Origin of the sequence: Limnobacter sp. (assembly GCF_036846585.1) — a bacterium.
Taxonomy (GTDB): domain Bacteria; phylum Pseudomonadota; class Gammaproteobacteria; order Burkholderiales; family Burkholderiaceae_B; genus Limnobacter.
Map to the genome: position 1 here is coordinate 1 of NZ_DAIUBR010000004.1, position 57,272 is coordinate 57,272.

The window sequence follows — 57,272 nt, forward strand, 5'->3', positions numbered from 1 at the left end:
TAAAAACCCCAATTTGTACTTATCTCAACTGTTCAGTTTTGCCGGGCCACTTCTGTTTGCCAAGGCCGTGCCCGTTGTGTGGCGTAACCAAAGTTCATCCGGTGTAGGGTAGCGGTCAACTTTTCGTTCAATGCCTGTCAGGAAGTCGAATTCAATAATTTCCCTGCCATTGGTGGCATAGGCAAAATTTAGTCCGAGAATCTCAGCGTAGTTTTTGGCTTGCTGTAAACCGTCACCAGCTGGGGTTTTGAATGGCTTTGCTTCCACAACGACAATGGTTAAGTCCCGGCGGCAACGCAGCAAATAATCAGCCCGTTTGCTTTCACGGCGTTTTGCACTGCGACCACTAAGCACAATGCGACCGTCGGTGAAACTTCGTTGCTCGGCAATTTCAAAAGGACTATTGCCCCAACCAGCGGCTTGAATGGCTGGTGTTACATATTCACGGCACGTGTCCGCTTCACTAAATTCGTATGGGCTCGGTTGGCCACCGCTCATGCTCGCTCCAAAGGAATGCTCGGGTTGAAGAAAGGCATGAACTCATCATTAAGAATTTCATGGCTAGGGATGCGTTTCGTAATGTGCAATAGTCAGCCAACACTTTACTTCACGACAGTGTGTGGGGCAAGGAACCTAAAAGCACTGGTGGTCATGTGGTTTTCTGGCGTTTCGTGGCGGGGGATAACATCCACCTCGCAGGTTTAAGTATTTTCCCCCCTCTTGTTTGATGTGCTACGGTCACACCCTTGATTGATTCTCCCTTGCGCTGAACCAGCATGCTTTCAACCATTCAAGCAGCCGACATCATTGTCACAAATTCCAGTAACCTTCAATCTAGGGGTATTCAGGGGGTAACCTGTGCAACATACAGTCACGCCATTCTTGTGCTCAATAATCATTTCTGCATTGAAGCAACGCCTCAATATGGGGTCGCCCGTGTTGCATTGTCAGATGTGTTAAACGGTTCAACCAAGGTTGATTTGTTCCGTTACAGAGGTATAACGCACTTTCATGCTGAGAAGGTTTGTAGTGCTGTCATGAAGTTTGATGGTAGGCCTTATGATTTTCGGGGCGCTGTTCGGTCTGCAATCAGTTCAGGCTGTTCGAATGTGAAGCGTTTGTTGCCCGCCACAGTGTTGATTGAAGTGGCTGACGATGTATTGAAGGATCAAGCAGAGCATGACAATCAATTTTACTGCAGTGAATTAATAGTTCGTGCTTTTGAAATGGCAGGTTTGTTTGTAACAAGACACCCGGCACATGCGGTTAGCCCCGGTGGTTTGGTGAAAAGTGAGACACTTAAATTTGTTAAGGCGCTTAAGTCATGAGCCGTTGCTGGCCGCTTCTTGTTGGACTTTTTTTGTTGGCTTTGATCCCTTCTTTGGTCATGGCGGATCCACTGTGTTGGCTGCGAACTCAGTCGCCACAAGATGCCAAAATTGCCGGGCCAATTCAATTGGGGCCAGATTGGAAGCAATTTAAACTCACCAAACCATTTAAGGTTGCGCCCTCAATCCAATACGTACATGTGCTGTTGAAACGGGCTGATTTTGATTTCGTGGACTTGACCAATCGAAGTGAATATCCGGAATCTTGGAATCGATGGCTTCCCCGAAATATTCAATCAGACAAAGTTCAACTTTTCGATGTAAGGGTTCATAACGACAAATTAGGCTGGATAGATTTGGTGTATTCATTCACAGGATCGCCAACAGTGAACGGCGAGGCGCTCGCGTCGCTTGGTTTCGCCAATCACCCCGACAAGAATCAGTATTTTTATCCGCAGGGTAGCGTGGTCGACGAAGTGCACATTCGCGCAAATAACCCGGTCACAATTGAAGCGATTTGGTGGGGTGCCCCTGGCTACTGGAAATGGCCCTGCCGAAAGTGGTCTGAAGTGCCCGCTTCAGAAATCATGGTTCCGCAGCGTTGAAGGGCCGCCAGTTCAGGTAACTCGGAAGCGGTTTTCAGTGCGGAATCAAGTAACCCACGCCGAGCAGGCGCTTAAGCTTTCGCCCAAAACACCGCAAATTTCTGCTCAGGGTCGGTGTACGCCTTGCACGCTACAAACCCAGCCCGTGTCAGTAAATCCTCAAACCCGGTCAGGGTCCACTTGTAGGAATTCTCGGTGTGAATGCGCTCGCCTTCTACAAACGGCCGTTCGCCGCCGTCCCAGGTCACCACCACATCCCGCAGTGCTTCAAGGTGCATCTCAATGCGGTTCAGTTCCGTGTTGTAAAGGCCAATGTGCTTCCAGTCTTCCAGCTGGAAGTTGGTGCCAGCCAGCGTGTTGAAGTGCAGCAACATGTTGCGGTTAAACGCGGCTGTAACACCTAGCGCATCGTCGTATGCAGCTTCCAGCACAGCTTTGCTTTTCACCAGGTCAACGCCGATCAACAGGCCGCCCCCTTCGGTGTTCGCGCACACGCCATGCACCTGCTTCAAAAACAGCAGTGCTTCTTCAGGCGTGAAGTTGCCAATGCTGGAGCCGGGGTAAAACATCACCCGTGGTTGCGCCGGGTTCAGGGCCAGGCTTGCAGGGAGGTTCAGTTCACTGGAAAAGTCCATGCCCACGCCCGCCATTTCCAATTCCGGAAACTGGCGCTGCAAACATTCCAGCGCGCCTTTCAAAAAATCCACGGAAATGTCCACTGCAATGTATCGCGTGGGGTGAAACACATTGAATAGTTTTGCTGCTTTTTCGCAGTTGCCCGCTCCCAAATCGATGAACGCCGACCCGGTGGTCACATGTTTGGCCATGTCGTGGCCATGCACGCTGAAAACAAGCGCTTCGGTGCGGGTGGGGTAATACTCGGGGATGCAGGTGATGGCTTCGAATAACTTCGAACCCAGTTCGTCGTACAGATACTTTGGCGAGGTATGCGCCTTGGTGGCGCGCAAACCGCTCAGCAATTCTTCGCGAATGTGCTCGGTCTGGCCTTGGTAAATCTGGATGAACTGTGGGGTGGGTGTCATATTTCGTCAGCGTAATAATGAAATGGGCAGTAATCAAAAAGCTGCCACGAGTCTACACAAGGATTGTGCCTTATTTTCTCACCTATACTTAAATTCCCGTCATCTGGCGACGGTGTTTTAACGAACAAGGAGCTTAAAATGATCAGCTTTTCCCCCTCCCGTACTTTTAAATGTTTGATGACTTGCGCCATGATCGGCTTGGCCGGATTAGCGCATGCGGAACAAGTGTTCAGAGTCACAGCCATACCGGACGAATCCCCCACCGAACTGGCCCGCAAAGCCGCTCCTTTGATGAAATATCTTTCCGAAAAACTCGGCATGAAAGTCGAGTACACACCCGTAACGGATTACGCCGCCTCTGTTGAAGCGCTGGCAAACAAACAAGTGGACATGGCCTGGTTTGGCGGTTTCACCTTTGTTCAGGCCAATGTACGCTCCAATGGCCAGGTAATCCCGCTGATTCAACGTGCTGAAGACGAGCAATTCAAATCGGTCTTCATCACCAACAACCCCAAGGTAAAGTCGTTGAGCCACCTCAAAGGCAAAAGCGTTGCCTTCGGATCGCCTTCCAGCACCTCCGGGCATTTGATGCCCCGTAGCTACCTGAACACCGTGGCCAAAATTGACCCGGACAAAGATTTCAAACGCGTGTCGTTTTCTGGCGCGCACGATGCCACCATTGCCGCCGTGGCCGCTGGCAAAGTGGATGCAGGCGCATTGAACATTTCCGTGTGGGAAAAGTTTGTTGCAGATAAAAAAGTAGACCCTGCCAAGGTGCGCGTGATTTACACCACCCCGGCGTATTACGATTACAACTGGACCGTACACAGCGGTGTGCCAGCGGAGACCCGCAAGAAGATTGTGGACGCTTTCCTGTCGCTGGATCCGTCAACGCCCCAAGGCAAGGAAATTCTTGAATTGCAACGCGCAACCAAATTCATTCCCACCAAAGTGGATAACTATGCCGGCATTGAAAGCGCCGCACGTGCGGCGGGCCTGCTGAAGTGATCATTGAACTGCAGCAAATTGCTGGCCGCCACCCGGCGGCTGGCCGCGACACGCCCCCCGCGCTGAAGAACGTCAGTTTTTCAGTGCAGGCAGGCGAGCAGGTCGCCATCATCGGTCCTTCCGGTGCCGGGAAAACGACCTTGTTGCACCTGTTGGCCTGCGCGCTTGAACCTGCAGGTGGCAAGGTGTTGCTCGACAACACCGACCCCTGGGGCTTGGGCAAACGCGGGCTTCGCAATGTTCGCCGCAATTTGTTTTTGGCACCCCAAGTGCCACCTTTGCCCCCGCGGCAACGCGTGGTTACGGCGGTGTTGGCGGGCAAGTTGCCGCACATGGGCTTGTGGACCAGCCTGCGAAGTTTGTTTTACCCCATTGACACGGGTGCTGCGCATGCAGCGTTGGCGCGTTTTGATTTGTCCGAGAAATTGTTCGAGCGGGTTGACAGGCTTTCCGGCGGTGAACGCCAGCGAGTCGGTCTGGCGCGCGGTTTGGTGTCGGGCGCAAACATGTTTCTGGTGGACGAGCCCTTGTCTGCCCTGGACCCCGCGCGGGCGGAACAAGCCATGAAAACCCTGGCTGAAGTTGCACGGGAGCAGGGCGCTACCTTGATTTCCACGCTGCACCAGGTGGACATGGCACTGAAGCATTTTCCAAGAATTATTGGTTTGCGTGACGGTGAAGTGGTATTTGACCTACCCGCCAGCGAAGTAACGGAACAACGACTGATTGATTTGTATGCCCAGCATCTGGATGAACTGACTGGCCCCGCGCCGGAACGCCCGCCGACGCAGAAAAAACCCGCGCCAGTGGCGATGAATTGCAGGTGAACGGATGAGTAGTGTGTTTGCAAGCAGCAAAAACCCTGCACTGCGGGATCCGGCGTGGTCCATGCGGGTGTTCTGGTTTTTGGCTGCCATTGTGTTGGTGTGGCCGATGTTTCAGCTCACCGAGTTTCGTCCCTGGATATTGCTGGACGAGGACAACCTTCGCCCTACACTGAATTTTCTGGGCGACATGGTCCCCCCGAAAACTGATCCTGAATTCTTGACTATGGTGGCCAAAGAGGCATGGCGCACAGTGGCCATTGCTACAGCAGGCTTGGCCCTGGCTTGGCTGCTGGCCGTTCCCATTGCCTTGTTGTCGGTGCGGGTCATTTCCATTTCCGCCATTTCCGGTCGCATGGGCCCCATACCTGCGGGGCTTCGCCAGCTGGTGCGCTGGGTGGCCATTGTGCTGCGCAGTGTGCCTGAATTGATCTGGGCGCTGGTGTTTGTGCGGGTGGTTGGCTTGGGCCCCACCTCGGGGGTGTTGGCCATTGCGCTGACCTACGGCGGCATGTTGGGCAAGGTGTATGCCGATATTCTGGAATCGGGCGATGTCCATGTGTCGCAAAATTTGTTGCGCAATGGCAGCGGTCGTTTGCAGGCATTTTTTTATGGCGCCTTGCCCCAGAATGCTGCGGAATTGGCCAGCTACACCGTGTACCGCTGGGAATGTGCCATTCGCTCTTCGGCCGTATTGGGGTTTGTGGGGGCGGGCGGTTTGGGTCAACAGCTGGATTCGTCCATGAAAATGTTTGCCGGTGGCGAAGTGGGCACCATGTTGCTGGTGTTCGTATTTCTGGTCTGGTTGGCTGACCGTGTCAGCAGTTGGTTGCGGAGCGCACTGGCATGAGCACACCCATGAATGATTCTGCCCCGAAATTGCCAACACCAATGTTCGACGCGCGTTGCAAGTCTTGCTGGATGGTGTTCGGTTTGCTCGTGTTGGTGGCGCTAAGTTTCTGGAGCCTGGACCTGCAGTGGGAGCGTTTTGCATCCATGGATGCCATGGCGCGCATGGGCAAGTTCATCGGCGAACTGCTGAGCCCGAATTTTGAAGCGGCATTTGTTGCCAAAGTAGCCTGGGCCACTGTTGAAACCCTGGCCATGTCCGCATTGGGCACTTTGCTTGCGGCCATTTTTGGTTTGCTGTGGGCTTTGCCCGCCAGCAAAACTTATGCAGAAGACCCCGCGCGTTGGCGCACCTTAAGCCGTGGTGTCTTGAATGTGTTGCGCAGCATTCCCGAATTGGTGTGGGCCGCCTTGTTGCTGATCGCAGTAGGGCTGGGGCCATTCGCAGGCACTTTCGCATTGGCCTTGCACACCACGGGGGTGTTGGGGCGTTTGTTTGCGGAAAGTATTGAAAACGCGACAGACCAACCCGCATTTGCGTTGCGCGCACGGGGTGTGGGTTCAGTGGTGGTGTTTTGGTATGCCACGTTTCCGCAAGTATTGCCGCAATTAATCAGCTATACCCTGTACCGCTGGGAAAACAACATTCGCGCAGCCGCTGTGCTGGGTGTGGTGGGCGCAGGCGGACTGGGGCAAATGTTGTCGTATCACATGGGGCTTTTTCAGATGGCCGAAACCGGCACCGTGTTGTTGTCGATGATGGTTCTGGTGGCGTTGGTGGATGTACTTAGCTACTTCAGCCGAACCAGATTGATGAATTAACACGTGTGGTGTGTTGATCAATCTGGTCCCAAAAAGGATTTCAACTTCCGGGGGTCAGGTTCCTGTTTTTCCTGCTGCCTGAACCTCGGCGGCTTGTTCTTCACCGCTCTTGTAATGCGGCACGCGCACTACCAAGCGTTTGGCACGCTGAATAAAACTGTTGTTGCCTTTCACTTCCTGTTCCCAGTATTCATCGGCCAGGGCGATATTCTTTTCCAGTTCCAGTTCAAACGCAGCTTGTGATACTTTGCCACCAAAGATATACAACTTGCCGCCGACTACTTTGAAGTCGCTGGCATTGCCGCCCCACGGAATACCAAACATGATGCCGTTGGCGCAATAGCCGCCGTACTGGGGCATGAATTTTTCGGGTTCCGCATCAAACATCGCTTTGTGTTCCGCGCTTGAGAAATGAAAGTCCACATCCTGATATTTGCTGGTGTATTGGGCATTGCCCTGCACATGGGCATTTTGTGTGAAGTAAGCCACCACGTCTGCACCAAACAGCATCAGGCGATCCGCACCTTCCATTTCCGCTGCGTTGACCGGGCTCAGGTCGCTGGCCGGGTTTTGTGCGGTCATTGCGCCGCAACCGCTCAGGCCGATAATCAAACTGCCTGCGATCAGTGCCTTGTGTGTGCGTAAAAATTTCAAAACCATTCTCCTGTACTAAAATTGATTCAAGTCGATGAACTGACCTGCGCGCGCGGAAACAGTTCCGCTGAATCCGGAATTGTGTCCATGGTCATTTCCCGCGCATCCTCGAAATAGGGTGTGGGCCAACTCAATATGGCGCTGGCTTGTTCACAGCGCATGCGCAAGTGGCGTGCATTCTCGCCACCCAGGTGCATGATGCCGTAGCGGTAGCTGCGCAGCCATTTGAAATCGCGCTGCAGTTCTTTGGTGTCTTTGGGGTATTCAAACAACAACGCATCGGGAAATGTCTTCCAGAAGCTGTTGCGTTGCATGAAACTGGGAAAGCCCACTGCAGCGTGTTGTTCAAACGACCGATACACAAAGCTGGCCGCCGCCCCTGCCGTGGGCGCTGCTTTGCCCAGGGTGGCGGGGTCCACATTGTGGGCCAGTGCGAATGCTATTTCATGCAAGTCGATGCCATCCACACGCAAATACAAATCAGAAAACTGCGACGCCATGCGCGGGTTGAATTCGATCACGGTGATTTTGTCGCTGGATTCATCGTGGAAAAATTCCATGTTGAACAGGCCGTGGTTAAACCCGACAGCTTCAAGAAACCGCCGCGCAATGTCGTGCGCACGATCCTGCACGTCATTATTCAATTTGCTGGGGTATTCAAAGCGCATGAATGCGTCGGTGTTGGGGTACATCACTTCGTCGACCACACCCAGCTTTCGGACCTGGCCGCGCCACACATAACCATCCAGGTTGTACTGGCGGCCGCGCATGGGGGCTTCCAGCATCAGGCTGTGGGCAGTGCCCGCTTCTGGCAGGCGTTTTTTGGCAACGCGCTCAAAGGGTTCAACCAAATGCTTGATGACCCACAATTCCCAAGGGCCAAAGCGTGTGTGGGCGTGCAGTTCCTGTTCGCTGCGCACTTGCCTGGACAACACCGAGAAAGCCGCCTTCACGGGTTTTACAAATTGCGGGTACTCAATGTTGTTGGGCACGGGGCCGCCATAGGCTGCATCAAGCCGGGAAAATGGCAGATTTGCTTCAGGGGCAACCTGTTCAAGAACTTCGCGGGCATACAGTTTGTGTTGGCAAGCCAGAATGGCTTTCACCGGGGTGCCGGGCCACCCCATTTTTTCTGCCAGCAGGGCAGCACACAACGCGCCGAACTGCTCGTGATTGGATGAAACGGCTTTGGCGCCGGTCAGTTTGGCCAGCACTGCGGCCTTGGCCACAAATCGTTCAGTGTCGAACCAAACCAGACGCGCATTGCTTGGGAATGTAAACAGGTCAAACCCGGATACCACGCTGGGCCAATTGGACTGAAGTCGTTTTGCGCCTTGTTCGTCCCAGTCGTAATTGAACAGCAGCAGTGTTTTTGGATGTGGCATGTTGGGTGTGTTGTCTCGCGGCAGGGCGGTTTTTCTGGCGGTTCACTAAACGTTATTGAGTGTCATTGAGTGACCAGTCGTAATCGGTATACACAATTGGCAATGATTTGGATGCGATTTTATCGATTATTTCCGGTGAGTCGCTCATGTCCTTCGCCCATTTGGCAAACACATCTTTCACTTCCTTGAAGCCTTGATGACCTTTCTCAAAGTCTTCAGCGAACCATTTGAAAATCGGGCTGATCTGAAGTTCGCCATTCTTCACACGGTTGCGGCTGGGGTCGGCCACAAAGCGGCGCATGCCATCGTTCAGTTGCAAGTTCAATTGGGGGGCAGTAAAAGCCTCGTTGCGCAAGGCAGGGCAACCAATGCTGGCGCAATTCACGGCTGCGTGCACGCGGGGGTCATTGTAGCGGGGGCGCAGTTGCTCGTGCTCAATCCAGTCCAGGTGATGCTTCTTTCCCAAAAGGGTAAAAAATTCCTGTTTCCAGGGGCTGCTGAACACGCCGCCAATTTCTTTGATGGACTTGATCTTCGGGTACTTTGTCAAAATCAGTTCAATGGTGAAACCATTGTAGGCATTGATCAAAAATGCCATTTGCTGGTTTTTGTTGAATGCATTGAATTCCGTTTGGCTTACCGCTGACCATTGGTCCAGCACTTGTTTCAGGGCTGCGCGGTCTTTGAGAAAGGCGCCATAGTCCACGCGCGATTGCTTGTTGTCTGGCAACCACTTCACATGCTTCTGCAGCAGCGTATTCCAGGCACTGTAGTTGTGATCAAAATCGGCTGAAAAGCCAGTGGTGCTGAAGAAAAGGGCAAACAGCAGGAAAAAACGTCGGGTGGCTTTCAGCATGATGGATTCAGTATGGAATGGAATGGAGTGGAAGTTGGAGTGCCCGCGGGCCTGACAAGTTCAACAGCCCGCCCAAGGCTATTCGCGTCACTTGTCAGTTTGGTTACACGCCATGCTGTCCAGTCAGGGCACTTGTTGTTCCATACGCGTCATGAAGTGTTCAATCGCATCTGCAAATCGTTGACCGTGCCCACCTTTTTCTGCCGCGTAAATACGGCCTGGGGCCTTCATTTCAAGTTGTTCTGGCAGATCCGGGTCGGAAGATTGAACAATGACGGGTGTGTGCTCGCAGTAGTCAAGCAAAAATTGTGCAGTGCTTTCCGCTTTGGAGTCGCTGACATTCAGGTCTGAAATAAGCAGTTGACAGTTGCTGTTCGATGCCTTCAATTGGGCCAGGCTGCGAAAGTAACGCACTATGACCCGATCCTTCAGCAGGCGTGTCAGGTGTGTTTCCAGTACAAAGCGGTGCATCTCAAAATCTTCAAGGCAGAAAATTACGGGTTTCATGCTGTTGTCCGGATAAATCGGTAATTTTCATATGCTACGAGAAACTGGGGGTGGGTGAGAAATTCCGGCGTTTTTTATCCCTCACTATGGGGTTGTCATCCAGTAAACTCATCGGGTTTTCACACGTTTATCGCTTGATTCGGGGGCTTACACCGGCGAGTGTTAGCGCGTACATTGGTGGTGAGTATTCCCGTTATGTCGGCAGTCCGTTCAGGAGAAAGTTTTGAACGCAGCATCAACCACCGTATTGATCGATTCATGAGCAAACGATACGCAGTTCTTGTGTTGGGGGTTGTGTGTTTTTTCTTCGCTGTTCAGGCCAGGGCCGAGAACGCCGACAGTGACTTGCCTGTTTGGCTTCAAGATCGGTTCGAGCCGGTGCATTACGACCTGACCCGTTTTGTGGACAACACAGCCCGAAACCTTGACCAGTTTTTTGGCACCGAAGACAGTTTTTTTGTCGAGAACCAGTCTTTTCTGCGCGTGGCCCTGGATCAACGCCTGCAACCCGGTGAATCCAAGCTGGACCCCAGCGTGCGTTTTCGTGTGGATCTGCCCACCACCAAAAAACGATTGCGCCTGATTATCGAAAGCGACATTGAAGAACCTTTGGGTCGACTGACTGAGCAGGGCATTCGGGAGGTGCGTGGCGGTGAGCGTTTCGACACCAACAATTCCGCCGTGGGGCTGGAGCAACGATCCTCGAAAGACCCCACTCAAGCCTGGGTTCAAGGCCTGGGTTTGGGGGTGAAGTTTGGCTCGCCACTGGACCCCTATGTTCGGTATTCCGCCGCGCGGCAATGGAATTTCAGCGAAAGCAAATGGCAAATCAATTCGCTAAGCCGGGTGACGCAGTTCAACCAGCGTGGCCTGCAGGCGCGGACCAACTTTGATGTCAACAAGCCGTTGGAAGAAAAGCTGTCACTGCGTTTTCAAACTTATGTTGAATATGAGGAAATGCGGGACTCGGTGGTGTTTTCCCAAACTGCAGAAATAAACCGGATTCTGGATTCGCGCACCGCGCTTCGTTACGCCCTGATTGTGGTGGGCGAGAACAAAGGCGAGAACACCGTCAAGGACTACGTTTTGCAGGCCTACTACAGGCGCGACATCCACAAGAATATCCTGTTCATGGATATTATTCCTGAAGTTCATTTTCCGACCGAAGGTGGCAGGGACCCCTACCTTGCATTGACTTTGCGGCTGGAAGCTTTTTTTCGCGGTAATTTTGGCAGAGCCCTGTAACCAGAACGTGCCGGGTAGCGAATACAAAAAAGCAGCCGCAACTAAAAGGTGAACCTATAATCCAATGTAAATCTGTTTTCCGGATTTCACCTGGTTTTTTGAGCTTCATCCATGCCGTCTATTTTTGTATTGTTTGCCTTTGTTCTACTGGTTGCAGGAAGTTATGGTTACACCAACCAGCCTGTTCAGGAACCGCCTTGGACAAAGGTTATACCGGGGTTTGCATTTTCGCCGTATCAGGCCGGGCAAAGCCCGCTTGACAACATTGAGCCTTCGGTGGATGACATCACACGTGACCTGGCCTTGCTGAAAGGCAAAACAAGGGCTGTGCGCACGTACACCGTGGCGGGCGTGTTTGGCGAGATTCCCCGCCTGGCCCAACAGCACAACATCAATGTGGCCCTGGGTGCCTGGCTAAGTGCCGATACAGACGCCAATACCAAAGAGCTCGCAAGGCTTGTCGAGATTTCCCACAGCCCACCGCACAACATTGTCCGCATGGTGGTGGGCAACGAAACCATTCTGCGCAAAGACCTGAGTGCGCAGCAGATGATTGCTTATCTGGACCAGGTGCGCGCGCAAACCGATCTTCCTGTCAGCACGGCAGAGCCTTGGCACATTTGGCTCAAGAACCCGGAGCTTGCCGAACACGTGGATTACCTGGCGGTGCATTTGTTGCCATTCTGGGAAGGGATTGCGCTGGATCAAGCGGTCGATTTCACGATGGACACCTACCAGCGGCTTGCACAAACGTTTCCAGGCAAGCCCATTGTCATTACGGAAGTGGGTTGGCCCAGCCATGGTCGATCGATCAAGCAGGCCGATGCCAGCCAGGCCAATCAGGCCAAGTTTCTCCGGCGTTTCATTCAGCGTGCCGAGAAAGAGGGTGTTCTGTACTATGTGATGGAGGCGTTTGACCAACCCTGGAAGTCGGACATCGAGGGCAGCGTTGGCGGGCATTGGGGTGTGTACAACAGCGGCCGTGCAGCCAAGTTTGAACCGCAGCAACCCATCATTGCAATTCCACAATGGAAACTTCTTGCCGCTGCATCCATCGTCGTGGCGTTGTTGATGACCATTTTGTTGCTGATCGACAGCGCTGCCTTGCGCCACAGTGGTCGAACATTCCTGATCTTCAATGCGTTTGTGGTGTCCTCACTCATCATCTATGTGATCTACGACTTCACCTTGCAATACCACACCTGGGCCTCGGTGGCCATTTCCGTGTTTTTGCTGTTGGGGGTGGCTGGGGTGTTTGTGATTGTGTTGTCTGAAGCCCATGAATGGGCTGAAGCCATGTGGTACCGAAGCCGGCGCCGCTTGTTGTCGGTGGCAAGCAGTTTGCCGGGCGCCACGTGTCAGCCTTTTGTGTCGGTTCACGTTCCTGCTTATGAAGAGCCGCCTGAGATGTTGATTGAAACACTCAATGCCCTGGCTCGCCTGGATTACCCGTATTTCGAGGTGATCGTGGTTGACAACAACACCGCGAACGAGGCCACCTGGCGGCCAGTGCAAGCCCATTGCGAATTGCTTGGCGAGCGTTTTCGCTTTTTTCATGTCAAGCCATTGGCCGGGTACAAAGCGGGTGCCCTGAATTATGCACTGGCGCAAACCTGCGAGAAAGCAGAAGTGATTGCCGTGATCGATGCCGATTACAAAGTGTTGCCACACTGGTTGAAAGATTTGGCGCCACAGTTTGAAAATACTGAAATAGCCATTGTGCAGGCACCACAAGATTATCGGGATGGTCAGGACAATCCGTTCAAGGCCCTGTGCCATGCGGAATACAAAGGCTTTTTCCACTTGGGCATGGTGACCCGCAACGAACGCAACGCCATCATCCAGCACGGCACGATGACCATGGTTCGGCGTTCGGTGCTGGAGGATGTGGGGCGTTGGGGCTTGAACACCATCACCGAGGACACAGAGCTGGGCCTGCGAATTTTTGAGCACGGGCACGAGGCAGTTTACATTGACCACAGTTATGGCAAAGGCTTGATCCCCGATACATTCACGGACTACAAAAAACAGCGTTACCGCTGGGCTTACGGTGCCATGCAAATTTTGCGTGAGCATGCGGGCCATTTGTTGGGTTTCAAGAAAAACAAGCTGAATCCAGGCCAGCGGTACCATTTCTTTTCAGGCTGGCTGCCCTGGGTCGCCGATGGTTTCAACTTGATGTTCACCGTGCTAGCCGTTGCCTGGTCGGCTTTGATGCTGTTTGACCCCCTAGCCTTCAATGCGCCGCCCTTGTTAATCAGCGTGGTACCCATCATGTTTTTCGTGTTCAAGATTACCAAGTTGTTTACCCTGTATTTGTGGCAAGTCAAAACGAATACCAGAACCGCCATGGCTGCAACGCTGGCGGGCCTTTCTTTAAGTTACACAATTGGCCGGGCCACTTTGTCGGGTTTGTTTGTAGGTCGAAAAATACCGTTCATTCGCACACCCAAGATGACAAGCCGTGTGGCATTGTTGCGCGCAATGACTGCAGCCCGTGATGAATCCATTTTGGCGTTTGTGTTGTTGTGTCTGGTTGGGCTGGTGTATTTGAAACTGGGTTTTGATTCAAAAGAAAACCTGGCCTGGTGTGTGGTGCTGGTGTCGCAAAGCCTGCCGTTTTTGGCGGCCTTGGTGATGTCCATGCTTAGCGCGCTGCCCAGTCGGCCAACCCTGCAAAGGGTGGAAGAAACAAGCTGATTTTTATTGATTCATTTTTTGTGTGAAATGGCCATGAGTTCATCGGATATCGCGCTGCCCAGCGGCGGAAAATTGATAGTCAGCAGGCGCCCGGAGGTGTCGGGGTGGCAGTTTGTTGCGCGCATGGCGCTGGCACTGATTTTTCTGAATTCAACGCTGTGTTTTTCTGCGATCTGGCCCACCGTGTATGTGCTGCCCGATGCAGGTATTTCGCCTGAATTTGTGTGTTTGTTGATGGTGTTGTCGGCCTGGGCCGCTTTGTTTGGCAAACCGTCGTTGAAAGTTCTGGGCGTTTTTTCCGCAATGTACCTGCTGTTGGCAATTGGGCATTACGCCGACGTGGTGGTACCGAATTTGTTGGGGCGCCCCGTCAACCTGTATTGGGACATGCCCGAGTTGCCTCGATTCCTGTGGGTCACTGTGCAGGGTTTGCCGGTGTGGCTGACCGTGTTGGTCGTACTGCTTGCAGTTGCAGCGTTGTGGGCTTATCACCAGCTGCTGGTAGTGGCCATGCGTGTGGTGGCCGATGCGGTACACCAACCCGCCAGAACCACATGGTTGTGGAGTGGCTTGTTGTTGCTGGGCGCGGTGGTGGTGGTGAATTATTCCGAAAACCCTGACGAGCCAACTTTTGTGTCCAAAGCAGTGGTGCCCGTGTACTGGAAAGAAGCGATGAAGCTTCGCGACATTCTGGTGCCCGAGCGCGCGGCAAGGTTGTTGCCGCCCACAACCGTGGTGGATGACGCGCTGGCCAAACCGGCAGGTGAATTGCTGGGCGGCTTGAACAACAGCGATGTCAGCATGATATTTCTCGAAACCTACGGTGCGGTGTTGTATGACCAAGCCGATTCATCACGCGCAGTGGCACAAACGCGCGCTGAACTGGAGAAAGCAATTCTTGCCAGCGGGCGCAAGGTGGTGTCCGCTTTCTATGTGTCGCCAACCATTGGCGGTGCAAGTGATTTGGCACATTTGTCGGTGTTGTCGGGCATTGATCTGAAAGATTCGCGCAAGCACGATGTGTTGCTGACTACCACGCGACCGACCCTGCTCGATGTGTTCGAACGTGATGGATATGAAACCTTTGGTTTGTACCATTCCGTGGGTTGGGAGTGGGTGGAGCGCGAGTACTACAGCTTTGACAAATACATCAATGGCCCTGCCTTGGGTTATGAAGGCCCGGCATTTGGATTCTGGAAAATTCCCGACCAATTCGCCGCCGCGCGTGTTGAACAACTTTATCCGCGTGATGCGTCTGCCAAGCCCAGGTTCACGTTCTTTCCAACCATTTCAAGTCATTTTCCGTTTCACCAGGTGCCGCCTTACCAACCCGATTGGCGCAAGCTGTTGGGCCCGCAACCGTTTGATGTACAGGCTGCTGCACGTGCGCGGGCTGAGCCTGTGAATTGGGAATACATGAAGCCGGATTATTTGCGCACCATCAACTACACCAATACCTGGCTGGCCGGGTATTTCAGGCAGCCCGAACCGCGTGACACCGTGTATGTCATGATCGGTGACCACCAACCCACGGGCAGCGTGTCGCGCGAGCCAACGCCGTGGGATGTCCCCGTGTTCATTGTGTCCAAAGACAATCGTTTGCTGGATCGTTTTCGTGCAATGGGGTTTTCGGATGGATTGACTCCGAAGAAGCGAGTACCCTTGGGGGGGTTGCATCAACTGACGGATGCATTGTTGACTGGCTTTGGTGGCTAGTCCCCGCCACCACTTTTAAAGGAGCGCGAAATGGGTTTGAGAATTAATGACGTGGTACCCAATCTGAGTCTTGAAACCGATCAGGGCAATTTCATGCTGCACGACTTCATTGGCGATAGCTGGACCATTTTGTTCAGTCACCCCAAAGATTTCACGCCAGTGTGTACGACTGAATTTGGCGCTGTGGCCAAATTGAGCGAAGAGTGGAAAAAGCGCGGCACGAAAGTGATAGGTTTGTCGGTGGATGGTGTCGCGGAGCACGAAAAGTGGAAAGGCGACATCGAGAAATTTTCGGGTGCAAACCCATCGTTCCCGATCATCGCCGACAAATCGCTTGAGGTGTCCAAGGCGCTGGACATGTTGCCCGCCAATGCATATTTGCCCGATGGCCGAACCGCTGCGGATTCTGCAAGTGTTCGTGTGGTGTTCATTTTCAGCCCGGACAAAAAAATGCAGTTGTCCATGACCTACCCGATGACAATCGGCCGCAATTTTGCCGAGGTGTTGCGTGCGCTGGACGCGCTGCAAGCCACTTGGGGGAAACCGATAGCCACCCCGGCCAACTGGACCCCTGGTGAAGATGTGATTGTGGCTTTGTCACTGAATGACGAACAAGCCAAGGCCAAGTACGGCAACATTGACATCAAACTGCCATACCTGCGAACCACGAAATTGCCGGGTTAATTTTCCTTAGCCTTGCAGTGGTTGCGCAAGCACCCACAGCCCCAGGCTGGTGAACACCACCATCAACACCAGCATGGGCAACTGGCTTAGTGTGGCGCGCCCGGTGGTGCGTTCAAGTTTCAACGCCTCTTGATGGGCAAGCCACACGGCAGCAATGTGACCCATCAAAATCAGAATGACCTGGCTGCTCCAGATGTTGGCCATGTCGGGCAACCAGGGCAGCCTTCCTGTGATGGCCGTGCCAAACACATTCCAGCCCCTGCCGAAGGGATCCGACACCAAGCCCCGAATTTTTAACCCCTGGCTGAACAGCACGGTGTAGTAGTGGGTCACGTGGTACACCACGGCAATGGGCACCAGGCTGGGCAGGTAATGGCGCATCAACAGGCCCATGCTTTGCCCGCCGCCTGTGATTAAACGCCCCAGCGCCAGAAACGCCATAAACAACAGCAGGTAAAACAGTGGCGAAACAATCAACAGCACAATTTCCCACACCACAAAAAACGGGCGCACCTGCGGATAAATTTTCAAGGGGTGTTGGCCAAAGGCAGTGGTTAAAATGCCGAACGGGTCTTGCCAGAAAAGATTGAAATACAGCTGCGTTTCGCGAAGGCCATCAAAAGCGGTGGACGACAACAAAAACAGCACGAACATGCATTGCGCCGGGTGCCACAAGCGCAGGCGGCGCAGGTCTGAAAACGGCAGGGTAATTCGCCAGCGGTAGTGGCCATCGGCACACGCCATTCTGCGCAACGGCGCGCAAGCCGCAAAAATTCTAAACAGCACAGCAAAGGGTTCGCCACGCTGCAACCAGCGGCGCGTGCCCCACAACACCATGCCACCCAGATTTAGCACAGCAAGCGCAATCAACAGCAAGGCAAGCTTGCGCGGCGTGCTGTGAAAAAACAGTTCCACCGCCACCAGCGTTGCAAGTTGAAGCAGTGCTGGCCAATGGCCCAGCCAGCGCGGGTAGCGGAACAGCCCTGCCCAATTTTTTGGCAACAGAAAACGCCAGGGGTGTTGGTGCTTGTACCAATCACCAATCAACATGGCGCTGTAGGCCCCGCCCAGCATGAACACGATCCAGAAAAAGGTCATGTTGAAATTGCGGTGGCTGTCGTTGCTGCCCAGCAGGCCGGTAAGCACACAAAACACCAGTGCGACCAGCCAGATCAGGGAGCCGCTTGCGCGTGCAACATTCACCCAGGCACCGGGCCACGCCGGAAATGGCAGTTGCCGATGCGCATGCAGGTGCGTGGAATATCGACCTGCAACGGCCAGCAAAAGAAATGACAATACCAGTGCCGCAACCGAACCCAGAATATACAGCCCGTAGGGCATGGGCAATTGCACCGGTTCACCGAATGCGTGCGCCCATGCCGATGCAGGTGCTGCCAGCAGCAGCCCTGCACCCGTCAAAACATATTTCATTTCGGGTTGTTTCGGTAGTACACGTTTTCCCACATCTGCACGTAAACTTCGGCGCTGTTGTACAGCGCATCCAGCGCTTCACCGCCGCCTTCCAGCCGAACTTCTTCAACAAAGTCGGCCACCAGGCCGTAATGGGCCATGCCCACTTCGTCGATGTGCCAGAACTTGCCGCTTTCCGGAATGGTTAGCAGGTTTACTTTCATGGGTGGAAGTGATTGGTAGCGCGAACCCCAGTCGTCGCCCCTGAACAGGGTGAATGGATATTGCACAGGTTCGCTGTCGCCGCCGCGTGGGCCGGGGTGCCCACCAAAGCCATTTGCATCTGCCCCGTAGCCCAGGCCCAATACTGAATCGTTTACACCGGCTTTGTTGCGCCAGAACTTCAGCTTCTCAAGAAATTCCACGTGCTTGATGCCGTTGCCCTTGTAGGGGTAAATCACGCCACCGTGTTTCAGCATGCGAATGGCCTGGTCGCTGGTCAAGCCGCCATGTGCGTCGTGTGACGAAGCCATGGGGTAGGGCGGGTTCATGGTTTCCGCCAGATTCAGCATCAGGTCTTTGCTGTGGTAGGCAGCGTGGTCAATGTCGATGACGAAGCCTTTTTCCATCAATGCTTTCAACGCATACATGCCCAGGTCTGTCACGGTGCGCGCATTGCAGCGTTTGCCATCGGGGTACAAAGGCGTGACGCCACCCACGGCTTCCAGCAGCATTTTGGTCAATGCATTGCTGCTGCTACCGGGGACGGCGGTGGTCATGTTGGTACCGGGCTCACGAACCGAAGGCTCGTTGGCGGGGAATTCGCGGCATTCGGTGGTTTTCCAGAAGCTGCCTGTGTCGAGGAAGTTCAGGAAGTTGATCACGTCGCCACTGAAAATACCGGCACCGCCCAGCGAGCTGTCAATGTCATGGAAGGGGTACACATGGCGTGCGCCAAGCGCCCACAGTTTTTCGATTTCCTGATCAATCTGGGTTTGGTCGCATTTGCGCACTTCACTGCCATCGGGCAAAAACGTAACGCCGCAGTTAAATACTTGCGCCACTTCGATGCCAAGCACAACCGCCAGTTTGCCTTCGTTTGCCACTTGCCGTGCTTCGGCAGGTGATTTGACGATTCGGTACCAGCCTTTGCCCGGGCCGCCGAATTGCGCGTCAATGTAGTCTTGCACGTCGTAAAGGTATTCCACCTGTTTGGTGGCCACGCTCATGTCGTCGCAGTCTGCTTCAGGCTTGCCCGCATAGGTTTGACCCACGCGGCACAGCGACGCAATGTTGGTGCCGTGGTTCACCATCACGCGCAAACCTGCACGCCAGGCGCGTTCAACCCAGGCGTGGTACATCACCTGGTGGGTCAGGAAGTTGCGGCGTGGCCAGTCCGCAAAGGTGGGCCACCCTTGTGTTTGGTGGGTGCCAGTGGGGTTGGTTTCCAGAATGTTGTTGGCGTCGCGAATGCCATTGGGGCCGTGAAATGCCTCACAGTTGTCCAGCGCATGCGGAATACCGAAGCGGTGAACCACCTCACCGTACAGCACACCACCGGCCGAGGGGCCTACATCGCCAGCCAGCGACATTTCACTGGACATGCCCATGTGTGTGTGGGTGTCCGCAAAGCCGATGATGGGCTGCGTTTCACCACGCCCGGTGTAGGGCGTGCCTTCCATGCCGGTGGGCATTTCGGGGTAGGGGGTGCAATCGCTGTCGGGCATTAATTTGAATTGCGTGCGCTCGTTGCTGGCGGTGGCAAGCACCAGGCCGCTGTTTTCATCCAGTGCCAGGAAGCGGCCTGCTGAATCGGTGAAACCGAACAACTGGCCCTGCTTGTCAAAGCTTGCGTTCCACACACCGGCATCGGTGGGTTCTGCGCTGGGCACTACGATGTCGCCTTGAACAGTGACCATTTGCCGGTCGCTGCCGTAAATCAGGTACTTACCCAATTCGGTGGGGCGCAAGGTAAAGCCTTCTGCCGATGTGGCCGGGCCAGCTGCGTAGCGTGCCGAAGCGGGTTGCACAAACTGGCGGCTGAAAGCCGATTGCAATCCGAAGCAGCCATTCGCGATGGAGAACTGCGACAACTGCGTGGCCTCTGAAGCGGAGACCGGCTGTGCTGTGGCGCTGTTGCCGCTAACGGTCGTTTCTTCCGTGGCGTTGCACGCCGCCAAAAGAGCCAAAACGCCAATGGCCAGAATTTTTCTTGTTTTCATCAGGCAAGCCCCGCAGATTTTAATGGTGGTGTTCTAGTACCAAGCGGGGGTGCAATTCAGATGTGTTTGTGACAGGAAGTTTGAGCGCAATGTAAAAAGCCCGACACTTCTGCGGTGTCGGGCTTTTTGTATTTTGTGGTGGGTCGTGCGAGATTCGAACTCACGACCAAAGGATTAAAAGTCCTCTGCTCTACCAGCTGAGCTAACGACCCACATTTCGCTGTCAGGCTTTCGCCCTCAACCGAAGACCGCGATTATGGCCAAGTTTTCAAAAGTGGTCAAGCCCTGATGCTGCAAAAAGCCACTATTTTTTGGTCGAAGTAACGTAAGGGTTTGAAATCTTGAAGCGTTTTAAAATTTCGATTTCGCGGTTTTCCATCAATTCAGCCTGATTGTCGCTTTCATGCACATAGCCTTGAGCATGCAGGCAACCGTGAATTACCAAGTGGGCCAGGTGTTCAACCGGGTCTTTGTGCTGTTCGATGGCTTCACGTTCAACCACAGCAGGGCAAATCACAATGTCGGCCATGAACACCGGCAGGCCCGAATTGGCGCCCAGGTCGGGCATGTCCATGGGGAAGGTCAGCACATTGGTGGCGTAGTCTTTGTCGCGGAAGTCGCGGTTTAGTTGTCGGCCTTCGTCTTCACCGACAAAGCGAATGGTTATTTCAGCGCGGTCCATGAAGCAGGCTTTGGCCCAACGGCGTATGCGGCTGTTGTCCACTTCCGAGAAGGGCGGGTGGTCTGCGTGCATGGCCCACTGAATGGCCACGCTGACGGTGGTGCGCGCTTTATTCGTCATCGGTGTCTGTTGTGTTGGTTCGTTCGGGGTTGTGGAATCGTTCGTAGGCTTCAACAATGCGTGCCACCAGTGGGTGGCGAACCACGTCTGCGCTGGTGAAGTAGGTCATTGCAATTCCTTTCACGTTGCGCAATACATGTTGGGTTTGTACCAGCCCGCTTTGTTGGCCCCGTGGCAGGTCGATCTGGGTTACGTCGCCGGTAATCACGGCCTTGCTGCCAAAACCAATGCGGGTCAGAAACATTTTCATTTGCTCGGGTGTGGTGTTTTGCGCTTCGTCCAGAATCACAAACGCATGGCTTAGCGTGCGGCCGCGCATGTAGGCCAGCGGCGCAATTTCAATCACATTGCGCTCGAACCATTTCTGCACGCGGTCATAACCGGCCAAGTCGTACAAGGCATCGTACAGGGGGCGCAGGTAGGGGTCTACTTTCTGGTTTAGGTCACCTGGCAGAAAGCCCAGGCGTTCGCCAGCCTCCACGGCGGGGCGTGTCAGAATGATGCGCTTCACGCTGTCGCGTTCAAGTGCGTCCACGGCGCATGCCACGGCCAAATAGGTTTTTCCGGTACCGGCAGGGCCAATGCCAAAAGTCAGGTCATGTTCCATCACCGACTTCAGGTAATCCTTCTGGCGCTCGGTGCGTGGTTGCAGATCCCCTTTCTTTGTTCGCAGCACCACGGGCTCGTCGGCCCCCGTGATCGTCGGAATTTCTTTTCTTGGGCTGGCCACGGCGTTGGTGTTTTTCAGTTCAACCAGCGCCAGTTGAATTTCGTCGGCGGTCACCGGTTTGTCACTTTTTTCAAAAAAGTGGTTGATCAGGATGAATGCCTGTTTTGCATTTTCCTTGTCGCCCGCTACGCTCAGTGTGTTGTTGCGGCGTGAAATTTTTACTTGCAAGGCCGCTTCAATTTGTCGCAGGTTGGCATCCACGGGGCCGCACAGATTGGCCAGTTTGTGGTTGTCGTCTTCGGGGGCTTGCCATTCACTGCCTTTTGATCTCATTGGGTGCTTCTTGAAAAGTTAAGTGTCTATTTTAAGCAATCAGTCTTCCAGCTGCCGGTGGCGCGGCGGGAAACTGACACGCATCAGGGTGCCGGGCCGGTCAGGGTGGGCAGATTTCGGGTTGTCGTGAATGTTTACGTTGGCATGGTGTTGTTGTGCTGTTTCCAGCACAATGGCCAGCCCAAGGCCCGAGCCATCTTCACTGGTGCCCAGCACACGGTAAAAACGGTCGAATACCAGGTTGCGTTCGCCGGCAGGTATGCCCGGGCCGTCGTCTTCCACTTCCAGCACAATGGCCTCGCGCTGCGGGCTGTCGTCCACACGCACTGTCACGCAGCCTTCTTCCGGGGTGTAGCGCAAGGCATTTTCCACCAGGTTTTTCAGCATCTCGGTCAGCATCAGGGTTTGGCCGTTCACGTACACCGGGTGGTCGGGCACTTCCACGCCCAGGTCGATGTGTTTGTTCATGGCTTCTGGCACAAAGTCGCGGGTTACCGTGCGTGCAATGTGGGTCAAATCAAGTTTTTCAAATTGCAGCACGGAAGGTGCTTCGGTTCGCGCCAGCGCAAGCAGTTGGTTTACCAGGCGTGTGGATCGTTCAGTGCCCACTTTCAGGCGGCGCAGGCTTCGTAGTTTGGCCGCTTCATCGGTTTCGTCGCTGAGCAGTTCAACCTGCATGCGCAGGCCAGCCAGCGGTGTTTTTAATTGGTGTGCTGCATCGGCGACAAAGCGTTTTTGCGTGTCGATGGTTTGCTCCAGCCGTTCCAGTTGTTCGTTCAATGCGGTAATGACTGGCAACAGTTCTTCGGGTGTGTCTTTGGTTTGCAGGGCGCTTAAATCGTCTGGCTTGCGGGTGCGAATAATTTCGAGCAAGGTGTTCAAAGGTGCAATGCCTCGCGACAAGCCAAACCACACCAGCAACACGGCCAACGGCAGGATCACGAACTGCGGCAAAATTACACCCTTGATGATTTCATTGGCCAGGCTGTCGCGCTTGCCCAGGGTTTCCGCAATCTGAATCAGCATGAAACGGTTTTCACCCGCAGCGGGCAGTTCAATCCACAAATGGCCTGCGCGGAAATCTTCGCCGTTCACCACAATGTCTCGAAAATTCACCACGCCAATTTGCCGGGCCTCGCGTTGCGGAATGGGCAGGGTGCGTTCGTCGCCCAACAGGAATTCGCCGGTTTTGCCGACAATTTGCAAACGCAACTGGTCGGTGCCATCGGCCAGTAAAATTTCAATGGCTTCTTTGGGAATTTCAAATTGACCGGTGGGGGATTGGGCCGCAACTTCTTGGGCCAAGGCGGTAATTTTGTCGTCAAGAATGTGATCGAAGGGATCGTTGGCGATCGATTTGGCCACCAGATAAGTAACGCCAATGCTCATGGGCCACAGTATCAGCAACGGGGCCAGCATCCAGTCCAGAATTTCACCGAACAGTGACCGGCGTTGATTGCGGCCCGATGCAAGCGGGTTGCGTTTGTACCAAGCCAATCAGGCACCTGCTCTATGCATTGGGAGTGCTTTCTTTCTCGGTGTACTTTTCAAGGCAATAACCCAGGCCACGCACTGTGGCAATTCGAACACCGTTGACTTCAATTTTTTTGCGCAGGCGGTGAATGTACACCTCAATGGCGTTGTTGCTCACCTCTTCGCCCCATTCGCACAAGTGGTCTACAAATTGATCCTTGCTGACCAGGCGGCCAACGCGCTGAAGCAACACTTCCAGCAGGCCCACTTCACGGGCAGAAAGGTCAAGCATGTCTTCATTGATGTAGGCAATGCGCCCTACCTGGTCAAAGGTTAAGGGTCCGTGTTTCCAAATGCTTGCGCCACCACCCGTGCCACGGCGTGCCAGTGCACGCACGCGGGCTTCGAGTTCTTTCAGGTCGAAGGGTTTGGCCATGTAATCGTCGGCACCTGCATCAAGCCCCTGTACGCGTTGCTCAACACTGTCAGCAGCCGTCAGAATAAGCACGGGCATGTTGTTGTTGCGGGCACGCAGGCGGCGAAGCACCTCAAGGCCACTCATCTTGGGCAGGCCCAGGTCGAGTATCAGAATATCGTAATTCATGGTGGTCAACGCTGTATCGGCGTCGCTGCCCTTGAACATGCAGTCCACTGCATAACCGGCTTGCCGCAGTGATTGCGACAAACCTTCGGACAACAAGCTGTCGTCCTCGGCCAGAAGTATTTTCATCCCGTGTCTCCCCAGTACAGGCCGGCCGGTTTGGCTCTTTTTACCTGAACATGAATGGTGTTGTATTGCTTTGATTTTAGCCTGAAAGTGCAGCGGCTTTCGCAGTGTGTATGGCGTCACGGGTGTTTCGGGCTTCAAGCGCGGCGGCGCTTGCAAAATCGGCCTTGTTGCTGGCGTACAAAATGGCGCGCGATGAATTGATCAACAAGCCCCATCCTTGGCTGCACAGCCCATTCTTCACAGTATTCGGCAGGTCGCCGCCTTGGGCGCCAATGCCGGGTACTAGCAGGGGTGCGTCGCCCACAATGCTGCGCACAGTGCGAATTTCTTCCGGGTAGGTTGCGCCCACCACAAGGCCCACTTGCTGGTGCGGATTCCATGTGGTGGTGGCCAGTTTGGCGACTGTTTGGTAAAGCGGCTCGCTTTTTTCTGTGTTTAAAAATTGCAGGTCGTTGCCACCGGGGTTGGACGTGCGGCACAGTAGAAACAGGCCGCGATCAGCATACGCATGGTAGGGCTCGACGGAATCGCTGCCCATGTAGGGGCTTAGCGTGACACTGTCGGCTTTATAGCGCTCGAATGCTTCAATGGCGTATTGCTTGGCGGTGGCGCCAATGTCGCCGCGCTTGGCATCCAGAATGGTGGTGGCGTGCGGGGCAATTTCATTGGCATACGCCAGAATGTTTTCCAGCGCTGCTTCAGCACGGTTGGCTGCAAAGTAGGCAATTTGGGGTTTGAATGAACACGCGAATTCGGCGGTGGCCTTGATGATTTCCATGCAGAAGCGTTCAATTTCCGCAGGGCTGCTGCCGTAGCCTTCCGGCATGCGGAAAATGTCGGGATCCAGGCCCACACACAACATGGAATTACTGTATTGCCAACTGTGCGCAAGGCGTTGCGGGAAGGTGTTGAATTCGGAAAAACGGTGGCTGGCCATTGCGCAATTGAACTGTTGGAAGTGGCCTTATTGTACAGGATCAGGGCAAGCCCCTAGGGGCAATTGCAGGTGGATGCACTACACTGGGGCGCTTGACTGAACGATCATTCACTTTCGTGCCTGCTGCAAAATTATCCTTACCGCAAATCCAGTTACTCCTTGGCATTACTGCCATTTGGGGCATGAACTGGCCTGTGATGAAGTATGCGGTGACCCAATACCCACCCCTGCATTTCCGCACCCTGTGCATGGTGTTCGGCATGGTGGCCATGTGGTTTGTGGCCCGGCAAATGAAGGTGTCGCTGAAGGTGCCGCGTGAGTTGTGGGGCAGGCTGGCGCTGCTGTGTATTCCCAACATGATTGGTTGGCACGTGTTCTGTATTCTGGCGGTGAAAGAATTGAGTTCGGGCCGTGCTGCCATTTTGGGTTACACCATGCCGGTGTGGGCGGTGCTCTCGGGCCTGATGTTCGCGCACCCGGTGGGGCGGCGTGGCTGGGTGGGCCTAAGCCTGGCCATGGTGGCTGCCATGCTGTTGCTATCTTCTGAATTTGCAGCCATTGCCGGCAGCCCGCTTGGGGTGGTGCTGATGTTGATTGCTGCGGCGAGTTGGGGTTTTGGCACCACATTGATTCGACACTACCCGTTGAAATTGCATGCGCTTGCGTTCACGCACGCCATGATGCCGCCGACCATCATTGCCATGGGCCTTGTCGGGTTGTGGTTTGAAGGCACCGATGTGGGCTTGCCGCAAGGTTGGTCGCAGTGGTGGCCAATTTTTTACAACGCGCTGGGTGTGTTTGCATTTTGTCAGGTGGCCTGGTTCAGCTTGGCCAAATCATTGCCACCGGTGGTGTCCAGTTTGTCGATCATGATCATTCCGGTGGTGGGTGTAATGTCGGGCAGTTTCTTTTTGGGTGAAGTGCCGCAGTGGCCCGACTTCGCGGCGCTGGTACTGATACTTGGGGCGATGGCGGTGATTTTGGTGCCAAGGCGCAAGAAAGTTGCGTTGATTTGAGGCGTTGGTTGCCCGATTCCGCAATGAAAAACGCTCTGATTCATGATCTGAACTTGAAGTGTCACAGCTGACCGAAAACTTGGCATATCAACTTTGCTGCTGGTGTCGCACTAAGCCAATCCCTCCAAAACACACGGTCGGGCTTGGCTTTCGCTGGTCGCGACCGTTTGACCCTGCGCGCAAAGTCGGCAAGTTTTCTGACTTGTCAGGCTGCGACAACTTTCAAGTTCAGCTCTGAGTCACCGGCGCTTGCGCATCTCCACGACTGCGCATCTCACTGCTGGATTCAAAGCCCAATCGGCAGCGATGTTCCAATCGCTTCGCCTTCAAGAAAACCTGCCCGTTTGAGTTCACACGCCACGGTCGGCGATCAGCCGGCAACCCGCGCGACCTTCAGTTGTGTCGAGCGGGTTGAGTCAGTGTTAACTTCAAAAAGGGATCAACAGGTTTTCAGGCGAATGATTGGGACTCGCGACGAGTGGGCTAATAAACCAGCTGCCGATCAGTTCCGGAAGTACTTCCGTGACCTATACACCAGCGCCTCGCCTTCCCGAAAGTCGCAGCGCAGCACCTCGCCCACCATAATGAAATGATCGCCTTCATCGTGGCGGTTGCGTACCTTGCACTCAAAATGCGCCAAGGCCTTGGGTATCAGCGGTGCACCACCCAAACCTTCAATCACTTCCAGGCCCGCAAAACGATCGCCTTTGAACGTAGAAAAGTGATGCGACAGTTCTTCCTGGTCGGCCGACAGCACGCTGACACCGTAATGCGTGGCCACGGCGAATGCATCGTGGCTGCTGGCTTTTTTGGACAAACTCCACAGCACCAAGGGCGGGTGCAGGGAAACCGAGTTGAAGGAGTTCGCGGTAACACCCACGTACTTGCCTTCGGCATTTTTTGTGGTGATGATGGTGATACCAGTGGCAAACTGGGCCAGCGCTTGCCGAAACAGATGCGCATCCAGTTCGGCATCGCCTTCGCGTTTCTCGGCGCGAATGAATTCGGGTTTTGCAGGTGATTGCATGGGGGTACTTCTTTTGTATCGAATGGGCCCATTGTGCCAAACAAGTGCCCGAATTGCTGGAATCGGCACTCAAATCGTGGTTTTCAGGTCCATGTGCTTGAAATGATTTAAAATACCGCCAATTCTAAAAAGGTATTTTCCTTGAGCGCATTGTCTTTCACACTCAAAACCACCTCAGGCCAAGCCCGTCGAGGTGAAATCACCACGGCACATGGTGTCATTCAAACCCCGATTTTTATGCCGGTGGGCACTTATGGCACCGTGAAGGGCATGACACCACGCGATCTCACTGAAATCAATGCCCAAATTATTTTGGGCAACACCTTTCATTTGTGGATGCGGCCTGGCCTGGACATCATGGAAAAATTTGGTGGCCTGCACCAGTTCATGGGCTGGGAAGGTCCAGTTTTGACCGATTCAGGCGGCTTTCAAGTGTTCAGCCTTGGGGCCATGCGCAAAATCAAGGAAGAGGGTGTGCACTTTCGCAGCCCAGTGAATGGCGACAAATTATTCCTCACGCCCGAGGAAAGCATGCGCATTCAAACCGTGCTGAATTCCGACATTGTGATGATTTTCGATGAGTGTACGCCGTACCCCGCTACCCACACCGAGGCGCGCTTGTCCATGGAAATGTCCATGCGCTGGGCGCGCCGTTCGCGCGATTCATTCGATGCGCTGGGCAACAACAACGGTTTGTTTGGCATTGTGCAAGGCGGCATGTACGAAGACCTGCGTGATATTTCGCTGCAAGGTCTGGAAGAAATAGGCTTTGACGGATATGCCATTGGTGGTTTGTCCGTGGGTGAGCCGAAAGACGACATGCAACGCATTTTGGCGCACACGGCCCCCAAGCTTCCGCAAAACAAGCCGCGTTACCTGATGGGCGTGGGCACGCCCGAAGATTTGGTGAATGCGGTGGGGCAGGGCATCGACATGTTTGATTGTGTAATGCCCACTCGCAATGCACGCAATGGATGGCTGTTTACACGCACTGGCGACATTCGCATTCGCAATGCCAAATTTCGCAACGATGAAAGTCCGCTTGATACCACCTGCACTTGTTACACCTGCAAGAATTTCTCGCGCGCGTATTTGCATCACCTGGACCGCAGCAAGGAAATTCTGGGTGCGCATTTGAACACCATGCACAACCTGCACTACTACCTGGAATTGATGCGTGAAATGCGCGAAGCGATCGAACAAGGTCGCTTCGAAGAGTTTACAAAAGAATTCACCGTGTTGCGTGGTCTGCAGAGCGCCCAGAAGTCCACTGTTTGAAGCTGAACCAAGGTATCTGTACCGCTTTCAGTTTGGCGTAAGTTTTCGCTCTGATACTCGGATGCAAGCCTGGGCTGGGAGGGATGTGACTTCGTATTCCTTGCCTGCGGTTAACAACAACCTTAAAAAGGAGACAAGCGATGAGCAACCCAAATGGCGGTGATGCCTACTGGAAAGCGACAATCAGCCTGTTGACCAAAATCATGATCGTGTGGTTTCTGGTTTCTTACGGCGCTGGTATTTTGTTTGTTGAGCAACTCAATCAATTCAGCATCGGTGGTTATCCACTGGGCTTCTGGTTTGCCCAACAAGGTTCTATTTACGTATTCATTGTTCTCATTTTCTACTATGCGAAGAAAATGGGTCAGATTGACCGCGAACACGACGTCCACGAAAACTAAGGAGATTGCTAATGGATTTGCAAACAATCACCTACGTCATCGTGGGTTTGAGTTTCTCGCTGTACCTCGGTATTGCGTTCTGGGCTCGTGCGGGCAGCACGGGTGAATTTTATGTGGCTGGCGGTGGTGTACACCCCGTGGCCAACGGCATGGCGACTGCGGCGGACTGGATGTCGGCCGCTTCGTTCATTTCAATGGCTGGTTTGATTGCCAACATGGGTTACGGTGGTTCTGTATTCCTGATGGGCTGGACCGGTGGTTATGTGTTGCTGGCGATGTTGCTGGCCCCTTATTTGCGCAAGTTCGGCAAGTTCACGGTGCCCCAGTTCATTGGTGATCGTTACTACTCCAACACAGCCCGAACAGTGGCCGTGATCTGTTTGCTGGTTGCTTCCATTACTTACGTAATTGGACAGATGACCGGTGTGGGTGTGGCTTTCTCCCGATTCCTGGGTGTGTCTGCTGAGGTGGGTATTTACGTGGGTATGGGCATTGTGTTCATGTACGCTGTGTTTGGCGGCATGAAGGGCATTACTTACACGCAGATTGCGCAGTACGTCGTGCTGATTTTCGCCTACACCATTCCTGCTATCTTTATTTCACTGAACCTGACTGGCAACCCCTTGCCACAACTGGGTCTGGGTTCCGACATGCTGGCCAACGGCCAACCCATGCTGGCCACCTTGGACAAAGTGGTGACCGACCTTGGTTTCAGCACCTACACCACCACACCGGCGGGTAGCTATCTGAACACTTTCTTCTACACCATCAGTTTGATGATTGGTACTGCGGGTCTGCCCCACGTGATCATTCGTTTCTTCACTGTACCTACAGTGAAAGACGCACGTTCATCGGCTGGCTGGGCGCTGGTATTCATTGCAATTCTGTACACCACAGCACCCGCAGTTGGCGCGATGGCCCGTTACAACCTGCATGCCACAGTCAACACCAATGTGGTCACAGGCGGTGACTTGTTTGCACCTGAAGCACAGTTGCCAAACGACCAGAAACCCGCATGGATGGGACGTTGGGAAACCACAGGTCTGTTGAAGTTTGACGACAAGAACGGCGATGGTCGCATTCAATACTACAACGATGCCTCCAAAAACCCAGAGTTCCTTGCCAAGGCTGAGGCTGCTGGCTGGAAGGGCAGTGAAATGACAGTGAATGCCGACATTATGGTATTGGCAAACCCTGAAATTGCATTGTTGCCCAACTGGGTCATTGCCTTGGTGGCTGCCGGTGGTTTGGCTGCCGCCTTGTCCACAGCTGCTGGTTTGTTGTTGGCGATTTCGTCTGCCGTGTCGCATGACTTGATCAAGGGTGTGTTTAATCCTGGTATTTCTGAAAAGAACGAATTGCTGGCTGGTAAAATTTCCATGGCCGGTGCGATTGTTCTGGCCGGTTACCTGGGCTTGAATCCTCCGGGCTTTGCGGCAGGTACTGTGGCTTTGGCCTTCGGTATTGCAGCATCTTCACTGTTCCCTGTGATCATGATGGGCATCTTCTCCAAGAAGATGAACTCCACAGGCGCAATCGTGGGCATGTTGACTGGTTTGGGCGTGACCCTGTTCTATGTGTTCGCACACAAAGGCATCTTGTTCATCAAAGGCACCGAGTACGTTGAACTGGTGGGCGGCACCAACGGCTTCTTCGGCATTACGCCAGAAGCCTTCGGTACGGTTGGCGCAATCGCCAACTTCCTGATTGCCTACATGGTCAGCAAGGTGACAGCACCACCGCCTGAGCACATTCAGCACTTGGTTGAAGATGTTCGTACCCCACGTGGTGCGGGTGTTGCAACCGGTCACTGATTGACTGTTCAACAATAACTACTGCTTCATCGAAAAGCAGGGCTTGAGAAGTTTGAAAGCCCGGTGAGAAATCACCGGGCTTTTTTATTTTTCTCAGAAGAATGTGGCAATGTTTGAAAATTGCGCCTGAACCCATGGGTGGCTTCCCAGCGCCGCAATCAACAACATGGCCAGCAACAACAGGCCAAAAGGTTTTAGTACACTGCTTCTGACCACTGCTGGGTGCTTGCTGGTGGTATTGTTTGTTGTTCCTGTGTTGTCGGGTTGTGTCATCGGAAGGCTGTTTTTAACTTTCTCCGGAATCACTTTGCCCAAAAACCACATGGCACCGCTGACCACGACCAGGTCGTCGGTAATACCGAGCAGCACCAGAAAGTCGGGGATCAGGTCAATCGGGCTGAACAGGTAAACCACCACGGCCAGCATGATGCCTTTGATCCATTTTGGTGTGTCGGCATGCCGAAAGGCATGCCACATCAGGCGACCATGGTTTTTAAGTGCCTTGAGTTTTGTCAGTATCGGAAAGAAACGTGTGAACATGCGCAGCACCCAACTACAAAAAGAGGAATCATTGTGACCCAAGCACCCTTGATGATCCAGCGTTCATGTCGCATTCCCGTGCCATTGGCCGATTGTTTTGCCCTGTACACACGATTAAGGGCGAATGAGTACATTCACAGTGACTCGGTGATTGCCCCAATTACCAACATAGAAATGATTCAGGGTAAGTTGTTCAATGAGGTCGGTGATATTCAACGCATCACCTTCAAGGGTGGCGCGGTAATTGATGAAGAATTACTGGCCTTTGTGCCCAACAGGCAATTTGTTTATCGGGGCACCGGCTTTAGCCAACCTATGTTGAGCTGGCTTGATCACGCCAAGGGATCTTTTGAATTTGAGAAAGACGGCGAAGATGCCACCTTGGTGACTTGGCGCTACCTGTTTTATTTGAAGCCAGGCTTGGCAACAGCGGCCAAACGGATTGTGTTCAAGGCAGGCATGGTGGATTTGATCTGGAACCGGATGATGACAAAAACCCTGGTGAATCTGACCCAGATCATCACGCTGCGTGCCATGCATCCAGGAAGAAAATCAGTCTGATTTTTTCGTATCAAGGCGCTTGGCAGGTTCGTGGCTTAAGCAATGATCACCGGGGTGTCGGGAAGCTCGTTCTTGCCGCCCCCATCGTGCGGAAAGTGTTCAATTAGCTTGTTGTTTACCGCCGCAATACACGCCTTCACGCCTTCTTCGTAGTGCCCCTGCGCAAACGCGGCTTCAATGGCTTGGCATAATTCTTCCCAGTACCGGCTGTCCACTTTGGCGTGAATGCCGCGATCGGCGACAATTTCAATGGCGTGGTCGGCCAGCAGAACATAAATCAGCACGCCGTTGTTCAGTTCGGTGTCCCACACATGCAATTCGCTGAACACCTCGATGGCGCGTTGTCGAGGCGTTTCCCTGTCGAGCAGCGCCTGCAATTCCAAAGCGCTTTCCACGGCAAAACGAATTTCTCCGCTGTGCTGTGTTTCGCTGGCTTGAATGGAATGCGCAATGTGTTCAAGGTGTGTGCGCGTGAAAATTTTGCGCACGTGCCGCTCCGTGGTCATCAGGTGTTTCAGAATGCGTTTGAAATCCATGCCTACCACCTTCCCGAAGCGCCGCCGCCACCAAAGCCACCCCCTCCACCGCTGAAGCCACCGCCACCGCCACGCCCGGAGCCAAAGCCACCGCGCCCGCCAATCATGCCACCGGCGTTGCCAAACAGGGTCAGAAATGCTGCCACCACGGCAGCCAGAATGGCGATGATTATTGTGCCTGCAAACAGCCAGGCCACCACAAACACCACACCACCTGTGGCCAGTGCCGCCGGAAGTTTGCCAATTGCTTTGCGCAAAAAACCACCCAGAAACAGTGCAAGCATCAACACCACGGGCGCAATGTCTTCAATCGGGTTGCCACCGTTGCTTGTGTTGGCAGGCGAAGGTTCAGGCAGTGGTTCGCCTTCAATCACCCGAATCATTTGATCCACACCAGCCGTCACTCCGCCCACAACGTCGCCCTGGCGAAACTGCGGAATGATAATTTCTTCAATGATGCGTTTGGATGTGATGTCAGTCAGCGCACCCTCCAGGCCGTAACCCACCTCGATGCGAAGCGCTCGGTCTTGCAAAGCCACCACCAGAATTGCGCCGTCGTCGACGCCTTTGCGACCAATTTTCCAGCTTTCAGCCACGCGCAGCGCGTACTGCTCAATGGGTTCCGGTTGCGTGGTTTGCACCAGCAGCACGGCAATTTGACTGCCTTTGGCGGCTTCAAATTCCTGCAACTTCTGGATCAAGGCCGCTTGTTGTTCATTGCTTAAGGTGCCTGTGCTGTCGACTACTTGCGCGGTCAATGCAGGCACCGCCACCTCGGCTTTCAGCAAACCCGGGGCAAGCAGAATGATTGCGCACAGGCACAAGCGGACCAAGGTGAGGTGCGTTTTATGCATCACTTGGTGCCGAAGTCGACTGTGGGCGGCTTGGAAATGACTGCTTCGTTTTCAACCGTGAAACTGGGTTTGACGCTGTAACCCATCACCATGGCGGTCAGGTTGCTGGGGAATGAGCGCACTGTCACGTTGTACTCCTGTACCGCCTTGATGTAGCGGTTGCGCGCCACGGCAATGCGGTTTTCTGTGCCTTCCAGTTGAGCCTGCAAGTCGCGGAACGCCTGATTGGCTTTCAGGTTGGGGTAGTTCTCGGTGATCAGCAGCAGGCGAGACAATGCACCTGTCAGTTCGCCCTGGGCCTGCTGAAATTTGTTAAAGGCTTGCGGGTCGTTGATCAGTTCCGGTGTGGCTTGAATCGAGGTGGCCCTCGAGCGTGCTTCAACCACCTGGGTCAATGTTTCCTGCTCGAAATTCGCTTCGGCTTTCACCACATTCACCAGGTTGGGCACCAGGTCTGCACGGCGCTGGTATTGGTTCAGCACTTCAGCCCACGCGGCATTCACCTGTTCATCGGTGGTTTGAAAGGTGTTGTAACCGCAGCCGCTCAATACAAGCGCAGACAGCAAAGTGAAAACAGACAGTACGCGATTCATTCAAACGCTCCTTGGTGGGTGGTTGCTTGATTGTGCCGGTTTTGATTGTGACTAGCTAGTCAGCACGAATATGTATCACTTCTTTTACTTTTTCTGTGTTGTAGAGCACACGCAAACCCACAGTGGTTTGCGCCACTTTGTTGCCACCGCTCAGTATTTGCTGTACCCGAGGATCTTTGGAAACAATCTCAGGAACGTTGTCAGTCGAAGTGCCTTGTTCAAGGTAGATCCATTGGTCCAATGTATTCTTGGGGCATTTGCTGGTCAGTTCAGCCCGGATGTTCTGATCGCCGACAGCGCTTCTGTTGATCCAGAAATAGACATCGCCACGAAGACAATCAATTTGCAGAATATTGTCTGATTCCCATCGCAGCGCAGTGTCCACAATACTGCTTGTTCTCAGGATTGAATTGTCATCTGTAAGCGGGGTCGAGGTATTCTTTTGATGCACATGCAGGCGATATACAAAACCGGTGGTGGCTCCCGCACTTGATTCACTCCAAGTCGCAGCCAGTTCGTTCGAAGGACTGCTGAGGGAGGAAAGTTGAGTCGGGTTGGAAGTGGGGGCTTGGCAGGCACAGAGTGCCAAGCTGACAAGGCATACGAAGTATCTCCTGCTTGGCGTGCCAATCGTTGCACGATTGGGCAAACAGGATTGGTCATTTGGCATTTCAGAGAGTATCCAAAATGCCAAATGTTATTGAATAAACTTGAGAAGTGACAAGGATTACCTCGCTTCACCTCGAAGGATTACTTCTTCATCATCTCGAAGAATTCTGCGTTGTTCTTGGTCTGACGGATTTTGTCCATCAGGAATTCCATCGCAGCAATTTCGTCCATGTCGTGCAGCAGGCGGCGCAGCAGCCAAATCTTCTGAAGCAAATCGGGCTTGATCAGCAGTTCTTCGCGACGTGTGGAAGAACGGTTGATGTTGATGGCAGGGTACACACGCTTTTCCGCCATGCGGCGTTCCATGTGAATTTCCATGTTGCCGGTGCCCTTGAATTCTTCGTAAATCACTTCGTCCATGCGGCTGCCGGTGTCAACCAGTGCCGTGGCGATGATGGTCAGTGATCCGCCTTCTTCAATGTTACGGGCCGCGCCGAAGAAACGCTTGGGGCGGTGCAGGGCGTTGGCGTCTACACCACCGGTCAATACCTTGCCTGATGAAGGCACTACGGTGTTGTACGCACGGGCCAGACGGGTAATGGAATCAAGCAGAATCACCACGTCGCGCTTGTGTTCAACCAGGCGCTTGGCTTTCTCGATCACCATTTCAGCCACTTGCACGTGGCGGGTTGCGGGTTCATCGAATGTGGAGGCAATTACTTCGCCACGCACTGAACGCATCATCTCGGTTACTTCTTCCGGGCGCTCGTCGATCAGCAGCACGATCAGGGTGATGTCGGGGTGGTTGGCTGTAATGGCGTGCGCAATATGTTGCAGCATCACTGTTTTACCCGATTTGGGCGGCGCCACCAGCAAGCCACGCTGGCCTTTGCCGATTGGGGCAACCAAGTCGATGATTCGGCCCGTGTTGTTTTCCTCGCCGCGCATCTCGCGTTCCAGCTTCAGGGGCTGGTTTGGGTGCAGTGGTGTCAGGTTTTCAAACAGAATTTTGTGCTTGCTGGCTTCAGGCGCTTCGCCGTTTACCTTGTCAACTTTCACCAGCGCAAAATAACGTTCGCCATCTTTTGGGGTGCGAACTTCGCCTTCAATGCCGTCACCTGTGTGCAGGTTGAAGCGGCGAATCTGGCTGGGGGAAATGTAAATGTCGTCGGGGCTGGCCAGGTAGGATGTTTCCGGCGAGCGCAGAAAGCCAAAGCCATCGGGCAGCACTTCCAGTACACCGTCACCGAAAATCTGTTCGCCGTTCTTGGCGCGTTTTTTCAGAATCGCGAACATCAATTCCTGTTTGCGCATGCGGTTGGCGTTTTCAATTTCAAGGCCGCCAGCCACTTCGAGCAGGGCAGAGACGTGTTGCGTTTTTAGTTCAGATAGATACATGTTTGGCTATTTGTGTAGTTGGCGAATGCCGCGAGGTAAACAGGTTAACGAAGGGTGGGGGTTTTACTGCGGTGAGGGTTTTTTGAAGCCCGGCACCAAGCCGGGCAACTTCGCTAATATTGTATTACAGATGGCTTTCGATAAACGCAGACAACTGAGATTTCGACAAGGCACCCACTTTCGTGGCTACCACAGCACCATTTTTAAACAACATCAGGGTTGGAATGCCGCGAATGCCATATTTGGCAGGCGTGTCGGCATTCTCATCCACATTCATTTTGGCAATTTGCAATTTGCCTTGGTATTCCGTCGACAAATCGTCCAGAATCGGAGCGATCATTTTGCAAGGGCCACACCATTCGGCCCAGTAATCGACAAGCACAGGGCCGTCAGTTTTCAAGACGTCGCCGTCGAAAGATGCGTCACTGACGTGTTTGATCAAGTCACTGCTCATTTAAATCCTCTACTGGGTAAAGTGCTTTGGGGGGGTATTCACAAAGCGCATCCGGGTGGTTAAAGCACACACGCAGACAATGAAAGTTCTTCATTTAAGAAAATGCTATTCTGAATGGTACAGCGAAATTGAACTGAAACACAAACCAAACACGCGTTTTGATCCAACCCCCCATCAATATTGATCCATTTTTCTTCAGCGTCTTCGATGAGGCCTTTGGCTGGCTTGAACAAGCCGGGCACGATCCGTCGTCGGTGTTGTGGATCATGCCACGCATCGAAACGGTCGCAACGTTCAAGCGCCATTGGGCCTTGTACAACCAAGGCCAGGCGGCCTTGGGGCCTTGGGTTCAAACCGCAGACCGTTTAAGCCAACCTGCTGCCATGGGGCCTTGGCTGGCCTTGCAAGCCGATTTGGTGGGTGTGTTGCGTCAGTTGCCTTTGCTGGGCGGTGGTTCATCGCCCTCGCAGTTGTGGGGCTTGGCGCAGGAATACCTGGAGTTGGCACTGCGACAGGTACTGGTGCAAAAACGCAACACAAGTGTGCTGGCTGAGTATTCAGAGAACAACGCTTTTGCTGCCGAAGAGGCGCAGGTGGTGGCCACCCTGGCCCAAACCTACGCGGCCGAGTTGATGGACCTGTTGCCCAAACCGGCCGAACCCATGGGCAAACCGCCCCAGCACGTGGTGTGGTTTGACGACGGCGAAACCGTGCCCGGCCTGTGGCTGGAACTGTTCTACCCCGAGGTGCCTGTGCAGGTTTTCAAGCTGCCCGCCATTGAAGGCCCCCAACCCTGGCAAGCTTTGGGTGCAAGTCGCTTTGATGCACAGCCCAGCCCTGTGGTGTTGCAGGTAGCGCCCGACGAAACCACACAGGCCCAGCAAGCGGCCCATCAAATTCTGGAATGGTTGCGCGCAGACCCCGCCACTGAAATAGCCGTGGCTGTGCTTGATCGCTTGGCTGCGCGCCGCATGGTGGGTTTGCTGGCCGATGTGGGTGTACTGGTAGACGACCGCACGGGTTGGCGTTTGTCCACGTCGAATGTGGCGGGCTGGTTTGACCATTTGTTGCAACAGTTTGTAGAGCATGGGCAGTTAACTTCAATTACCCAGCCCTTTACCGGTTTGATGCTTGAACACCTGGAGCCTTGGGCTTTTGGCAAAACAGGCAGCCGCTACACCCTGGCGCAATGGGCGGGTGCTTTCATGGCCTTGTTTAAAAAGCATGGTTTGGACGCGGCTTTGCAGCCTGACGAAGCAGGGCAGCAGTTGTTGGCCGTGCTGGGCTTGATGCGGCAGGTGCCTGCCCAAACAGAATTTGATGCGCAGGAATTTTTGGCCGCTTGGCGCAGTTGGGCCGAGTCGCAGCGCTTCCGCCCGCTGGACATTGAAAGCCCCGTGCGCATGGTGCCGCTGTTAAGTACCCGCATGCGCCGATTCAAGCGAGTGCTGGTATTGGGGTGTGCGCAATCACATTTTCAGGAAAGCCCGCCCGGTTTGCTGCCACCTGCCGTGGCGCAGGAATTGGGGTTTCCCGGCCCCCGCCTGGCACGCATTCAAAAAATTTCTGCCTTGTATGAATTGCTGTTGCACAGTGGCGAAGTAACGCTGGTGCACAGCGCACAGGTGGCCGGCAAGCCTGAAATGTTGTTGCCCGAATTGACCTGGCTGGACATTGTGCTGCGAGATTCTGAAAGCCTTGCCCAACATTGGTCGAGCCAGTGGCACCGCACCCCCCTCAGCCTTGAAATTGAAGTGCGGGAGCAGCCCGAACACGCTTTGCAAATTACCGCTTTGGGCAATGCGGGGTCCATGCCTGATTCAATCCGCGTGACCGCACTGGACGACTGGGTGGCTTGTCGCCTGCGCTTCGGTTTGAAACATGCCTTGCCTTGGCCGCAGCAGCGTGAACAAGGCGCTATGCGCTATGAACAATTGCGCGGTATTTTTGTACACAAAGTGTTGGAAAAAACAGCACAGCACATGGCCTTGCCTGGCCAGCCAGTGAACCAACTGCAAGCCTGGAAACAAGCGCTGCTGGAACAGGCCCAATTGGTGTGGAACCAGCTGCAGTTGCCAGATCAAGCCACGGTTTATCCCTTCCTGAAATTTTTCGATCAAATTGTGCCGCGCCTTGCCGGTAAATTGATGGAACGTCAAATTCAGGGTTGGCAATTCAAGGGCGCAGAACAGCAGGTGGAACACACACTTGTATTGCAACCTGGCGGTGCTTTGCTCATATTGAAAGGCAGGGTTGACAGGCTGGACACACGCGGCGATGCACTGGCCATTGCAGACATCAAATTCACCAACCCCACGGTGTTGAAAAAAAGATTGGCTGATCCTTTGAGCCAACCCCAATTGCCCGCGTACCAAGCCATGTTGAGCAGCCCCGGTGCACAACTTGATTTTCTGGGTTTGCACAAAGACAAAGTGGACTGGGTCAGTTTTCCCCCATTGAGCGACGAATACCGCGAGCAGGGTTTCGAGTCGTGGGGCGATGTGTTGCTTAGTGGACTGGCCAGTGAGCTGAATTTATTTTTTGAAGGCAGGGCTGTGTGGCAAGCCAACCCCGGCGATGCTTGTGAATACTGCGCAGTGCGTGGCGTGTGCAGGCCAGAAACGCACCCCGCATTCAATGAAGGCATGGCAGGCGAGGAGGGTGAGGATGAGTGATTTCACATCGATTGCCTGCAACCCTGCTAACAGTGTGGTGGTGGAAGCCTGCGCGGGCAGTGGCAAAACCTGGTTGCTCACCGCACGTCTGTTTCGTTTGTTGCTCGATGGTGCACGGCCCGATCAAATCTTGGCGATTACCTTCACACGCAAAGCCGCGCAGGAAATGCAGGAACGCCTGTTTGGCTTGTTGCGTGAATGCGCCTTGTTGAGTGACGACAAGTTGAGCGCCTTGTTGACTGAACGCGGCGCCGTGGCCAATGATGCCAACCTGAAAAAAGCACGTGCGCTGGCGGGCGAGGTGTTGACCAATTCTCGTGGGGTGACCATTGACACTTTTCACGGTTGGTTTGCGTCGCTTTGCCAAATGGCACCGTTGGCCAGCGGCTTTTCAAGGCAAAGCGAACCCACCGATCAAACCCTGTTCTGGATGGACATGGCCATTGATGTGTTCACGGCCAATTTGCTGAATGAACAATCGGAATTGCTGCAAGCCTTTGACACACTGGCTTTGCAAATGGATCGCACCGTGGTGCGCCAGGTGCTGCAGCATGCGCTGACCAATCGCGTGGCCTGTAGCCTGTGGTTGCACAACAGTGAAGCGCCGCCCCTGAACATGGTGTTTGGAATTGATGAGGGCGAGCAATGGCCTGTTGAAGTGTTGAAAAACCGGAATTACCGGGAACAATGGCAGCAAGCTGCGCGCTGGTTGGCCTTGGGCACAGCCAAGCAACAGGGCAATGCTGTGGAAATAGAAAAGGCGCTGACCGCATTGCGGGAAGGTGGCGATGCAGGGGATGTGTTTGAACAGCTGAAAGCAGTTTGTTTAACCTCTAAAAATGAGCCGAGTAAAACCTTCAGCAAACCCACGGCCGCCCAAAAAGCCGCAGTGGATGAAACGGAATATGTGCAAACGCTGGAAGGTTTGGCCCAGCAAACTGCGCAGGCTTTGCAACTTGAAAAAGACCAGCTCGACATGCAGGCCACGGCTGCTTTGGCCCAATTGATCGAACCGCTTTTTGACACTTACAAGTCGATCAAGCTTGAACAGGGTTTGTGTGATTTCGATGACCTTGAAGCCACTGCTTTGTGCATGTTGATGAATGATGAGCAACGCGCCTACATGCAACAAAAACTCGACACCCGCGTGCGTCATTTGTTGGTGGATGAATTTCAAGACACCAACCCGGTGCAATGGAATATTTTGAAGCTGTGGCTGCAAGACTACAGCGGCGATGACAAACCCAGCGTGTTTTTGGTGGGCGACCCCAAGCAATCCATTTACCGTTTTCGCCGGGCGGAAGCGCGTTTGTTTAACCACGCGCGCACCTGGCTGGTTGAAAATTTCGCAGCCAAAACGCTGGAATCGGATTCAACACGGCGTTGTGCGCAAGCGGTGGTCGATGTGGTCAACAACGTATTTGAGCAAGGGCAAACGCGGGGTCAAACCGCCTTCCGTGCGCACACCAGTTTGGCCGATGGCAGCGATTCAACGCTGCGTGGTTTGAGCATTTACCCCAAGCTGTTGAAAGAAGAAGCAGGCCCCGATGAAGCCAAGCGTGTGGTGCACACCCTGCAACAGTGGTTGGGCAATGGCAGTATCAAGAATTTAAGTGAAGTGATGGTACTGGTGCGCGCCCACAAAAGTGGTGTGCCGTTAATGTCTGCTTTACGTGAAGCGGGGTTGGCTTACACCATTAAGGACAAGGGCGAGCGTTACACCTCGCAAGTGTGGTCAGACACCATTGCGCTGTTGGGCTTTTTGAACGATCCACATGCCAATTTGCACTTGCTGCAATTGTTGCGTTGCCCGCTCATTGGGCTTTCTTCAGCCCAGTTTCAAACACTGATTCACGCGGGTAAAACCACACAAACCACCACCGTGTGGGGCACGCTTGAAGTGTTGGCCGGGCAACATGAAAAGCCGTGGGTGGCTTTGCATGCACAGCTTTCGAATTGGCTGGGCATGGCGCGGGCTTTGCCGCTTTTTGAAACCTTGTCCAGGGTGGTGGCCGATACCCAGGCATCTGAAAAATATTTGAATTCAGCCTCGCCGCGCCAGCGGGTCATGATGGCCGAGCATTGGGATTGGTTGAAGGCTTGGGCGCTGGGTTTGAACAAGGGGCGTTTCCCGAGTTTGCAGCAGGCTTTTGATGAGGCCGTGAAACTGCAAACCTACGCCAGTTCAGACAGCGAAGGTGCGGCCAGCAACCCCGATGTGTTGCGCATCATGACCGTGCATTCTGCCAAGGGCCTGGAGGCCGACCACGTGTGGTTGTTCGACGCAAATTCATCGCCCAAACCCGGCGGCAGCAATGCGGGCCTGCTGATTGATTGGGCCTTGGGTGAATCGCACCCGAATTCAGTCACGGTGATGGGCAATTTGAGCAACACCAGCCCTGGTCGTGCAGCTGCACAAACAATCGAGCAACAGGCCTATGCCGACGAAGAAGACCATCTGCTGTATGTGGCGCTAACCCGTGCGCGGCATTCCATTCACCTCAGCGGCAGTGAAAAACGCGGGGCCAGCAAAGGCTGGTATGAACGACTTTTGCCTTTTGCCACACAAGTGCACGACACATGGCCAGCGCTGGAAAGCGCCGCTGACGCGCCCAGTCAGGGTTCTGCCCAAATTGAGCTGGCTGGTTTGTTCGATCCACCTGCTGTGTGGTTACGCCCGCAGTTTCCGGTGTTGCAGGCCTTAAACACACCGGTTGGAAAAGCGGTGCCCCGCATTACCTCGCCTGAACTGCGCAAGGGCACTGCCTGGCATGCCGCGCTTGAATGGGTGGATGAACTGGCAGAAACACCGTTCGGTGTATGGTGGGCGCAAGTGCAGGTGCGTTGTGAAGCGGTATTTCGGCCCTTGCAGGACGACGAATTGCAGCATGTGGAACAAGCGTGCCGTTTGCTGGTGGATAAAACGGACTTGCAGCCTTGGTTGCACGGTGCCAGTGCCTGCAATAATCGTGTATTCAATGAACTGGAATGGGTGCAGGGCGACGGTCGTTCACTTCGGGCCGACCGGGTGCTTGAATTGGACGAACAATTTCTGGTGCTGGACTACAAATGGGCGGTTAATTCAGGCAATTTGCAGGGCTACACCCAGCAAGTGCTTGAATACGTAGGTTTAGTTGACTTAACCCTGAATAAGGGCAACAAGCCTGCTCCCACACAAGCTGCACTGATTGACCGGCATGGCGAAGTTCACTGGCTGACTTCGGTGTAGAATTCAGTCTGGCGGGCCTCCCCGCATGGCGTAGCGGCCAACCTGGTCAGGTCCGGAAGGAAGCAGCCACAACCGTGAAGTCAGTGCCGGGGTTCTGGCTCGCCTCTTAATTTGTTGGACCCAGCGCGGAATCAACCGTGGACACAAACGTGGACCCAATCTGAATGAATCAAACAGTTTCTCAGGCTTTGGCTCGAAAATGGCGACCGCGAGACTTTGATTCGCTGGTGGGCCAGGCCCATGTGGTCAAAGCCCTTTCCCACGCGCTCGACAATCAACGTCTCCACCACGCCTATCTGTTTACCGGTACCCGCGGTGTGGGCAAAACCACAATCGCCCGAATTCTGGCCCGCGCAGTGAATTGCGAGCAGGGCATCAGCCGCACGCCTTGCGGCAAATGCCAAGCCTGCGTTGAAATCAGCCAGGGTCGTTTTGTCGATTTGCTGGAAGTGGACGCGGCCACCAACACGCGCGTGGATGAAATGCGCGCCTTGCTTGAAAACGCCATGTACGCGCCCACCGCAGGCCGCTACAAAGTGTATGTGATCGACGAAGTGCACATGCTGTCAACGAGTGCGTTCAATGCCATGCTGAAAACGCTGGAAGAACCGCCGGGGCATGTGCTGTTTATTCTGGCCACCACCGATCCGCAAAAAATTCCCGCAACCGTGTTGTCGCGTTGCCTGCAATTTGCCCTGCGCCAGTTGCCGCCCGACCAGTTGGCCGACCACCTTGCCCACATTCTTTCCGAGGAAAAAATTGCCTTTGAGCCCGGTGCCTTGCGCCTGTTGGCCAAGGCGGCGCGCGGCAGTGTGCGCGATGCGCTTTCACTGACCGACCAGGCCATTGCCTACAGTGCAGGCCATGTGGGCGAAGAAACGGTGCGAACCATGCTGGGCGCAGTCGACCAGCAAGTGGTGCACCAGTTGCTGCAAGCCTTGGCCCAAGGCGATGGCAAGGCGCTGCTTGAATTGAGCAATGCGCTGGCCACAGCCAGTGCGCCGTTTGGCGCCATTCTGGATGAACTGGCCGCCATTGCTTACCGGCTTTCTGTGGTGCATTTCGCGGGCGGGCTTGATGCCGACGACCCCGACCAAGCGGCCCTGCAAAACCTGCAAGGTGCCTTTGGTGCCGAAGACCTGCAACTGATTTATCAAATTGCCACCCACGCTCGCGCGGAATTGCATTTGGCTCCGGAAGAATCGATTGGTTTTTCCATGGCGTTGGTGCGCATGCTGGCTTTCAAGCCGGGCGGGCAGGGGGCGGTTGCGCGCGCCATGCCTTTGGCTCCACTTGCAGTGAAAGCCACGGTGCCCGTTCCGGAGGTACCCAAAGCAGCGCCGCCAGTTTTGGCAGATGAATTCGATGAGTCGCCGCCGTGGGACACAGCGGATGATTTGCCAGTGGCCCAATCGCAACCCGCTGCACCTGCACCTGCACCCGTATCCAAGCCACAACCGGCTTATACCCAATCAGCCAGCGGCGATTTACCCAGTGCTGCCAACTGGCCGCAGGTCTCGCAGGAAGTGCCAGCCAAGGGTTTGACCCGCCAGGCGCTGGTGCAGGCCGAACTTGTTGAAGCCAGCCGAGAAGGCGATACGCTGCAAATTGTATTGCGCACTGCCATTAAAACCTACACTGAACCCAGCATGGTGACCCGCCTTGAAAGTGCGCTGAGTCAATATTATGGCTGCACCGTGCGTTTGCAGGTGCGGTTCGGTGAAGTGCAACAAACTGCACATGCTGTGCAAAGCGAAACCCGCAGGCAGGCCCTTGATGGTGCCAAGCAAGCCTTGCAGGAAGACCCGTTTTTGAAAGACATTCAGAACTTGATGGGCGCAACTGTGGTCTCAGGTTCAGAACGTACGCTGAGCAACACGGGCCCAGCCGATATTTGACAGGAGAGAATTTGATATGAACATGATGAAAGGCCAACTGGCCGGCTTGATGAAACAAGCCCAGCAAATGCAAGACAAAATGGCCAAAATGCAGGCCGAAATTGGTGCCCTGGAAGTGGAAGGCCAATCGGGCGGTGGCATGGTGAAGGTTGTGATGACCTGCAAGCACGACTGCAAGCGAATCACCATTGACCCGTCCCTGTTGGGCGAAGACAAAGACATGCTGGAAGATCTGGTGGCTGCCGCGTTCAACGATGCCGTGCGCAAGGCCGAAGCCACCATGACTGAAAAAATGTCTTCAGTCACTGCTGGTTTCCCCATGCCCCCCGGCTTCAAGATGCCATTTTAAGCACCACTCATGAGCCGTTCCGCGTTTGACGCCTTCGATGGCCTCGACCCTTTGCTTGACTTGGTGCAGGCGCTCAAACGCTTGCCCGGCGTGGGCCCAAAGTCGGCGCAACGCCTGGCTTTTCACCTGCTGCAAAACGATCGCCAGGCCGCAACGGCTTTGGGCGAATCGTTACTGAGGGCGGTGGCTGAAATTCGCCATTGCAGCATGTGCAACAACTTTTGCCATGCCGATGTGTGTTCCATTTGTACCGACACACGCCGCAACCCCGGCTTGCTGTGTGTGGTTGAAACCCCTGCCGATCTGGCCGCCATTGAGGCCACCCAAACTTACCGCGGGTTTTACTACGTGTTGATGGGCCGTGCGTCGCCCTTGGACGGTGTGCGCCCGGAATCGCTGGACTGGCCTAAACTCAGCCAGCGGCTTGACGACAGCGAGGTGAAAGAAGTGATTTTGGCCACCAACTTCACCAACGAAGGCGAGGCCACGGCGGTGTTCCTCACGGACCGAATTCGCCGCATGGCACTGAAAGTAAGTCGCCTTGCACGTGGTGTGCCCATTGGTGGCGAGCTTGAATACACCGACCCCAGCACGGTGGCGCGGGCGTTGCTGGATCGCCGCCAGTTGGGTTCCGATCTCGACTGACATTTTGCCCCCATGACTGACCAAACCAACAACGCCGCACCCACAAACAATGGCCCACTGGCCGGTATTCGCGTGCTTGAATTGGGCTCGCTGATTGCAGGGCCATTTGCCAGCCGCATGCTCGGTGAATTTGGTGCGGAAGTGATCAAGGTTGAAACGCCCGGCAGTGGCGACCCAATACGCAAATGGCGTGTGTTGCACGAGGGCAATTCGCTTTGGTGGGCTGTGCAGGCCCGCAACAAAAAATCAATCACCCTGAATTTAAAGACCGAAGACGGGCTGGTCGTGTTGCGCAAGCTGATTGAAAGTGCGGACATGCTGGTAGAAAACTTTCGTCCCGGTCAACTGGAAAAATGGGGCTTCAGCCCGGAACAGCTGCAGGCCATCAACCCCGGCCTGATTGTGGTGCGCTTAAGCGGCTACGGGCAAACCGGCCCTTACAAAGATCGCCCGGGCTTTGGTGCCATTGCCGAATCCGTTGGTGGAATGCGGTTTTTGAGCGGCGACACCGACCGCCCACCTGTGCGCGTGGGTATTTCCATTGGTGATTCACTGGCCGGTTTGCATGCCGTGATCGGTGCGCTGATGGCACTTCAGCACCGCCACAAAACGGGCAAGGGGCAGGTGGTGGACGTGGCCCTGTATGAGTCGGTGTTCAACATGATGGAAAGCCTTTTGCCTGAATATGATTTCGCAGGCGTGGTGCGCAAACGTTCAGGTGCGAGCTTGCCCGGCATTGTGCCTTCCAACACCTACAGCTGCGGTTGTGGTGGTTTCATCGTGATTGGAGGCAATGGAGATGCCATTTTCAAGCGCCTGATGATGGCGATTGGTCGCACTGATTTCGCTGAAAGTCCCGACATGGCCAGCAACGATGGCCGGGTTCGCAACACCGAATTGATCGACAACACCATTGCCCAATGGTGCAGGGAACGCAGCATAGACCTTGCACTTGATGTGCTTGAAAAAGCCGATGTGCCCGTCAGCAAAATTTACAGCATTGAAGACATTGTGCGCGACCCGCAATTTGCGGCGCGCGGCATGATCGAAGAGCATGCGTTTGGCGAGGGCCGCACTTTGAAAGTGCCGGGCATTGTGCCCAAGCTGAGCGACACACCGGGACAAACACGTTGGCTTGGCCCCCAATTGGGTGAGCACAATGCGCAGGTGTTGGCTGACCTGGGGTATTCTGCTGAAGAAATTCAGCGTATGGCGGATGATGGGGTGTTGTGATTCTTGATTTGCAGCGCGCCATTCATTCTGCCTGGATCAAGTCGAATTCCCCGTGTTTGATGCTGGCTCAGGGCATGCAACTTCGGAAGTGCCCTATAGAAAACAGGCATGCGACTTCACAAACCCCTCAAGCCTTCAACAACTCATCCAGCGTCATCGAGTCTTTCACAAACGCCCGAATGCCTTCCGCCAGTTTTTCCGTGCCCATGGCATCGGCATTCAATTCAAAGCGAAACGCCGCCTCACCGTCTGGGAATGTTTCTCGCGGCTGAGCAAGCGCCCACTCTGTGTTCAATTCAGCATTTAGCGTCGAGTCGTCTGCCCGCAGTTCAGCAAGTAATTCAGGGCTGATGGTCAACAGGTCGCAGCCTGCCAGCGCCTTGATTTGCGCGGCGTTGCGAAAGCTTGCGCCCATCACTTCGGTGCGAATGCCATTTTGTTTGAAGTAAGCGTAAATGCGCCGTACCGATCTCACGCCGGGGTCGTTCACACCAGCATTGGCAGCTTCATCCCAGCTGTTGCCTGCGGATTTTTTGTGCCAGTCGTAAATTCGCCCCACAAAAGGGGAAATCAGTTTCACGCCAGCTTGCGCGCATGCATGCGCCTGAATCGGTGAAAACAGCAAGGTCAGGTTGCAGCGGATTCCTTCGGCTTCCAACAATTTTGCGGCCTGAATGCCTTCCCAGGTTGATGCAATTTTTATTAACAGACGTTTTTCGGTGTCAACACCTTCTGCCTTGTACAGCGACACGATTCGTTTTGCGCGTGCAATTGTGGCTTCTGTGTCAAAGCTAAGCCGTGCATCCACTTCTGTTGAAACCCGGCCAGGAATTATTCTCAGAATTTGGGTACCAAAAACTACCAATAGGCGGTCAGTTTGCAACTCGATCGGTTCGTGGCCATACTTTAGCTTCACTTGCTCCAGCAATGGCAGGTATTGGGGCTTCTGTACGGCCTTTAGAATCAGGGATGGATTGGTGGTGGCGTCTTGCGGCAAAAAAGCGGCAATGGACTGAAAGTCTCCGGTGTCAGCCACCACGGTGGTGGCTTTTTTCAGTTGTTCTAAAGCGTTGTTCATGTCGTGTGGATATGAAAATTGATCAAGTGCAGTTTAGTATAGGCTTTTGATGTGCATATTTGAGCAATGAAATAGTATCCTTCAAGTACGAATTAAAAAAACACAACAATCGATGAGTATTCGCCATGTATTCCGAACAAGAACTTGAACAACAGCCCCTGATTGATGACGATCAATGGGGTCGCCTGGAAAGCGAACTGGGTCTTGAGATGCTTCAGGAATTTGCCCAGGAGTTTTTTGAAGAAACCCGTGAAGTCTGGTCGGTCCCGGGGTTCGATCCATTTTCCATGGATGAGAAGGCGTTCAAGTCCCTGGCGCACCGTAGCGCGGGTGCCGCAGGAACCATCGGGTTCAAAAAGTTGAGGTTTGTGTTTTTGTGCATGGAACACAATCCGATTGATGAGAACACCCGCCGATACCTGACAGCGATGGCCGGGATTTTTCAATCCACCCAGGAATGGGTTCAAAACAAGCAATAAAAATGCGATATTCATCAGCCCGACCTTGGGCCTTCCTTGGGTTTTCGATCAGTGTGGGTGCCTTGGCTGCCGCGCTTTTCTTTCAGATCAGCAAGGAGTGGTTTCCTTGTCCCTTGTGCATTGTGCAACGCTATGCCTACGTGGTCACCGCACTTGGTTTTTTGGGCATTGCTTCAAGCAGTCGAGGAAGTATTTTTTCCCGTCTGTTTGTACTGCTGACCACAACCGGCTTTTTGGCAGGTGCTGGGGTGGCTTTTTACCATGTGTGGGTTTTGTCCAACCCCATGCAAACCTGCGGGGTTGATCCTTTACAAAACACGTTAAATGCTTTGCCCTGGGTGCAGTATTGGTCAGACATGTTCACGGCCGATGGCTTGTGTACAGAAGAATATCCACCGTTGTTGGGTTTGTCTTTGCCAATGTGGAGTGGAATCGGGTTCCTGGTTCAGGGCTTGGTGCTGTTGATCACAGTTCGGGCTCGCCGATACGTCAGAGGCTCATGGTAAGCGGATTGGCCAGTGTCACCCAAGGGTCGGTGCCGCTCAATGTTCCCTGTTTTTTCTCAAGGGTTTCCATGTAGGCAAGCAGGGTGCCCAGCGCATCCATGGCGTGGGGGTTTTTGCTTTGACGAACCGCATGCACAATCACGGCCAAGGCGTCGTCCAGATCGGTTTCTCTTTCTATCAACGGCGCGGCAACCTGCAGCAATTCAACCGTTTCGGGGAAACGATAGTCGTGCTGCGGTGTGGCGTGTAACTGAATGGCTTGCATGGTGCTGTACCCGGTCCTGACGTGATTCAAGAATCTCATTTTCTGTTGCCCAACAGTGTCTGAATAAGCTGGTTTTTTTCTTTCAGTTCGGGGGATCCCCTAAACGGACCAAACAGCCTGGGTGATCTCTTTTTTTTGATCTGATCCGTTATTGATTGGACATTGAGGAGTGTTTCCATATGTTGATCAATATTTCAGATGCCCAGGTAATTCAACCCCTGTTGCAACGCAAGTCCTTGTCGCCAGAACATTTGTATTTGTATTCCGGCATGCGTTACAACCCCAACGCCCGTTCGGTGGCTGGGGAAAGCCTGGTGGCGCTGGAAACTGAACTGGCGCAATCGAGCCTGTTGTATTTGCAGGCACAGGATCTGTTCGAGGAGCTGAATTGCTGCCACAAAGTGTTGTCCAAGGCACTGGCGGATGAGGAACCCGAGAACTTTTTACCTGTACTGGATGAACTGGCTGAACGTTTCAAGCACATTGCCATTCATCATTTTGATTTGGCCTATGCTTACCTTGCCTGGCACACTTCAGATGACTACCCGGTGATGCACCACATGCTTGTGGCGTTGACACTGATGCGCGTGGGCATGTGCAGCAATCAGTTCTCGGAGTGTGAATTGATGTCGCACTTGAAAGCGGCGCTGACCATGAACATCAGCATGCTGACATTGCAGGCGCGTTTGCGGGCGCAAACCGAACCGTTGTCCCGTGATCAGCGTGAAACCATTCGCAAGCACCCGGAGCAAAGTGCCAACAAACTGAAGTTGCTGGGTGTGAAAGATGAAGTCTGGATTGAGTCGGTGTTGATGCACCATGAGTTGCCTGATGGCACCGGTTATCCCAATCAGGTTTCCAATAACAATGTGGGTTCGGTGCTGCTGAGTGTGTGCGATTCATTTAATGCACGCATGGCGCAGCGCGATTACCGCAGCAATTTCACGGCCGAACAGGCGGTGAAGGATTTATTTGCTCACGCGGATCATTTGTACAGTAGCTTCACTGCCATCATTCTGGAACAGCTGGGGATATACCCGGCGGGCAGTTTGGTGCAGTTGCAGGGAAACCAGATTGGTTGCAGCCTGATACGTGGTGAAACCGCGATCAGCCCGGTGGTGTTGGTGTTTCGCAATTTGCCCACACCCGGACCCAGTGCTGCATTGGTGGATACTTCAACCGACGGCTACAAGGTAAGAAATGCCTTGCCCCGGCGTGATTTGGGCAAACTGCCCGGTTTGCTGGAATTGCTGTCGAAGGTTGTTTAAGGGTTTAAGGTTTCTGGCAGTTGAAGGCTGACCACGGTCTGACTACCGACCCGGTTCAAGCGCAGGGCAATGTGGTGACGCGATGCAATGCGTTCGGCGGTGGCCAGGCCGATGCCTTCGCCTTTGAACTCGTCATTGCCGTGCATGCGGTGAAACAGTTGAAACTTTTGGGCCTTGTGTTCCTCGGCGAAACCCACGCCGGTGTCGATTATTTCAAGGCAATGTGGGCTGCTCTGCCGGATGATGATTTTAGGTGATTCCGTGTCGCGTGAAAATTTGATCGCGTTGTCGATCAATTCCTTGAAGGTCCGCATCATCAGGGGCTTGTCAAAACGCCATTGGCCTTGAACCTGCAATTCAATGGGCACGGGTGAAAAGTCAAAGTGCTCGTTGATGACCTGCGTCAGGGTTTCGCCCAAGTCATGGGGCTGAATGTTCAAAGGGCATACGCCAAGGCGCAAATATTCGATCAGTGCGTCCAGCAGTACACCCATGCGTTTGCCGTTTCTGCGAATTTCTTCCAGTGATTTTTCAGCTTCAGGGGGCACTGTGTCGCCCAGGTCATCGGCCAGAAAAAACGTGTAGGCATCAATTGCGCGAAGTGGTGCACGGAAGTCGTGTGCGATGGTGCCCGAAAGCCAGTTCAGTTGGGCAAGCAGATCCGTGTTTTCCTTGATTTGGCGCTGCGTCTCAAAGTCCACGCTTTGACTCAACTGCTTCAGTGTTTCATTCAGGCTGTCAATGTCGTTTTGTTTGGCGGAAATGACCCTTTCCAGTTTGATTTGCCTGCTTTTTAGCGCATCCCTCGCCATGGACTGTTGGCGTTTCATTTCGCCTCGAAGCTTGTTCGACAGCGCTTCCAGCGCGATCTGCTTGCTGCGCAGGTCTTCCAGTTCCAGTTGTTGGCGTTTGGCCTGATCGGGGGTTAACAACCGTTGCCCGGTGACGAACGACAGCAATTGAATCAGCAGGCGCAGCACGTTTCTGGATCAGTTGGTTTGAATGGCGGACACTTGGGATGCAGGTGCCGCCTGGTTTTTCGCACCAATTGAATCCACATAGGCGCGATACGCTTTGCCAGCAGATTCCGCGCGATAGGCTTCCACTTCACCACGGTTGGTGCCTTCAGCCTGTTCTTTCAGCCAGGTGCGAGTGCTCAGGCCGGTCTGCGCATCAGTGGTGCCAGTGCTTCCTGTGTTTTCCTGTGCATTGGCCAGCAGGGGCATTGCACAAACCAGTGCAGCTGTAATCCAGTTCAGTGTCAGTTTCATCGGATGTTTCCTTTGGCGTCAAAACGCCGTTTGATGGAATTGGCCTGCGACATCACCTGGTTTCGGGTGTTGTCGGACCATTGCAATCGGTCTGCAATGTCCATGGCCATGTTGAAGTCGTCAAACACCAGCCCCCACAAGGCAAGGTTGGCCATGATTTTTGGGTCGCCACTGGCCAGTTGGTTGGCTTTCATCAGGGTGTTGTAAGCGGGTTCTTTCTGGCCCTCCAGCAAATACACCAAGCCAAGATCAGAATAGGCATTGATGTTCAATGGGTCTACCTGAATGGATTTTTCCAGCCGTGTTGCCGCACTTTTCAGGTCGCCACGTTCAATGGCTACCTTGCCCAAGCCATACCACACAGGACCACTTTTGATCTGTTCCTGACTTCCGCCCAGCAGCGATTTGTACACCAGTTCGGCCTGGTCCAGCTGGCTGGTTTTGCGAAGCGAATCGGCACGCAATTGTTTGCTTTGACGGTCGGAGCCCCACTTTTGGTCGTAGGCATCCAGGTGGGCCAGCGCGGCGTAGGCGTTGTCCTGTTCAATCATGGTTTGCACCAGTTTCAGGTGCAGGTTTTTCTCGCGTTCAGCGCGCGCCTTTCGTGTTTCTTCGTCTTCGCGATCCATTTCCCTGCGTTCTGCTTCAATCAAGGCACCTTGGTTGGGGCTGGTGGCAGTGATATTGGGGGATGGGTAGTCGACGGTCGATTCAGGTGTCGGGGCAGGGTTTGGCGCAGTGCTGGTGCCCTGTGGCGCAGCACACGCTGCAAGCGCAAGCGGGAGCATCAACGTGCCCAGTTGTTGGCCCAGTTTCCTGACAATGTGAATGCTGCTAGACACGCGCTTATCCTCCGACTCGTTCAAATGCACGAATAATGGAGATGATGCCAGGCCCGCCCGTCATGATCAGCAGGGCTGGCAGCATGGTCACCACCATTACACCCGTCAGTTTAACAGTCAGCTTGCCCATTAACTCTTTGGCATTGGCTCTTTCTTTCTCGACCAGTCGGTCTGAAAACTGTTTTAGTGGTTCCTGCACTGCACCGCCAAACTTTTCAATTTGTGTCAGCACCTGAACAAAAGACTTGAATTCTTCGCTGGAGTACATATTGCTGATTTTCTTGAGCATGACCAGCCACGGTATTCCAGACTTCACCTGCGCGCGCGAACGGCGCAACATGCGCCCTGTGACAGGGACCAGTTCATGGTATTGCGTGGCGATAATTTCGATGGATTGGTCCACACTCAAACCCACGCCCTGCAACAGACGCATCACGTCGACAACGGCCACCAATTCACGTTCAAAGGCAGCTTCGCGGCCTTCGCCAATCGCTTTCAAAAACCACTTCGGCAACATGAAGCCAAGCCCGGTTGTCGCGATGACCTGAATCATGGGCACCGCACCAAATCCTGAACTCCAATTCAGGGAAAGGCCTAGCACCAAACCGATCAGGCCCAGTGCAATGCGCATGAATACAAAGCGTGCCAGGTCATCTTCACGCCCAAACCCCGCCCGACCCAGCAGCTTGCGGTCTTCGTCTTCGATGAAGTGGGCAAATGCCTTGGTTTGGCTGAATTGCTGGGCAAGGCGATCAATTCTGCCTGTCAGGTGGCTGGTGGGGATCTGGTTGCGTGTGACCACGGCGCTTTGCACACGCCGTCGTTGCTCCGTGTATTCATCAATGCGGGCCAGTGCTTTGTCCTTGCGGCTGGATTGGCTCAACAAACTCCAGGCAATGCCCAGAAAGCCAAGCCCCAGCAGAAAAATGCCAATTGCCAACAATGTGTTCATGTCCATGCGGGCATCCCTAAATACTTTTGACCATGCGGTAAATGATCGCCGCACCAAATACCTGCAATCCGGCTGCAACAAACAACAGCATACGCCCGGTGTCATCGTTCCACATGGTGCCCAGGTAACCTGGGTTTATGGTCATGATCAGGCCGGCCAGTGCGGGGGTCAGGCAGCACATGAACACAGCCGACATGCGGGCCTCTGACGACATCGCCAGCATTTCCTGATGATGTTGCTCGCGGTCGCGAAGGTACTGCCCCAAGCGGCCCAGCAAAATATCGCTTTTGCCACCATAATTCAATGCCAAGGCCACCACAGAGGCAATCAACTTGAATTCAGTCAAGCCGTACACGCGCGCCAGCCTGTGCATGGCCTGGTCCAGTTCAAGGCCTGCGTATTGCATTTGTACTGCCAGCCCCAGTGCTTCTTTCAATGGGTATTCTGCATTTTCAAGCGCTGTGTTGAACGACACAGTCAGGCTGTAGCCCACAGCGCTGACTCGCACCACGCCATCCAGAAAGTTGGGCAGTTGGCTGAGCATTTGCAGGCGGCGTTTGCGCTGGCGGTATAACACATAGGCACCAATGCCCAACAGGGCGAGAATTAATGCGCCGCTGCCACTGGCCAGGCCGCGAAATGCAAATGCAGCCATGAAGGGAACAAACAGTATCAAGCCGAAGCGAATACCCAGTGCACGGTCGATACTTAAACCGGCAGAAATCAGGTTGTCTGTGATCCATTGGGGAATGTACTTCTTCCGCAGTGGATCTTTTTCAAGTGCCAGCGGGTCTCTGGATTTGCTCAATGCAACGTCTAGTCGGCTTTCCGCCAGTTTGCGGCTTTGTTCCTCAACACCCCGGCCCAGCAACAGCAGGGCAAGTGAAATGAATACCAATGCAGCGGCGATCAGTCCGAATGTCATGTCAGGCGGATGTGCGAAATTTTCGGGTTTTTGGGATAGGGCACCACGGGCACCCAGTTGTCCAGTTCCTGACCATCGGGGCCCAAGCGGCTTTCGTGGCGATACAGGTCTTGCAACAAAATATTGTCGTCCACAATGCCCGCTACCTCGGTGATGCTGTAAATGCGGCGTTTGCCTGAAGGCAGGCGCACGATTTGCACGATCAGGTCCAGCGCGGATGCAATTTGCCTGCGCAAACTCATTTCGTTGCCGGTGAAGCCGGCAAAGCCGGACAACATTTCAAGGCGGTGCAGGCAATCGCGGGGTGTCGATGCGTGAATAGTGCCCATGGAGCCGTCATGCCCGGTACTCATGGCCTGCAGCATGTCCAGCACTTCGGCGCCGCGCACTTCGCCCACCACCACGCGGTCGGGGCGCATGCGCAAACTGTTTTTGACCAGGTCACGGATGGAAATGGATCCCGCGCCCTCGTGGCCACCGGGGCGACTTTCCAGTCGAACCACGTGGTGGTGGTTCAACTGCAGTTCGGCGGTGTCTTCAATGGTGATCAATCGTTCGCCTGCGGGAATGAATTCCGCCAGCACGTTGAGCATGGATGTTTTGCCCGTGGATGTTGCACCGCTGACCACCAGGTTGCAGCGCTTGCGCACGGCTTCCTGCATCAGTTCATATACGCGCGAATCAAAGGTTCCAAGGCCCATCAGGTCGTCGGCGCGCAATGGGATGCTTCGGAATTTTCGAATGGAAACTACAACACCGTCGCGGGCCAGTGGGGCAATGATGACGTTGATCCGGCTGCCGTCGGGCAGGCGGGCATCCACCATGGGGCTTGATTCATCCAGCCTGCGGCCAAGCGGGGCCAGAATTCGGCGGACAATTCTCAGCAGGTGGGCATTGTCCACAAAACGGGCTTGCACGCGTTCCATGCGGCCCATTTTGGACACGTACACGTCTTTGTAGCCGTTGATCATGACGTCTTCAACGTTGGGATCGGCCAGCAAATCCTCGAGTGGACCAAAGCCCGCAATTTCCTTGTAAAGGGAATCTGCGACATGAGCCACTTCGGAATCATTGAGCGGAATTTGTTTGCCGTAAATCAGACTTTGCACTTCACCCTGGATAAATTTTTCCAGTGCAGTGTTGTCCATTTTCGCAAAGGTTGCGCCTTTCTTTTCGATAATGGCCAGAATGTGCTCATGGGCCATTTCCTTCACGTCCGCCAGCACTGCAGAATCCATGTCACTGACTTTTGCTGCCGCAAATTGCAAATCTTCAGGGGCGTTGGCCGCGCCCGCTATCTGTTTGTCGGTGCTTTCAATGTCTTTGGGTTTGGGGGCAGGCGCTTCCTGGCCGAATATGATGTCGCTCATTTCTTGAACCACTTTTTGAAGGTGGATGCCAACCCACTTGCGTTCTCATGATGTTTTCTGTTGGCGTTGACCTTGTCCAGCAGTTGAACCACCGCTTTTGAATAAGGGTCTTTCGAATCGATGGCCAACAGCACCTGCCCACCATTGACGGCGTTGATCAACTGGGCGCGTCGATCTGGCAGCACATGCACGGTTTCGATGTTCAGTTTTTTGGCGATTGATTCAGCATCCAGCGCAACGTCTTTGTGATAAGGCGTAACAACCAGGTCAAAGGTTTGGGTGGCAATGCCTTTGTCATTCAAACTTTTGATCAACTCCGCAGCGGTCACAATGCCCGGTACGGATTGTGGGGTCAGCACCATGGTTGCATCGGCACTGCGCAGCAGGCTTGCCACAAATTCAATGTTCGAGAAACCACACAAATCGATCACGATGTTCTCGAAAAATGATTTGATCAGGTTCAGAAACTTCAGTGCATCCGAGGCAGAAATATCGCGCAAGTCTGCTAGATTTCGCGGCAAGGAAAGTATGGCCACACCGGTCTGGTTGTGGCGCCTGAATGCGGTTTTTGCCAAGGTGGCATCAAAGCGTTTCAGGTTGCGCACGCATTCCACAAAATCCATGGCGCCTTGTTTGTCTTCGGCTGGCAAGTGCACAAGCCCGTCGCCCAAGGGCAAGCCAAAATCAAGCAGCAAGGTGCTGTCTTTGTTTTGTCTGGCCAGTTGAACCGCAAGGTTTACGGCCAGGGTGGTGGATCCCACGCCTTGCCGGCCACCCAGAATAACCAGCGCATAACCTTTGCGTTCGTTGGTGGGTTGCGGCGCTTTTTCAAAAACACTGGTCAGTATTTTTGTAACTTCGCCTGCGCTTGAGTCGAGGCTCAAAAAGTCTTTGACACCCGATCGAAGGGCATTCACCACGTCTTCTGTGGAGTCTTTGGACCCCATGGCCACCACGGGCAAATCGGGTGCCAGTTCACGCAGTTCCTTGACGATCAGGCTGGCATCCAGGCCCACTTGCGGTGAATAGTCCACCACCGCCATGCTGGGTGAAACAAGGCCTACTCGTTTGGTAATTTCACTGAATGTGCCCGACTCACGCACCAGCATGAACCGGTCACCCACTGCGTCAGACAACCAAAGCCAGTTTGCATCAGACCCGCTGATAAACAATATTCGGGGCATGCTTTGTTGCATCGCTGATCCCCTTTAGTTTTTGGTGAAGCCAGGTACAGGCTCTTCTGCAGACGGCAGGAAGAGTTGGCTCCAGACACTGCGTGGCCGCATACCCACATTCTGGCCCGGCAACGCCAGGGCAGGTGCATCGGCGGCACGCGGTTTCACAAAACGAGGGGTCACAATGATCAGCAGTTCCTTGTCTTCCCGGCTGTATGTGTTGCCTTTGAAAAAGGCGCCCAGAATTGGAATTTCAGACAACCACGGCACCCGGTTGGCGTTCGCAATAATGTTTCTGCTGATCAAACCACCAATCACGAAGCTTTGATTTTCACCCAGTTCAACGGTCGTGCTGGCCCGGCGCGTCAGGATGGCTGGCACCAGCACGCCTTGAATGGACGTGCCGCGTGAAAAGTCGAGGTCGCTGACTTCCGGCGACACGCGAAGTGCAATTGTTTTGTTTGACAAAATGGTGGGCGTGAAACTTAAACCAACACCAAATTTTTTGTATTCAATGCCAATGGTGCCGTTGCCGGAGGGTACGGGAATCGGAATTTCACCACCCGCAAGAAAGGATGCATCCTGGCCCGATTGGGCAATCAGGGAGGGTTCTGCCAACACCTTGGCATAGCCATCGGCCTGGAGGATATTCAGGTTGGCAGTCAAGTCACCAGCCAGGTTGCCCAGGGTCAATCCAAAAGCGTTCGCCACCGATGAACTACCTGATGCAACGGGGTTTGAAATCCCGTAACTGAATTCCCCTCCGTTGAACTGGCCCGCCAGGTTAATCCCCAAACGCTGCAATTCGCTGCGTGTGAATTCAACCACCTTTACGTCCACCTGCACGGTGCCCGATGTTTGAATGGTGGCCTGATCAATCAGTTCGGCTGGTTTGCCGTCGGGGCCAGGTTTCACAAGACTTTCGCGTGCTTGCTGGTAGGTGCCCACATCGGGTGTTGAGCCTGACAACTTCAGCACTTGTCCTTCGGTTTCCAGGCTCAGGTCTTTCAGTGTGGAAATGGTTTCCGCCGCTTTGCCGGTCACTGCGATGGTGATGACCCGTGCCATGCTGGCGCCCCGGTCCCAGATCAGCAGCGATGTGGATCCTGTTTTCAAACCGGTTACCAACACACCTGCGTTTTTCCCGCCACGATCGGTCGGTTTCAACACGGTGACGGATGCAATGCCGGGATCGCCAATGGACACCCGTGCTGGTATGCCGGGCAGG

At 54.1% G+C, this 57,272-nt stretch carries 55 protein-coding genes, 1 tRNA gene and 1 other RNA gene (1 of these 57 running past the window's edge); 24 read left to right on the plus strand and 33 right to left on the minus strand.

Annotated elements, in window-relative coordinates:
* Positions 1-24: 24 nt before the first annotated feature.
* On the minus strand, positions 25-498 hold the full coding sequence (locus V7028_RS02870; protein WP_334118602.1) for a type I restriction enzyme HsdR N-terminal domain-containing protein: 474 nt from the start codon (positions 496-498) through the stop codon (positions 25-27).
* A gap of 278 nt (positions 499-776) precedes the next feature.
* Between V7028_RS02870 and V7028_RS02875 the strand changes: the two genes are divergently transcribed.
* Both V7028_RS02875 and V7028_RS02880 read left to right on the plus strand, forming a co-directional pair.
* A complete protein-coding gene (locus V7028_RS02875; RefSeq protein WP_334118603.1) occupies positions 777-1,328 on the plus strand; it encodes a hypothetical protein in 552 nt (183 codons plus the stop codon).
* On the plus strand, positions 1,325-1,933 hold the full coding sequence (locus tag V7028_RS02880; protein WP_334118604.1) for a hypothetical protein: 609 nt from the start codon (positions 1,325-1,327) through the stop codon (positions 1,931-1,933). Before V7028_RS02875 ends, V7028_RS02880 begins: the two co-directional genes overlap by 4 nt.
* A 71-nt stretch (positions 1,934-2,004) precedes the next feature.
* Here V7028_RS02880 and egtD read toward each other — a convergent pair whose 3' ends face one another.
* Positions 2,005-2,976, minus strand: a complete 972-nt coding sequence (egtD, locus tag V7028_RS02885; protein ID WP_334118605.1) for an L-histidine N(alpha)-methyltransferase — start codon at positions 2,974-2,976, stop codon at positions 2,005-2,007.
* A 138-nt stretch (positions 2,977-3,114) separates the two neighbouring features.
* Here egtD and V7028_RS02890 point away from each other — a divergent pair, with 138 nt between their 5' ends.
* From V7028_RS02890 to phnE, 4 genes are read left to right on the plus strand one after another with little or no spacing between them, the layout of a single operon-like run.
* Positions 3,115-3,984 carry a putative selenate ABC transporter substrate-binding protein gene (locus tag V7028_RS02890; protein WP_442918671.1) on the plus strand — a complete coding sequence of 290 codons (870 nt, stop codon included), beginning with the start codon at positions 3,115-3,117 and terminating at the stop codon, positions 3,982-3,984.
* A complete protein-coding gene (locus tag V7028_RS02895) occupies positions 3,981-4,811 on the plus strand; it encodes a phosphonate ABC transporter ATP-binding protein (RefSeq protein WP_334118606.1) in 831 nt (276 codons plus the stop codon). The genes V7028_RS02890 and V7028_RS02895 overlap by 4 nt, the downstream gene beginning before the upstream one ends.
* A 4-nt stretch (positions 4,812-4,815) precedes the next feature.
* A complete protein-coding gene (locus V7028_RS02900) occupies positions 4,816-5,658 on the plus strand; it encodes a PhnE/PtxC family ABC transporter permease (protein ID WP_334118607.1) in 843 nt (280 codons plus the stop codon).
* A complete protein-coding gene (gene phnE / locus V7028_RS02905) occupies positions 5,655-6,479 on the plus strand; it encodes a phosphonate ABC transporter, permease protein PhnE (protein ID WP_334118608.1) in 825 nt (274 codons plus the stop codon). Before V7028_RS02900 ends, phnE begins: the two co-directional genes overlap by 4 nt.
* A gap of 54 nt (positions 6,480-6,533) precedes the next feature.
* Here the strand turns inward: phnE and V7028_RS02910 are convergent, their stop codons facing one another.
* From V7028_RS02910 to V7028_RS02925, 4 genes are all read right to left on the minus strand, one after another.
* Positions 6,534-7,133 (minus strand): YHS domain-containing (seleno)protein, encoded by a 600-nt coding sequence (locus V7028_RS02910; RefSeq protein WP_334118609.1) that lies wholly within the window; start codon positions 7,131-7,133, stop codon positions 6,534-6,536.
* A gap of 26 nt (positions 7,134-7,159) precedes the next feature.
* Entirely contained in the window at positions 7,160-8,518 is a 1,359-nt protein-coding gene (locus V7028_RS02915) for an ATP-grasp domain-containing protein (protein ID WP_334118610.1), read from the minus strand.
* A 52-nt stretch (positions 8,519-8,570) separates the two neighbouring features.
* Positions 8,571-9,374 carry a DUF547 domain-containing protein gene (locus V7028_RS02920; protein WP_334118611.1) on the minus strand — a complete coding sequence of 268 codons (804 nt, stop codon included), beginning with the start codon at positions 9,372-9,374 and terminating at the stop codon, positions 8,571-8,573.
* A 123-nt stretch (positions 9,375-9,497) separates the two neighbouring features.
* The gene (locus V7028_RS02925; RefSeq protein ID WP_334118612.1) at positions 9,498-9,881 is read right to left on the minus strand and encodes a hypothetical protein; all 384 of its coding nucleotides are present in this window, start codon (positions 9,879-9,881) and stop codon (positions 9,498-9,500) included.
* Positions 9,882-10,076: 195 nt separating this feature from the next.
* Between V7028_RS02925 and V7028_RS02930 the strand changes: the two genes are divergently transcribed.
* From V7028_RS02930 to V7028_RS02945, 4 genes are all read left to right on the plus strand, one after another.
* On the plus strand, positions 10,077-11,126 hold the full coding sequence (locus tag V7028_RS02930; protein WP_334118613.1) for a hypothetical protein: 1,050 nt from the start codon (positions 10,077-10,079) through the stop codon (positions 11,124-11,126).
* 111 nt (positions 11,127-11,237) lie between these two features.
* Positions 11,238-13,826 (plus strand): glycosyltransferase, encoded by a 2,589-nt coding sequence (locus V7028_RS02935; RefSeq protein ID WP_334118614.1) that lies wholly within the window; start codon positions 11,238-11,240, stop codon positions 13,824-13,826.
* Positions 13,827-13,859: 33 nt separating this feature from the next.
* Positions 13,860-15,542, plus strand: coding sequence for a sulfatase-like hydrolase/transferase (locus V7028_RS02940; protein WP_334118615.1), 1,683 nt, complete (start codon positions 13,860-13,862; stop codon positions 15,540-15,542).
* 30 nt (positions 15,543-15,572) lie between these two features.
* On the plus strand, positions 15,573-16,226 hold the full coding sequence (locus V7028_RS02945; protein ID WP_334118616.1) for a peroxiredoxin: 654 nt from the start codon (positions 15,573-15,575) through the stop codon (positions 16,224-16,226).
* A 6-nt stretch (positions 16,227-16,232) separates the two neighbouring features.
* Here V7028_RS02945 and V7028_RS02950 read toward each other — a convergent pair whose 3' ends face one another.
* The 8 genes from V7028_RS02950 to pyrF form a co-directional block, all read right to left on the minus strand.
* Positions 16,233-17,657 carry a hypothetical protein gene (locus V7028_RS02950; protein WP_334118617.1) on the minus strand — a complete coding sequence of 475 codons (1,425 nt, stop codon included), beginning with the start codon at positions 17,655-17,657 and terminating at the stop codon, positions 16,233-16,235.
* On the minus strand, positions 17,654-19,858 hold the full coding sequence (locus V7028_RS02955) for a peptidase M19 (protein WP_334118618.1): 2,205 nt from the start codon (positions 19,856-19,858) through the stop codon (positions 17,654-17,656). The genes V7028_RS02950 and V7028_RS02955 overlap by 4 nt, the downstream gene beginning before the upstream one ends.
* A 136-nt stretch (positions 19,859-19,994) precedes the next feature.
* Positions 19,995-20,070, minus strand: a tRNA-Lys gene (locus V7028_RS02960).
* 92 nt (positions 20,071-20,162) lie between these two features.
* The gene (gene ybeY / locus V7028_RS02965; protein ID WP_334118619.1) at positions 20,163-20,660 is read right to left on the minus strand and encodes an rRNA maturation RNase YbeY; all 498 of its coding nucleotides are present in this window, start codon (positions 20,658-20,660) and stop codon (positions 20,163-20,165) included.
* Positions 20,650-21,663, minus strand: a complete 1,014-nt coding sequence (locus V7028_RS02970) for a PhoH family protein (RefSeq protein WP_334118620.1) — start codon at positions 21,661-21,663, stop codon at positions 20,650-20,652. Before V7028_RS02970 ends, ybeY begins: the two co-directional genes overlap by 11 nt.
* Positions 21,664-21,702: 39 nt before the next feature.
* Positions 21,703-23,160, minus strand: coding sequence for a sensor histidine kinase (locus V7028_RS02975; protein WP_334118621.1), 1,458 nt, complete (start codon positions 23,158-23,160; stop codon positions 21,703-21,705).
* Between the two features lie 13 nt (positions 23,161-23,173).
* A complete protein-coding gene (locus tag V7028_RS02980; protein WP_334118622.1) occupies positions 23,174-23,866 on the minus strand; it encodes a response regulator transcription factor in 693 nt (230 codons plus the stop codon).
* A 76-nt stretch (positions 23,867-23,942) separates the two neighbouring features.
* Entirely contained in the window at positions 23,943-24,803 is an 861-nt protein-coding gene (gene pyrF / locus V7028_RS02985; RefSeq protein WP_334118623.1) for an orotidine-5'-phosphate decarboxylase, read from the minus strand.
* A gap of 116 nt (positions 24,804-24,919) precedes the next feature.
* On the opposite strand from pyrF, the gene V7028_RS02990 reads away from it, so the two are divergent.
* The gene (locus V7028_RS02990) at positions 24,920-25,819 is read left to right on the plus strand and encodes a DMT family transporter (RefSeq protein WP_334118750.1); all 900 of its coding nucleotides are present in this window, start codon (positions 24,920-24,922) and stop codon (positions 25,817-25,819) included.
* Positions 25,820-26,321: 502 nt separating this feature from the next.
* Here V7028_RS02990 and V7028_RS02995 read toward each other — a convergent pair.
* On the minus strand, positions 26,322-26,846 hold the full coding sequence (locus tag V7028_RS02995) for a flavin reductase family protein (RefSeq protein ID WP_334118624.1): 525 nt from the start codon (positions 26,844-26,846) through the stop codon (positions 26,322-26,324).
* Positions 26,847-26,987: 141 nt separating this feature from the next.
* Between V7028_RS02995 and tgt the strand changes: the two genes are divergently transcribed.
* The 3 genes from tgt to V7028_RS03010 all read left to right on the plus strand — a co-directional run bounded on the left by tgt (position 26,988) and on the right by V7028_RS03010 (position 30,339).
* Complete coding sequence (tgt, locus tag V7028_RS03000; RefSeq protein WP_334118625.1) at positions 26,988-28,124, plus strand: tRNA guanosine(34) transglycosylase Tgt; 1,137 nt, start codon at positions 26,988-26,990, stop codon at positions 28,122-28,124.
* 140 nt (positions 28,125-28,264) lie between these two features.
* Positions 28,265-28,525, plus strand: coding sequence for a DUF4212 domain-containing protein (locus tag V7028_RS03005; RefSeq protein ID WP_334118626.1), 261 nt, complete (start codon positions 28,265-28,267; stop codon positions 28,523-28,525).
* A gap of 11 nt (positions 28,526-28,536) precedes the next feature.
* Positions 28,537-30,339, plus strand: coding sequence for a sodium:solute symporter family protein (locus V7028_RS03010; RefSeq protein ID WP_334118627.1), 1,803 nt, complete (start codon positions 28,537-28,539; stop codon positions 30,337-30,339).
* A gap of 93 nt (positions 30,340-30,432) precedes the next feature.
* Here the strand turns inward: V7028_RS03010 and V7028_RS03015 are convergent, their stop codons facing one another.
* Positions 30,433-30,879, minus strand: a complete 447-nt coding sequence (locus V7028_RS03015) for a YkvA family protein (RefSeq protein WP_334118628.1) — start codon at positions 30,877-30,879, stop codon at positions 30,433-30,435.
* 33 nt (positions 30,880-30,912) lie between these two features.
* On the opposite strand from V7028_RS03015, the gene V7028_RS03020 reads away from it, so the two are divergent.
* Positions 30,913-31,440 (plus strand): hypothetical protein, encoded by a 528-nt coding sequence (locus V7028_RS03020; RefSeq protein WP_334118629.1) that lies wholly within the window; start codon positions 30,913-30,915, stop codon positions 31,438-31,440.
* Between the two features lie 35 nt (positions 31,441-31,475).
* On the opposite strand, the gene V7028_RS03025 is transcribed toward V7028_RS03020, so the two are convergent.
* From V7028_RS03025 to trxA, 6 genes are all read right to left on the minus strand, one after another.
* Positions 31,476-31,976, minus strand: a complete 501-nt coding sequence (locus tag V7028_RS03025; protein WP_334118630.1) for a TPM domain-containing protein — start codon at positions 31,974-31,976, stop codon at positions 31,476-31,478.
* A gap of 2 nt (positions 31,977-31,978) precedes the next feature.
* Positions 31,979-32,830: a TPM domain-containing protein gene (locus tag V7028_RS03030; protein ID WP_334118631.1), complete on the minus strand. Its 852-nt coding sequence runs from the start codon at positions 32,828-32,830 to the stop codon at positions 31,979-31,981.
* Positions 32,830-33,423, minus strand: a complete 594-nt coding sequence (locus tag V7028_RS03035; RefSeq protein WP_334118632.1) for a LemA family protein — start codon at positions 33,421-33,423, stop codon at positions 32,830-32,832. Before V7028_RS03035 ends, V7028_RS03030 begins: the two co-directional genes overlap by 1 nt.
* 55 nt (positions 33,424-33,478) lie before the next feature.
* Positions 33,479-33,808, minus strand: a complete 330-nt coding sequence (locus V7028_RS03040; RefSeq protein ID WP_334118633.1) for a hypothetical protein — start codon at positions 33,806-33,808, stop codon at positions 33,479-33,481.
* 365 nt (positions 33,809-34,173) lie between these two features.
* Positions 34,174-35,430 (minus strand): transcription termination factor Rho, encoded by a 1,257-nt coding sequence (rho, locus tag V7028_RS03045; protein ID WP_334118634.1) that lies wholly within the window; start codon positions 35,428-35,430, stop codon positions 34,174-34,176.
* Between the two features lie 124 nt (positions 35,431-35,554).
* Positions 35,555-35,884: a thioredoxin TrxA gene (gene trxA, locus V7028_RS03050; RefSeq protein ID WP_334118635.1), complete on the minus strand. Its 330-nt coding sequence runs from the start codon at positions 35,882-35,884 to the stop codon at positions 35,555-35,557.
* 158 nt (positions 35,885-36,042) lie between these two features.
* Here trxA and V7028_RS03055 point away from each other — a divergent pair, with 158 nt between their 5' ends.
* From V7028_RS03055 to V7028_RS03085, 7 genes are all read left to right on the plus strand, one after another.
* Positions 36,043-38,559: a PD-(D/E)XK nuclease family protein gene (locus V7028_RS03055; RefSeq protein WP_334118636.1), complete on the plus strand. Its 2,517-nt coding sequence runs from the start codon at positions 36,043-36,045 to the stop codon at positions 38,557-38,559.
* Positions 38,552-41,788 carry a UvrD-helicase domain-containing protein gene (locus V7028_RS03060; protein ID WP_334118637.1) on the plus strand — a complete coding sequence of 1,079 codons (3,237 nt, stop codon included), beginning with the start codon at positions 38,552-38,554 and terminating at the stop codon, positions 41,786-41,788. Before V7028_RS03055 ends, V7028_RS03060 begins: the two co-directional genes overlap by 8 nt.
* A 10-nt stretch (positions 41,789-41,798) precedes the next feature.
* Positions 41,799-41,895: signal recognition particle sRNA small type (gene ffs / locus V7028_RS03065), an RNA gene on the plus strand.
* A 57-nt stretch (positions 41,896-41,952) separates the two neighbouring features.
* The gene (gene dnaX / locus V7028_RS03070) at positions 41,953-43,686 is read left to right on the plus strand and encodes a DNA polymerase III subunit gamma/tau (RefSeq protein ID WP_334118638.1); all 1,734 of its coding nucleotides are present in this window, start codon (positions 41,953-41,955) and stop codon (positions 43,684-43,686) included.
* Between the two features lie 22 nt (positions 43,687-43,708).
* Positions 43,709-44,035: a YbaB/EbfC family nucleoid-associated protein gene (locus V7028_RS03075; RefSeq protein ID WP_334118751.1), complete on the plus strand. Its 327-nt coding sequence runs from the start codon at positions 43,709-43,711 to the stop codon at positions 44,033-44,035.
* Positions 44,036-44,044: 9 nt separating this feature from the next.
* A complete protein-coding gene (gene recR / locus V7028_RS03080) occupies positions 44,045-44,680 on the plus strand; it encodes a recombination mediator RecR (RefSeq protein WP_334118639.1) in 636 nt (211 codons plus the stop codon).
* A gap of 12 nt (positions 44,681-44,692) precedes the next feature.
* Positions 44,693-45,913 (plus strand): CaiB/BaiF CoA transferase family protein, encoded by a 1,221-nt coding sequence (locus tag V7028_RS03085; protein ID WP_334118640.1) that lies wholly within the window; start codon positions 44,693-44,695, stop codon positions 45,911-45,913.
* A gap of 127 nt (positions 45,914-46,040) precedes the next feature.
* Here V7028_RS03085 and tal read toward each other — a convergent pair whose 3' ends face one another.
* Both tal and V7028_RS03095 read right to left on the minus strand, forming a co-directional pair.
* Positions 46,041-46,991 (minus strand): transaldolase, encoded by a 951-nt coding sequence (gene tal / locus V7028_RS03090; protein WP_334118641.1) that lies wholly within the window; start codon positions 46,989-46,991, stop codon positions 46,041-46,043.
* 92 nt (positions 46,992-47,083) lie between these two features.
* Entirely contained in the window at positions 47,084-47,485 is a 402-nt protein-coding gene (locus tag V7028_RS03095) for a hypothetical protein (protein WP_334118642.1), read from the minus strand.
* Between V7028_RS03095 and V7028_RS03100 the strand changes: the two genes are divergently transcribed.
* Positions 47,473-47,976, plus strand: a complete 504-nt coding sequence (locus tag V7028_RS03100; protein WP_334118643.1) for a disulfide bond formation protein B — start codon at positions 47,473-47,475, stop codon at positions 47,974-47,976. The two genes, V7028_RS03095 and V7028_RS03100, sit on opposite strands and share 13 nt — an antisense overlap.
* Here V7028_RS03100 and V7028_RS03105 read toward each other — a convergent pair.
* Positions 47,960-48,271 carry a hypothetical protein gene (locus tag V7028_RS03105; protein WP_334118644.1) on the minus strand — a complete coding sequence of 104 codons (312 nt, stop codon included), beginning with the start codon at positions 48,269-48,271 and terminating at the stop codon, positions 47,960-47,962. The genes V7028_RS03100 and V7028_RS03105 overlap by 17 nt on opposite strands.
* A 149-nt stretch (positions 48,272-48,420) precedes the next feature.
* Between V7028_RS03105 and V7028_RS03110 the strand changes: the two genes are divergently transcribed.
* Positions 48,421-49,509: an HD-GYP domain-containing protein gene (locus V7028_RS03110; protein ID WP_334118645.1), complete on the plus strand. Its 1,089-nt coding sequence runs from the start codon at positions 48,421-48,423 to the stop codon at positions 49,507-49,509.
* Here V7028_RS03110 and V7028_RS03115 read toward each other — a convergent pair.
* The 8 genes from V7028_RS03115 to V7028_RS03150 all read right to left on the minus strand — a co-directional run.
* Positions 49,506-50,489 carry a sensor histidine kinase gene (locus V7028_RS03115; protein ID WP_334118646.1) on the minus strand — a complete coding sequence of 328 codons (984 nt, stop codon included), beginning with the start codon at positions 50,487-50,489 and terminating at the stop codon, positions 49,506-49,508. The genes V7028_RS03110 and V7028_RS03115 overlap by 4 nt on opposite strands.
* A 9-nt stretch (positions 50,490-50,498) precedes the next feature.
* Positions 50,499-50,780, minus strand: a complete 282-nt coding sequence (locus V7028_RS03120; RefSeq protein WP_334118647.1) for a hypothetical protein — start codon at positions 50,778-50,780, stop codon at positions 50,499-50,501.
* Positions 50,777-51,622: a tetratricopeptide repeat protein gene (locus V7028_RS03125; protein ID WP_334118648.1), complete on the minus strand. Its 846-nt coding sequence runs from the start codon at positions 51,620-51,622 to the stop codon at positions 50,777-50,779. The genes V7028_RS03120 and V7028_RS03125 overlap by 4 nt, the downstream gene beginning before the upstream one ends.
* Positions 51,623-51,626: 4 nt before the next feature.
* On the minus strand, positions 51,627-52,580 hold the full coding sequence (locus tag V7028_RS03130; RefSeq protein ID WP_334118649.1) for a type II secretion system F family protein: 954 nt from the start codon (positions 52,578-52,580) through the stop codon (positions 51,627-51,629).
* Between the two features lie 10 nt (positions 52,581-52,590).
* Entirely contained in the window at positions 52,591-53,499 is a 909-nt protein-coding gene (locus V7028_RS03135) for a type II secretion system F family protein (RefSeq protein ID WP_334118650.1), read from the minus strand.
* Positions 53,496-54,737, minus strand: coding sequence for a CpaF family protein (locus tag V7028_RS03140; protein WP_334118752.1), 1,242 nt, complete (start codon positions 54,735-54,737; stop codon positions 53,496-53,498). The genes V7028_RS03135 and V7028_RS03140 overlap by 4 nt, the downstream gene beginning before the upstream one ends.
* A 128-nt stretch (positions 54,738-54,865) precedes the next feature.
* Positions 54,866-56,065, minus strand: coding sequence for an AAA family ATPase (locus V7028_RS03145; RefSeq protein ID WP_334118651.1), 1,200 nt, complete (start codon positions 56,063-56,065; stop codon positions 54,866-54,868).
* Positions 56,066-56,077: 12 nt separating this feature from the next.
* On the minus strand, positions 56,078-57,272 hold the 3' portion of the coding sequence (locus V7028_RS03150; protein WP_334118652.1) for a type II and III secretion system protein family protein. It continues 167 nt past the right edge of the window; only the last 1,195 of its 1,362 coding nucleotides appear in the window; its start codon lies beyond the right edge, outside the window; its stop codon occupies positions 56,078-56,080.

Bases quoted from the DNA above. Each gene is read 5' to 3' on its own strand.
- V7028_RS02870 (WP_334118602.1), bottom strand. From the start codon at position 498: ATGAGCGGTGGCCAACCGAGCCCATACGAATTTAGTGAAGCGGACACG.
- V7028_RS02875 (WP_334118603.1), top strand. From the start codon at position 777: ATGCTTTCAACCATTCAAGCAGCCGACATCATTGTCACAAATTCCAGT.
- V7028_RS02880 (WP_334118604.1), top strand. From the start codon at position 1,325: ATGAGCCGTTGCTGGCCGCTTCTTGTTGGACTTTTTTTGTTGGCTTTG.
- egtD (WP_334118605.1), bottom strand. From the start codon at position 2,976: ATGACACCCACCCCACAGTTCATCCAGATTTACCAAGGCCAGACCGAG.
- V7028_RS02890 (WP_442918671.1), top strand. From the start codon at position 3,115: ATGATCAGCTTTTCCCCCTCCCGTACTTTTAAATGTTTGATGACTTGC.
- V7028_RS02900 (WP_334118607.1), top strand. From the start codon at position 4,816: ATGAGTAGTGTGTTTGCAAGCAGCAAAAACCCTGCACTGCGGGATCCG.
- phnE (WP_334118608.1), top strand. From the start codon at position 5,655: ATGAGCACACCCATGAATGATTCTGCCCCGAAATTGCCAACACCAATG.
- V7028_RS02915 (WP_334118610.1), bottom strand. From the start codon at position 8,518: ATGCCACATCCAAAAACACTGCTGCTGTTCAATTACGACTGGGACGAA.
- V7028_RS02920 (WP_334118611.1), bottom strand. From the start codon at position 9,374: ATGCTGAAAGCCACCCGACGTTTTTTCCTGCTGTTTGCCCTTTTCTTC.
- V7028_RS02925 (WP_334118612.1), bottom strand. From the start codon at position 9,881: ATGAAACCCGTAATTTTCTGCCTTGAAGATTTTGAGATGCACCGCTTT.
- V7028_RS02930 (WP_334118613.1), top strand. From the start codon at position 10,077: ATGTCGGCAGTCCGTTCAGGAGAAAGTTTTGAACGCAGCATCAACCAC.
- V7028_RS02935 (WP_334118614.1), top strand. From the start codon at position 11,238: ATGCCGTCTATTTTTGTATTGTTTGCCTTTGTTCTACTGGTTGCAGGA.
- V7028_RS02940 (WP_334118615.1), top strand. From the start codon at position 13,860: ATGAGTTCATCGGATATCGCGCTGCCCAGCGGCGGAAAATTGATAGTC.
- V7028_RS02945 (WP_334118616.1), top strand. From the start codon at position 15,573: ATGGGTTTGAGAATTAATGACGTGGTACCCAATCTGAGTCTTGAAACC.
- V7028_RS02950 (WP_334118617.1), bottom strand. From the start codon at position 17,657: ATGAAATATGTTTTGACGGGTGCAGGGCTGCTGCTGGCAGCACCTGCA.
- V7028_RS02955 (WP_334118618.1), bottom strand. From the start codon at position 19,858: ATGAAAACAAGAAAAATTCTGGCCATTGGCGTTTTGGCTCTTTTGGCG.
- ybeY (WP_334118619.1), bottom strand. From the start codon at position 20,660: ATGACGAATAAAGCGCGCACCACCGTCAGCGTGGCCATTCAGTGGGCC.
- V7028_RS02970 (WP_334118620.1), bottom strand. From the start codon at position 21,663: ATGAGATCAAAAGGCAGTGAATGGCAAGCCCCCGAAGACGACAACCAC.
- V7028_RS02980 (WP_334118622.1), bottom strand. From the start codon at position 23,866: ATGAAAATACTTCTGGCCGAGGACGACAGCTTGTTGTCCGAAGGTTTG.
- pyrF (WP_334118623.1), bottom strand. From the start codon at position 24,803: ATGGCCAGCCACCGTTTTTCCGAATTCAACACCTTCCCGCAACGCCTT.
- V7028_RS02995 (WP_334118624.1), bottom strand. From the start codon at position 26,846: ATGCAATCACCTGCAAAACCCGAATTCATTCGCGCCGAGAAACGCGAA.
- V7028_RS03005 (WP_334118626.1), top strand. From the start codon at position 28,265: ATGAGCAACCCAAATGGCGGTGATGCCTACTGGAAAGCGACAATCAGC.
- V7028_RS03010 (WP_334118627.1), top strand. From the start codon at position 28,537: ATGGATTTGCAAACAATCACCTACGTCATCGTGGGTTTGAGTTTCTCG.
- V7028_RS03015 (WP_334118628.1), bottom strand. From the start codon at position 30,879: ATGTTCACACGTTTCTTTCCGATACTGACAAAACTCAAGGCACTTAAA.
- V7028_RS03025 (WP_334118630.1), bottom strand. From the start codon at position 31,976: ATGGATTTCAAACGCATTCTGAAACACCTGATGACCACGGAGCGGCAC.
- V7028_RS03030 (WP_334118631.1), bottom strand. From the start codon at position 32,830: ATGCATAAAACGCACCTCACCTTGGTCCGCTTGTGCCTGTGCGCAATC.
- V7028_RS03035 (WP_334118632.1), bottom strand. From the start codon at position 33,423: ATGAATCGCGTACTGTCTGTTTTCACTTTGCTGTCTGCGCTTGTATTG.
- rho (WP_334118634.1), bottom strand. From the start codon at position 35,430: ATGTATCTATCTGAACTAAAAACGCAACACGTCTCTGCCCTGCTCGAA.
- trxA (WP_334118635.1), bottom strand. From the start codon at position 35,884: ATGAGCAGTGACTTGATCAAACACGTCAGTGACGCATCTTTCGACGGC.
- V7028_RS03060 (WP_334118637.1), top strand. From the start codon at position 38,552: ATGAGTGATTTCACATCGATTGCCTGCAACCCTGCTAACAGTGTGGTG.
- dnaX (WP_334118638.1), top strand. From the start codon at position 41,953: ATGAATCAAACAGTTTCTCAGGCTTTGGCTCGAAAATGGCGACCGCGA.
- V7028_RS03075 (WP_334118751.1), top strand. From the start codon at position 43,709: ATGATGAAAGGCCAACTGGCCGGCTTGATGAAACAAGCCCAGCAAATG.
- recR (WP_334118639.1), top strand. From the start codon at position 44,045: ATGAGCCGTTCCGCGTTTGACGCCTTCGATGGCCTCGACCCTTTGCTT.
- V7028_RS03085 (WP_334118640.1), top strand. From the start codon at position 44,693: ATGACTGACCAAACCAACAACGCCGCACCCACAAACAATGGCCCACTG.
- tal (WP_334118641.1), bottom strand. From the start codon at position 46,991: ATGAACAACGCTTTAGAACAACTGAAAAAAGCCACCACCGTGGTGGCT.
- V7028_RS03100 (WP_334118643.1), top strand. From the start codon at position 47,473: ATGCGATATTCATCAGCCCGACCTTGGGCCTTCCTTGGGTTTTCGATC.
- V7028_RS03095 (WP_334118642.1), bottom strand. From the start codon at position 47,485: ATGAATATCGCATTTTTATTGCTTGTTTTGAACCCATTCCTGGGTGGA.
- V7028_RS03110 (WP_334118645.1), top strand. From the start codon at position 48,421: ATGTTGATCAATATTTCAGATGCCCAGGTAATTCAACCCCTGTTGCAA.
- V7028_RS03120 (WP_334118647.1), bottom strand. From the start codon at position 50,780: ATGAAACTGACACTGAACTGGATTACAGCTGCACTGGTTTGTGCAATG.
- V7028_RS03130 (WP_334118649.1), bottom strand. From the start codon at position 52,580: ATGGACATGAACACATTGTTGGCAATTGGCATTTTTCTGCTGGGGCTT.
- V7028_RS03135 (WP_334118650.1), bottom strand. From the start codon at position 53,499: ATGACATTCGGACTGATCGCCGCTGCATTGGTATTCATTTCACTTGCC.
- V7028_RS03140 (WP_334118752.1), bottom strand. From the start codon at position 54,737: ATGGATTCTGCAGTGCTGGCGGACGTGAAGGAAATGGCCCATGAGCAC.
- V7028_RS03145 (WP_334118651.1), bottom strand. From the start codon at position 56,065: ATGCAACAAAGCATGCCCCGAATATTGTTTATCAGCGGGTCTGATGCA.